The organism is Roseobacter sp. (assembly GCF_045106495.1).
Taxonomy (GTDB): Bacteria; Pseudomonadota; Alphaproteobacteria; order Rhodobacterales; family Rhodobacteraceae; genus Roseobacter.
In genome coordinates this window covers 1-56,093 of record NZ_JBGCEQ010000002.1, presented here as the reverse complement: position 1 = coordinate 56,093, position 56,093 = coordinate 1, and the positions used below count along the sequence as shown (strand labels likewise).

Sequence of the window (56,093 nt, the reverse complement as noted above, 5' to 3'; positions counted from 1 at the left end):
TGAGATCATCAAGGTCATTCAGGAAACCTCCATGGGTGCAAGAGTTGTAAAGGCATTCGCACTGGAAAACATCATGGCCTCCCGCATGGAAGCTGCCGTCAGGAAGGTCGAAAAGCGTCAAAACAAGATGATCCGTCTGCAGACCGCAACGGCGCCGCTGATGGATACCATTACCGGTCTGGCGATTGCGTCGATTGTTATTCTGAGCTCTGCCAATCTTTTTGGCCAGTCGGCGGGCTCCCCTGGCCAATTGATGTCTTTCGTGACTGCCTTCCTGATGGCTTACGAGCCGGCCAAGCGGTTGTCGCGCATGCGTGTCACGCTGGAGGCCGGGATGATGGGTGTGAAAATGATGTATCAGTTGATTGATCAGCCCCAAACCATGATGGAGTCTGATCATGCGCGAGATTTGTCGGAGGGAGACGGACCCACCAGCCTGAAATTTGAAAATATCAGTTTTAGTTATGTCGAAGATACAAATGTCATAGATGATCTGACAATTGATTTCCCAGCAGGCAAAACGACGGCACTGGTTGGCCCTTCGGGTGGCGGTAAATCTACAATATTGAATTTGATCCTGCGTTTGTACGACCCGACCGAGGGTCGGATCACAATCGATGGATGCGATTTGCGTGATGCTACGTTTGCATCACTGCGGCAAAAAATCGGATATGTCGGGCAGGATACTTTCCTGTTCTCCAATAACGTGTTGGAAAACCTGCGTATTGCGCGACCTGATGCCAGTGAAGAAGAAGTCTATGAGGCCGCACGCATATCTCATGCGGATGAATTTATCAGGAAACTACCCAAAGGGTATAAAACGCAAATTGGCGAAAACGGTGCTTTTCTGTCGGGCGGTCAGCGTCAACGGCTGGCTATTGCGCGCGCTGTGTTGCGTCGAGCGCCAGTTCTCTTGCTTGATGAGGCCACCAGCGCGTTGGACAGCCATTCCGAGACCCTCGTAAAGGACGCCATCGAGAAAATCACCAAGGGCGTGACGACCATCGTCGTGGCGCACCGTCTGTCCACTATCCTCACGGCCGATCAGATTTGTTACATGGAAAACGGTCGTTTGGTCGAAGCGGGTTCCCTGACCGAATTGTTGGAGAAGAACGGCAGCTTTGGAGCGCTCTATCGTCAACAGTTCGATGTGACCCCATAAAATTCGCTCTTGGTGATGTAACTCTCAGTGAACTCCAAGCAACTGCAACCACTTTGGCTTTGTCCTTGAACTTGCAGCCGCCGAGCAACTCGCCTTTGAGGGTTCTGTTGCATTAAGTAAGCGGCGGTGTGAGGTTTAGGGCATGTGATTAGCAGGAGTAAGCTATGGCACGTCGAGATCAATTCAAGTTGGTATTGTCCATAAGAGTCTGCGAATGGCGCTTCATTCTGCTGCCAGCAATAACGTGACAACTCCGCGACGGAACCTGGTTCTATGGAATCAAAACAGATGGCAACCAAGTTGCCAATGCCGGAATGTACGAGACCATCAATAGTACGATGATGTTGGTGGCCAGAAAGGGAAGTATCGCCCAGACCACCGGCGTCAGCGGCAGCCGAGCAATATTGGCGCACACAAACAGACAGACGCCCACGGGTGGCGTCGTTAACCCGATCATCAGGTTCAGCACCGCGAAGGTCGCAAAATGCAAAGGTTCGATATCGACCGCGACAGCAAGGGCAAGAAGGGGGACGAAAAGGATGATCAGGGCCGCGATGGTTTCCATGAACATGCCTACGAATAAAAGTAGAATATTGATAATCAAGATCACTAGAAACTTGTTGTCGGTGAACGATAGCACAGCGGTAGCGATTGCCTGGGGAATACGCTCGGATACCAAAATCCAACCAAAGACATTGGCAAATCCAACCAAGACCAGAATTGCCGCTGAGGACACAGCGCTTTCGATCAGGATTTTGGGGACCTTTGCAAGCTTTAGATCACCGTAGACAAACGCACCGACGATCAACGCGTAGAGGCTTGCGATGACGGCGGTTTCCGTTGGCGTGGCCAGCCCGCTTAGCAAACCGTAGATGATAAGCCCCGTCATCGCCAGAGCCCAGAATGCCGAGAGGAAGGATCGGGCCAATTCAGAGAAACCCCGCCATTCTTGACGAGGAAAATCTCGTCTAACGGAAAGGATGTAGCAAGTGACCATCATCGCCAACCCCATCAGAATGCCGGGTATGGCTCCCGCAAGGAACATTTTCCCAACGGAAATGCCCGACAACGCGCCAACGATGATCATGGGTACACTCGGGGGGATAATGGGGCCAACGGTCGAAGATGCAGCGGTAACAGCAGCAGCAAATTCAGGTGGATATCCGGCCTTTTTCATACCCGGGATCATTACGCCGCCAATCGAGGCGGCATCCGCCACAGCTGTTCCAGTAATGCCCCCAAACAACATAGAGGCCGAGATGTTGGTCAGGCCAAGCCCTCCGCGTATCCAGCCTACCAAGGCATTTGCAAACCGAATAATTCGCCCCGTAATGCCACCGCTGTTCATGAGATTGCCGGCAAGGATAAAGCCCGGAATGCTCAGCAGTACAAAGACGTCCATGCCCGCGTACATCTTTTGGGGCATCACGACAATGGGGATGCCTGCGATCAACAGATAAGCCACGGACGCTACCCCGAGGGTGATTGCGACCGGCAACCCAATGATCAAGCCAGTCAGGAAAACGGCTATGAGTACAGCAACATCCACTAACTGTCATCTCCTGGTCTGGTGGGCATGCCAGAGTCAGCGACCCACAGCATGGACACCACGCGAAGAACGGCAAAAACAAACAATACGATGATCAACAGAAGTACACTGAAGTGAACGAAATCCATGCGCAGCCCCATTGCCGGGGAAGTTTGACGCACGCCAATCGCAGTGTATTTCCAGGCGGGTCCGATCAGGATAAGGCATAGAAGAGCGGTGATGCTTGCTGACAAAAGCCGCAGGCGACGGGGCCATTCTCCGGGAAGAGACTCGCACACAACATCTACGTTCACCAAATCACCGCTGACCAAAGACAAGCCGACGCCAAAGGCGGCGACATATAGCAAAGCGTAGCGAGTCAATTCTTCGGTCCAAACGAAGGACATGCCAATTGTGCGGCCCAGCACCTGATAGAGAACGGCGCAGATCAGCACGCAAAACGCAATGCCGACACCTGCACGGCAAACTTTCTCGGCGATGGATTGAATGCTTTGGATCGACATAGGAAATCCTAGTGGCAAGCCAAATGCGGGGCCAACAGTAAAGGAGCCCCGCATTTAGGTTTTGAGCCAGTTTAGTTGGCGAATAAGCCCTCGACGATGGGTTTAATCTCATCGTTGACATTGGCCAGCACCGCGTCTTTGGCCATGGCGGCATATGCAGCGCCATCAACTTCAACAAAGGTCATGCCTTTGCCTTCAAGATAGGCGCGGTCGGCTTCAATCGAGGCCTCAAACAGACCACGCTCGTAAGCTTGGGCCAGAGCAGCCGCTTGCATGACAGCAGCTTGATCTTCGGTCGACAGATTCTGCCAAGTCGATTCTGCGATTGTCAGGTAAATCCACGAGCGTACGTGCTCGGTCATGTTTACGTGGCTTTGCACTTCGTTGAAGTTCGCGGAACGGATCAGTGCCAGCGGGTTTTCCTGGCTGTCGATTGTGCCGTTTTGCAGCGAAGTGAACACCTCGGAAAACGCCATCGGGCCAGGATTGGCGCCAAGCGATTTCCACACATCCACGAACAGTGGCACGTTGGGCACTCGCATTTTTAAACCGTTCAGGTCGTCAGGCGAGGGGATAGCACGGTTCGATGTAAGGTTGCGCGGGCCTCGGGCGAAATGTGCGATTGGGCGAATCTGTGCTTTTTCAACGATCTGTGCCTTGATCTGTTCGCCAGTTTCACCTGCAGCAACTTCGTCCATATGCTCGATGGATTTATAAGCATAAGGCACAGCAAGAAGCGCGGCCATTGGAGCCCAGTTTTGCAAGCTTTCGCCCGTGATTGTCATATCCACGGTGCCAAGTTGCATGCCGTTGATCAAATCAACTTCTTTGCCCAGCGACTCATTCGGAAAAACCTCAACAGCGATGCGACCGTCTGTCAGGCGTGATAGTTCTTCGCCAAACTTGACAGAGGCTTTGTGCCACGGGTTTGATTCATTGGCCAAATGGCCCAGCTTGAGCGTCATGTCTTGTGCGATGGCCGCCCCGCCGATAAATTGAGCGGCAATCCCGGCCGCAAGAAGCTTTGCAAGGGATCTAGTGATTTTCATGATGTTCCTCCATTTCATGTAGTCATTTGAGCGTCTCTTCAGACACCGGTTCAAAAAACTCAGGGTTTGCGGCCTGAATTTCAGGGAAATCCTTCAGAATCTCGTTGAGATGCTTACGGATAGACGTTTCCGATCGATCGACATTGCCGGATTCAATTCCGTCAACGATGTCTATGTGTTGTTCAACCAAAGTGATCTTTGGAAACTGGCTGAGGCTGAGAAACCGAACACGGTCCATCTGCGATTTTAGCCCTTCCACAAAATGCCAAGCATTGGCTTTGTCTGCGGATTCAGCCAAAGTGCGGTGAAAGCGTTCGTCCAATTGAATAAAGAGGTCCGGGTTGCCGCCTGTGGCGCTTTTCTGGGCCTCGATTTGCCTGCGAAGCTCTTTCACCACCATTGGGTCCGAAGCTTCGGCCAAGAGCTTGACCACATCAGCCTCGATCGCCTCGCGCACAAAACGGGCATCAAACACGGCCACGGGATCAATCTTTCTAACCACGGTACTTCGCTTGGGCCGGATTGAAATCAGCCCTTCTTCAGACAGTTTGATAAAGGCTTCGCGGACGGGCTGACGGCTGATCGCATAGAATTTGGCGATTTCAGGTTCGGAAATTTTACTGCCTGAAATCAGATCGTTGCGCACGATCCGTTCACGCAGAATCCGGTGGAGCTGTGGCCCAATCGGCGCGTCGTGATCCAGGTCCCAGTTAGAATCCAGCAATTTCTACCCCCCCGGCCTCGTTATGCGCCCATCTTCCATACAAGTCAATCATCTTGTATGGAAGATTTAAGCATGCCATTACAGTGGTGTGCCAATTAAATGAATGCGGCAGTGAAGGAGAGCAGAATGAGACAGACTTGGCGTTGGTTTGGACCGAAAGATCAGGTCTCTGTAAGAGACATGCGGCAAGCCGGTGTCGAAAGTGTCGTTTCGGCATTGCATCACGTGCCGACCGGTGAGGTCTGGAGCCCGGCAGAGATCGCCCAAAGACAGGCAGATATTGCATTCCACGCTGATGGCACCGCGTCAGGGCTGAAGTGGGAGGTTGTAGAAAGCCTGCCCGTGTCGGAAGACATAAAGAAACAACAAGGTGACTGGCGGACCCATATTGCAAACTATAAACAGAGCCTTCGCGACTTGGCTGCTGCTGGTATCAATGTAGTTTGCTATAATTTCATGCCGGTGCTGGACTGGACCCGCACTGATATTGCATATCGCCTGCCAAATGGCGCGACCTGTATGCGCTTTGATCTGGAAGATTTCGTCGCCTTTGATGTGCATATTTTGAAACGCGCGGGCGCATCTGAAGATTACCCCGATCCGCTGTTGCAAATCGCACGGCAACGATATGCCGCGATGGATGACAGCGCTCAGGACCGCATCGCACGCAATGTTGTTTTCGGTTTACCGGGGGCTGCAGAAACCTTCTCGCTTGATGACGTGCGCCAGCATTTGGCAGAATATGCGTCTCTGTCGGAAGACGGTTTGCGGGCCAATCTGATAGCCTTTCTTGAACAGGTAGCCCCTTTGGCACAAGAGCTTGGGATAAGGCTATGTTGTCATCCTGACGACCCGCCGTTTCCATTGCTTGGCCTGCCGCGCATCATGTCCACCGAAGCGCAGTACCGTAGCGTTCTGGATGCTGTCGATCTTCCAGCAAATGGTATCACTCTTTGTTCGGGCTCACTTGGCGCGCGGCCGGATAATGATTTACCCGGCATGATGGCGCGGATGGGTGAGCATGTGCATTTTCTCCATCTGCGCAATGTGACCCGCGAAAGCAGCAACGTGCGCGGATCGTTTTATGAGGCTGAGCACCTTCAAGGAGATACCGACATGGTTGCCTTGGTGCAGGCCGTCTTGAATGAAGAAGCTCGGCGGCGCGAGGCCGGGCGGGTTGACCCTAACATCCCATTTCGTCCCGATCATGGGCAAGAAATTCTCGACGATCTTGATCGCGAGGCGCAACCGGGCTATCCGGCCATTGGTCGTTTGAAGGGGCTTGCCGAGTTGCGTGGGGTTATCGCTGCGCTGACCTTTGCGAACGATGGCACGTCATCAGCCAGGGCCGACTAACAGCTCTGGTTTAGCTCTCAAAAATCTGCGTTTCCACTGCTTTGTCGAAAGGATCACCCGCTCGATCCAGACCTTCAAATCATGCACATCAGCCGCTTCAACTCTGGCCGGGGTTGAGGTCGCGTATATGATCCACAAAGATCAGTTTGGACAGATCGGGCAATCTGGCTTCGAGACGTTCGTGCAAATCGCAGGCTGAGTCCATCGCAAACAAGGGTGTAACTCGTCCATCTGCAGAGTTTGCGACACAACCGATGTAGTTGCATAGTTGGATCTGAGGCGACCAATTTCGAGCCCTTCTCGGTCAAAAGCCAAGCAGCGCCTCACCGTGACAAGAACGTAGCGACTTTATCCGACAAATCGTCGGGCAACTGCGCTTCGCTGTCCAGCGTAATAACGTCGCCAAAACCCAACGGTCCTGCCCGCCCGGCCAGGTCGAACACTTCGTCAGCATAGGAAATTGGCAAGTGGCCCGCGTGGCGTTCCGCCGACCGCGCACGATACCGTCTAGCCGCTGTTTCAGGCGTTACAGAGATCCAGATTTCGACTACATGGTTGATCTGCGCACGGGCCAGATGTCCTTCAAGCACGTCGCGTGGCTGAAATCCGTGCCATGCATCAATGACCGGCAGAACCGCCTTGGGGAAATGCGCCACCGTATTAAAAATCGCGTGGTAGCTGGCGCGTCCGAGCATCCGGTTATAGTCGCGGTCACCAGTGCCGATTTCGGCGAACAACGCTTCTTTCACAGTGTCGAGCGCCAGCGGGATCGGCAGAAATCCCTTTTTTTGCAACATCGGAACCAGTGCTGACGATACAGTGGATTTGCCACTCGCCGGAACGCCATTGATCAACAAAGCTTGTCTCAAGAGTCGTTGTCCAAAAACAGCGCTGCTAGTCCCGCACCTACCACGCCAGCCTTATCGCCGAGGCGCGCGGCCTTGATGGGCCTGTCGAACCAGTCCACAACGTCTGGTTTTCGCGCAAGGGCTTGTGCCATATCGGCTCCCAATCCACCGCCCAGAATGATAAAAGCCGGGTCGACCACAGCCACGAGCGATTGCAGCGCGCGTTGCATTGGCGTGGCCCAATCGGTGACAATCTGAGCGGCCACCTCATCGCCTCCGGCAGCAATTGCAAGGATATCGGATGCCGAGGTTCCCTTGGAAATCCCCGCTTGGGCAATCAAGGAGCCAAGTGCGGGTCCGGCACAAAACGTTTCGACACAGCCACGTTGACCGCAATTGCACGAAGGCCCGTTCTGCGCGACGATGATGTGACCAAACTGGCCCGCAAAATCGCTGCCATAAAACGGTCTGCCATCGCGCAGCAGCGCGCCACCGATGCCAGTTCCGATGGTGATCATCGCGACAAGCTCCGAGGTGTTCTGCGCTTCGGCAATCAGGGCCATGGTCGCATCGTTTTCGATACGACAAGGAAGCTCTGTCGCTTCCATCACAAGATGCGACAGATCAAGCCCTCCAATGTCCAGATACCCGGCTGAATGGACTGCGCCATTTGTGCCTGACACACGCCCTGGAATTCCTATTCCTACGGCACGACTGGTGTCGTCGCGTACAGTCGAAACCAACCGAAGCACCTGTCTCAAAAAGCTGTCGCGATCGCGCGAGACGGCTTCGGTCACCCGCCCCTGTATCCGGCCATGAACATCGACGCGCGCGGCACGGATACGCGTGCCCCCGACATCCAACCCGACAGACGTGTCAATGCTGTTCAGCATATCCATCCAATATCGCCTGTATTTCGTGAAGCCGCACGCTTGCCACGTTTTCCAACCGATCTTTTGAAACCGCGCGATCCATCGAAATACAATCTTTCCACAAAGAGCGACCAGCGATCACACCAGATGCACCATTGTCCATCGCGGTTTTCACCTGACCGACAAATGTAATGTGGTCCACTCCAGCGGACAGCACGGCCCATGGTACGCCATCACACAGCTCTGAAACTTTGGCGCAGGCGTCGGGGGTGCCCGGATATGGCAGTTTTAGGACTTTGGAGCCGAGCTCGAGAGCCATACGCGCGCAGCCAATAATTAGATCAGGGAACGCAGCCTTATAGTCGGCGTCGGTTTCGCCATCGACTTGATACGTCAATATCTCTACCACGAGGAACACGTCTTCGACTGCGAAATCCGCCACGCAATCGCGAATGATCTGCACGTTGTGGTTATTGGCGTCTGGTAAATCTGGACGCAGATAGACCATCAACTTGGCTCCAGTGCCGCCAAGTTCACGGACCCGGCGGGCCGTGATTCCAGGCGTCATGATCGATTTTCGGTAGCCGTTGACATCGGTGTCCCATCCGGAATCATCTAGCCCGATCAACAAGCCAGTGTCGCGCGATAGAATCCCCTCGTCGATAACGCCCGGGACAGCGCAAGTGGCGTCGAGAAGTACGCAGGTCGCTTTGTTGGCGAGGTAGGAGGTGATGTCGTATTTCGTCTTGCCAAGAACATCTACCCCAATGGCTTTTTGCCCTTCTGGCGTGTCGGATAGCACCTTTCGCATGCCTCCGCGCTGGTCACAGGCCACGACCATCATGAAGCCGTTATCACCGCAAATCTGCTGATACCCGCGGCGTTCCGCAGTCGTCATCCTGAATGTCATTGTCCATGTCCTTGTTTTGCGTGGCCAGTCAGGAGGTCAACCGGATTGGTCCAGTACAAGAATTATAGCCGCCAAACCTGGGACACAACAATTAATTCCTGAAATTTATTTCTCAGTTTGCGTTGTGGATTAAGCTACGTCCAGCTTTTTGCGCACAAGTTTGGCCGTGCGGGTGTCCGTAACAAGTGCGTTGATCATGCCAGATCGCGCGGCTCCGATGATTGCATCGACCTTGTCGCCACCGACGCAAACACCGATGGCCAATGGAACTTGCGAAAGTTGCGTTCGGCTCATACCCATTTGAGCCTCTTGACCCGGCCAGTCGATCGGCGCACCAAATTTGTCGAAATACTGCCGAACCACGTCGCCTTTTATCCGGGCCTTCTGATCAGCGTTAAACCCAAGTGCATGTTCGGCCGAGGTGTCTGGAAAATTGCCTACGCCCGTGACTGTAATGTCCACACGATCCCAAAGCTCGGAGACAGCGGCGATCTCCGGCGTGCGGATCAGTTGCGCGTAAAGTTCCGGACTTGGGCGCGCCGGTGCATACAGCAGATGCGCTGTACCGCCCATCTGCTCAGCGATAGTACGTGCAAATTCATTGATCTGAAAATGCGCCTGCGATTGGTTCATTCCACCTGTGGCCGGGACGACCCGCGCGTTTGGTAAGGCAGGCAAGCCATGGGTTACGATACCTTGAACCGCACGTCCCCAACCGATCGCTACAACAGGGTCTTCCGGCAGTTCAGCTTCTGCAATGAGAAAGCCGACCGCGACGGCCAATGCTGGTTGATGTGCCGCGTCAACCGCTCGTACCTGTTTCAGGCCGAGCCCCTGCGCCAGTCTGGCGTCATCCCCCGTGATGTCATCCAACGGGGGCACTTCAAACCGAACGAAACCTCCGTCTCGCGCACGCGTCAAAAGACGTGAAACGCTGGCAGTCGAAATTTCCATCCGCCGCGCCACTTCGATTTGCGAAAGCCCGTCGATGTAATACAATTTTGCCGCTGTATGGATCAGCATCCGGCTCATCAATCCCGCCGACTTTGAAGAATCTGCCATTTGCAATCCTGAAATAAATTTCTGGCATTTAATTCTTGCCTAAACAGGATCAATTGCGCAATCATTAATCTGCAGACCGTGTCTGTGCGTGTCACCCACGAACAGCGCGGGTAAGGCGCTTCGAACGGCGCCAGGGAGGGCCCGTTTAAAATTCTAGGGAGGAGAAAGAATGTTCAATATCTTCAAATCAACTGTCGTTGGTGCTGCACTTGGACTGGCTGGCTTTGTTGGGACAGCGCATGCCGATGCTCATGGCGACATCAGTATTACTCTGGTGCCGGGCCTCACAACTGATGCTTTCTACATCACGATGAATCGTGGCGCTCAGGCTGCCGCGAAAGCGTTGGGGATCACCGTTGAATTCCAAGGTGCCGAAGAATTCGACCCGGTTCTACAAACTCCCGTTTTGGATGCTGTTATTGCGCGCGGACCCGATGCCATTCTGATAGCACCTACCGACACCACTCAGATGATCGAGCCCCTCCGCCGCGCCCATGAACAAGGCATCACCGTCCTGACCGTTGATACCTTCATTGACGACGGCAACTACCAGACAGGCTCTGGTGACGGCGATTTTCCAATGTCTTACATCGCATCTGACAATTTAGGCGGTGGCCGCATGGCAGCTCGCTTCATGGCTGAAGCCATTGGTGGCGAAGGTCAGGTCTATGTGTCTAACGTGCGTCCGGGCATTTCAACCACAGACCAGCGAGAAGAGGGCTTCAAGTCTGAAATGGCTGAAAGCTATCCGAACGTCGTAGTACTCGACACACAATATAACGAAAACGACGCCTCACTCGCAGCCTCGCAATTCAGCGCTGTTCTGGCCCGCAATCCTGACATTAAGGGCGTGTTTGGCGCCAACCTCTTCTCCGCTCTGGGCGCAGGTAATGGCGTGGAAGGCGCAGGAAAGGCTGAAGACGTGACCGTCATCGCATTCGACGCGCCGCAAAGTATTGTCGACAACATCTCATCGGGTCTCGTGGATGCCGCGATTGCTCAGCACCCGGCCGAAATCGGCTACTTCGGCGTTATGGCAGCCTATGCGGTGCTGACAGGTGAATCGGTGCCGACGTCCATTGGTACGGGTTTCACCGTTATCACCAAGGACAATGTCAGTGATGAAAACATCGCCAAGTTCATCTATTCCGAGTGAGCTAGAACGTTGGCAAATCAAATGACTGGGGCCTCATTTTTGAGGTCCCTTTTTAACGCTTGGTCCTGGCTGTTTCTGGTTTTGATCCTTGGCTTTTTTGAAATCTATGCCCGGATGGAAACTGGCAACACCTTCATCTTCCGTATCTATAACCTCCAGGCCATCGCAATCGCAGCCTCGCAAATTCTACTTCTTGCGTTGGGGTTGACGCTGGTGATTGTGGCCGGACATATCGACCTGTCCATTGGCTTTACAACCGGGTTATCCGCCGTCGTAATGGCGTTGATCATCCGCGCACTTGGGCCTGACGCGGGTTGGTTCGCGGTCATTGTCGCAATGCTGATCGGAGTGGCAGCAGCCGTGATCGTGGGACTGATCAACGGCTGGCTGGTGGCGCATCTCGATGTTCCCAGTTTTATCGGCACGCTTGGCACCTACGGGGTCGCGCGCGGTGCAGCACTGATCGTTGCAGGAGGCGCAACCGTATCCATCCGTAGTGACGAGGCGCGCTTCATAGGCAACGGTGACGTTCTGGGCTTTCCCATTCCTGTTGTGACGGCCATCGTGCTCGCAGTTCTTTTCCACTATCTGCTAACCCATACGAAGTTCGGCGTTCACACATATGCACTTGGGGCAAACCGCGCCTCGGTTGAACGCGCAGGTGTTGACGTCAAGAAACTGTTGATTGTGCTCTTCGTCATATCAGCCGTTTCTGCTGGCATTGGCGGTCTGATCTACACCGGTCGCTTTTCGGCAGGTGCCGCGAACGCAGGTGAACCGATCCTGCTCTATGCAGTCGCGGCAGTCTTTATCGGCGGCGCTTCCCTGACAGGTGGTCAGGGCACTGTAATAGGCACGGTCATCGGCGCCATCATCATAGCCGTGATCCAGTTCGGTCTCGTGTTTTCCGGTCTGCCACCCTACTGGCAATTCGTCGCGGTCGGTCTCGTGATCATCGTTGCGGTTCTGGTCGATCAATCCAAGAGCAAACTGACCGGAGGGCGAACATGAGCGCGCTCCTCGAGGTCAAGGGTTTGAAAAAGCGATTTGCTGGGAACGAAGCCGTAAGCGACGTCAATTTCGTGGTAAACGCCGGAGAGTGCGTCGTTTTGGCGGGAGACAACGGCGCGGGAAAGTCCACGGTTATCAAAATGATCTCAGGCGTTTATACTCCAACTGAGGGTGAGGTATATTTCGATGGTGAACTCCTGACCGGTAATACCCCGGAAGGCGTGCGCAACGCAGGAATCGAGACAATCTATCAGGACCTCTCGTTGGCGGACAATCTCGATCCGGGTCTAAACCTGTATTTGGGACGCGAAAAGATGAAGCGTGTTTTTGGCGTGCCCTTCCTAGATCGGGCCGCCATGCGTAAAGATGCTGCCGACGTCATGCGAAGCCTCGGGATCGAGGTGCCTGATCCTTCGGCACCGGTACGCGATCTATCAGGCGGCCAGCGGCAGGCAATCGCCATCGCGCGAGCAATTCACTGGCAAGCAAAGCTGGTGATCATGGACGAACCGACCGCGGCACTCGGCGTACCTGAACAACGCGAGGTTATGGCTCTGATCCATCGCCTCAAGGAAAAGAATGTTGGGGTAATCCTCATATCGCACAACCTGCCGGACATTTTTGCCGCTGCGGACCGGATCATCGTTTTGGCACGCGGCGTCGTCGGCGGAGAACGCAAACCCTCTGATACGAACGACGAGGAAATCGTGCGTCTGATGATGGGGGCCACCAGCGACTATGACGCCTGACCCGCGCGCACTCTGATAGTGGCTCGAGCACGTGATTTTTTCAGTTCCTGCGGTCGTTTTCGCTCTATGAGGGCCATTGCAAGTGGCGCGGCGTAGGTTAGCGCGATTGACTGAGCTCAAAATCGCCTGAGATGAAAGACAAAGACATAGTTCGCCTGTACATCAGCAATCGCGACCTAGAAACCAGACTGAAAAAAACCGTTTCAGCTAGGCGGGGCGATATTCATCAGCACAAAGCCTTGACCAAGGCGCTCCAATCCTGCGACGGCAGGCTACATTGCCGCCATTCGCAATAATTGTCCAAGTGGCAACTTCGGGTGCTTATTCCGAAAAATTGGTTTTCCATCGGGAGTTCGGAGACTCGGCATTGTGTTAGTCAAACCTTACTCCTCAATCATTCCCAGAACCGATGTGTCCCGCCGCTTCAAAATATCGCACGATGCAGCGTTGTATGTGCTGCTCGATTAGGGCTTTCGGGCAAGTCGGGATTTCACCGAACTGCAGCCCTAAAAAAGCCTGAGACGTCAGTGTTTCTGGGGCGGGACTGGCAGTCAAAAACGCAATCAGGGCGTCCAACGCGCTAGACACCCTCGGGTCGGCCCAATAGTAACGAATGCGGTCGCTGTAGCTGTAGACTTTTTGGATTTTCAGCTCTGCTTCTGTGCCGCCGTAGTACTCCCGCCAATAACCAGGATTGGCGTCCATGCGGTCCCTAAGAACTGCGCGGATGTCCAGAGCTGGATCAATTCCCAGCTGCGCGGCGATCGACGCAAGAGCCCAGACAGCTTCGCGAAACCTGAAAGTCAATTCCGGGCCGACCTTTAGAAAAAAGAAGTGGTTTGCGACCAAATCTGACAGCGCGTCGTTCGCCTGATAGTCGGTCGAGTGGGCCTCATAGATCAGCCCCTCTTCGTCCAGAATTACCGCGCTCAGAGGGGCCGCCTTTTCAGGCAAGAACGGATAGATCGAGGTGTGGCCGAAATCCATGCCGGGCTGGGTGACAACCGAGACGATGCGTCGCCAAGCGGCCTCAAGACCGCGTGCTGCCCAAGCCTCGCGATGGGTTTGGATTGTGTCTTGAAACCGGGCCACGGAGGTGACGTCTAAAGAATCGGGCTCTTCCGTTTCACCACCTGGGATCGGAACCTCGGTGCCTATGATATAGAATAGTTTTTCGGGGTCTGGCGCATGGGTTTCGGCCACGGTGCAAAGATCGGCTGCACGCTCGGCGATCTTCGCAAAGCTGGGGTTCGGTTCGTCGCCACAGGCCATGCTGGCATCTAGATGGATCTTCGTGAATCCAGCCTCAACATAAAGCCGGACCAATTCACGCGCCTTGTCCATTGCCTGATCGATGGGCTCGGATTTCCAGGGGTTCGGACCTAGATGATCGCCGCCGAGGATCAACTGATCCATAGGGACACCCGCGTCGCCCGCCATTCCAGTAAGCCAAGACATGAAGTCTTTGGGCGTCATACCGGTGTAACCACCTTCCTGGTTGACTTGATTGCAAGTGGCCTCGATTACAGTGGGGTGGCCGGTTTCGGCGGCATAAGCCAACACGGCGCGCAGGACATGTTCGTTGGCCGTGCAGAAACAAGGCATGCCGATGGGTTTGCCTGCGCGGTTGCTGGCAATCAGGTCTTGAACAAGGCTCATGCCATCTGTTTCTTCGGCGTCGCGGTGCAAAGGAAATCGGCGATCTCGGAAGGGCTGGAATTGCCTTCCATCGGTCCGCGTCGCGTTACAGCGATTGCACCTGCCGCGTTGGCCCGTTGTCCAGCCTCGAACAGGGACGCGCCCTGTGCGAGCAACGAAATGAACGTTCCGCCGAAGCAGTCTCCCGCACCCGTCGGGTCGATTTCCTCAACTGGATGCCCATCGAAATCGTGGCGCTCACCGCGGCCGACTATTGTCGCCCCTCTTGCGCCGCGCTTGATGGCAATCACCTCGGCACGGGACTTCAGAAGGAGATCAATGGCGGCCTCTTCGCCGAGATCCGGGAAAAGGAAGTCCAAGTCGCTGGTGCTGGGGAGCAAGCAATGGCTGAGCTCTATCGTTTCCAGCATAGCCGTTCTCGCCTCGTCGTCTCGCATCAGTTCGGGGCGTGCGTTCGGATCACAGGTGATCCATCCGCCAGCCTCGCAGACCTTCCGAACAGTCGGCATGATCTTGGCACGCATCGAGGGCGCTCCGAGCGATGACGCGGACACATGAAGCATGGTTTTGGCTGGATCCAGAAGTGCGGGTGACACGTCGAACGCATCGGCTGCGGTGCCCTGCAGATGGAAAACAAAATCGCGATCCCCGTTGTCGTAGTAAGAGACAAAGGCGACGCCTGTGCTGTGCGACGCCGAGACATGCACGCCCTTGGTGCCCACCCCGTCCTGTTCAAGACGGGCCAAAACGCTGCGGCCAAACCCATCGGCACCGACACCGCCGATCATCTGCGTGCGCGCACCCAGCCTTGCGGCCTGATCCAGAAAGATTGCGGGGGCACCGCTTGGATAGGGTCCGGAATAGTCCGAGATCTTTTGTAATGCGCAATTTCGGCTGTGCGACACGAATTCCACGAGGATTTCACCGATGGTCGCAATGGTTTGGATATCAGACATTTTCTTCTCCCGTCCCACGGAAAATCTAGGCAAGTGTTTGACATGTGTCAAAGATTGGGAAGGTTTTTTACCGCCTGAACAGATATGCGGACGATGGGCGCAAGATGAGGTAAAGCCATGGCAAGAGTAAAGCCGAAAAGACAACAGTCCACTCTTTGAACGTTTACAGCGGCCAAGATGCGTCTTGCGACCAGGCACTTCTAGATTACGTCATGCAACGGATCTGGCAAAGTTGGCGAAATGTTACCAGCGAGTTTCTCGAAACTTCAGGCTGATGCTGATCTGCGCCCAGATCAGCATGCCGTGAAGCCGCCATCAATCGGCAGTGTGACACCCGTGATCATTGATGCTCCATCGCTCAGGAGGAAAGCGATAGGTGCCGCTATTTCATCCTCAGTCGCCCAACGGCCTAAGGGCATTTGAGAAAGGAATGTGTCACCAATCTCAGGGCGCCCCCAGTAGAAGGCCGACATCTCTGTCATAACAACGGTTGGATTAACGCTGTTGACCCGTATCTGATATTGCCCCAACTCCATGGCAGAAACTCGGGTAATATTATCGAGTGCGGCCTTTGAAGAGCCATATGAAATATGCCCCTTCAAAGCGACAAGAGACGCCTGAGACGAGACATTCACAATTGCGCCCCCCTTTTTCAATCGGATCATAGATTGAGAGGCATACTTCGTGACCAACAAGGCCCCGCGCGCGTTGATCGAAATAACCTTGTCAAATACATCGATATCGGTGTCCATCGGGGAAGCGATTTCCCCTCCAAATCCCCCGCAGTTGACCACGCCCCACAGCTCGAGATCATGTAAGGCGTTTCGAATGCTGTCCTCCGACTCCAGATCGAACGGGCGAGTCTTACAGCCTGTCTCAGTGGCCAATTTCGCCAAAACCGATGTGTCCCGCCCACTTGCGATCACATCCGCCCCGGCGTTGCAAAGCAGACGCACGGTTGCGGCTCCAATGCCACCGCTTGCGCCTGTTACTAGGATTGGGCCTTTATCGAATCCAGACATGTCAGAGGTCCTTTTATAACTTCGCAGAGAACGTTTTAGCGTCGAACTCCATCTAGCGCGTTCAGTTGCCCTTATGGCATTGCAGTTGAGCGAAGCCTAGTGGCGGTTGGGACTGATGCTGTAACTGTCCTCCTTTGTGGATCATTGCAGACCACCTTGGCGCATTGATGCCTTCGGGAAGCGGTTACAGGGTTTTGTCGCAAATTTTGATAGATTGCGGGTTCATGCATTGCGCTGCACACAGTTACCCAGCGAGCGCCGCGAATTGCTGGAATGCCGATTGGCCCGTCGCCTCGAATTGTCGCTTGCGGATCATGTGCGCGACTTCGATGCCTTCCAAAGTTGCAGAAGCTGAATTGAAGGATTTGAAACCCTTCATTTGTCACGTAAGTTTTTTGATGAACCGGTGGTCCTGTTCTATGATGTTGTTCAAATGCTTGACTTGGAAGATTTCGATCAACCAGAACCAACCGTTCAAAATCAGCTCGCAATTGATATTCCGCAGTCCGGCCAGATTTGCCCCGCTTTTGTCGATTACCGCCCTATCGGGGAAGCAGTTGTTCCCGATTGCGCGGCTAAAGAATGCGGTTGCCGCCGCCTCATCCCGGCGTTCTGACAACATGAAATCAAGAGTTTTCCCGAATTTGTCGAAGGCTTGATAGCAGTAGGTCCACCTGCCTTTCACTTTGATGAAAGTCTCGTCCATGCGCCAAGATACAGCAGTCTTCCACTTTGGTTTGTGGGCTTCCATGGCAATCAAAGGGGAGAACTTTATCACCCAACGGTTCAGCGTTGCATGGTCAATTTCGACCCCACGTTCCGCCATAATCTCCTCCAGATCACGATACGAAACAGCATACCGTGCATAGAAAAACACAGCGTACAGTATCACGGATCTGGGTTAATGACTGCCTTTGAAATCAATCGTCACGTTCTTACACCCACCCTCGAATTCAAAAGACGGCCGCTACCACAGGCTACCAAGCAAGCCCATATTCTAAAAGTTTGCGACAGAACCCGATGGAGATGCCCAATGCCCCGATCATCATGGCGGACCCGACAAACAGAGAAAAGAACATGCGCGACCTACTCAGCCGGTTGCGTGCGCGGCGCCGCCCAATCGATCACAAGCCGTGTAGCGAACATGCCAGCAATCAACGCCGCGACAAAGAGGATCACGCGGCTGTCCAACGTGCCCAAAGCTGGCAGTGCGCCGCCAGGGCAAAACCCTGCAATCCCCCAGCCAACGCCAAAAATGCCGGCACCTGTCAAAAGCTTCGCATCAAGCTTCCTATTTTGTGGAATGTCGAATGTCGGCTCAAACACTGGCGTCGGCCTTTGCAGCACCAGCCGATAGCCGATGAACGTCACAATGACGGCACCACCCATCACAAAGGCAAGACTTGGGTCCCAACTACCCGCAACATCGAAAAAGTTGATGACTTTTGCCGGATTTGCCATGCCGGACATCGCAATACCGGTACCGAAAATTGCGCCCGTGAGGAAGGTCAAAAGCGTTCGCATGGCTTATCCTCCCAGGAGGTGACGGATCACATAGACGGTCAGCCCAGTGGTCAGCATGAAAGTGGCCGTCGCCGCAAAAGAGCGGGGCGATAGACGTGCCATCCCGCAAACACCGTGGCCAGAGGTGCAGCCACTGCCCAGGGTGACACCGATACCGACGAGAACGCCGCCAAAGATCAGCAGCAGAGTCGCGGACGGAACTGCAATTTCCGGCAATCTGCCCGTCAGCGCGAAGTATATCCAAGGCCCCGTAACCATGCCCAAGAGCATCGCTGCGCGCCATGTCCAGTCATACCTGCTTGCGGGCCACATAGCGCCCGCCAGAATGCCGGTTGCCCCCATGATGCGCCCACGCAAAAGCATCAGGCAGACAGCGGCAAGACCGATCAGCGCGCCCCCCGCGAGAGAGGCCAGTGGTGTAAAGGTTGTTTCCATGGCTCAAAGCTTGCAGGTTGAGATGCCGACCAGACGGTACAGCGGGCAGAACCGGACCAGCGCAGTCAGAATAAGGATCAGTGCAACAGCCATACTGCCATAGGCTAGCGCAGCGTTGGACCAAATGGCAGGGATGTTCAGCAGGGGTAGGATGATCAATGCAATGCCCAGAATAGCTCTGAGCAGGCGATCGGGGCTTCCGAGATTGGCAATCATGTCTTTATCCTTTCTGAGGTTACTGTTGTCTTATTGATCCGAAATGGTGCGCCCGTCTGTGACTTTGTCACCAGAAGCCATGTCTCTCAGGGTGCGGCTGCCAAACGTCCAATGGCCGCAGGATCGCGCAGTTCGATAACGCCGCGACTTAGGGTCACTCATCCACGCCGCTCAAATTCCATCAATTGCCGCGAGACGACTTCCCGCGCTGTGCCCAGTTCCACCGCCATTTGCTGGTGTGTCAGATGCAACGTCTTTTGCGCATCCTGAAGGTCGAACAGCTTTTGTGCCACGCGGATGTCCATGCGTTTGAAGGCAATTTCTTCGATCACCATGAAAAGGTCGGTGATCCTTTTTGAATACGACTCGAAAACGAAAGCGCGAAACTCCTTCGAAACCGCCATCAATTCATCAAATGTGTCGCGCGGGATCAGGATCGTTTCGACATCCGTTTCCGCGACACCTTCGGCAGAATAGTCTTCAAACGCGAGGAGGCATGCCGTGGTGAGCACGCAGCCTTCTCCGGCATGCACACGGTAAAGCACGATCTCGCGACCCGCTTCGGAAAGTTGCTGTACCCGCACCGTACCTGACACCAGAAGCAACAGGTTTTCCGCCGGTTTGCCAGGCCCAAAAATCACTGTACCCTTCTTCAAAACCGCCGTAACAGCCTGAGTGTCGAGCAGGTCTGAAACCGCCGGCGAAAGGTTCGCAAGACCGGGAAATTTGAACCGCCATGTAAGATCTTTGAGCATGTCTTCGTCCTTGTCGCGGTTTTTGTAACTCCCGGATCTCAGGCGGCGATTGATCTTTGTCAAATGGGCGACGTCACTTTGGATGCAGACATTGGCTAACCGAACAAGGGAGACATCCCCATGGCCAAGGCTACGCCAGAAATTTGCATCGCTTTCTACTCACGGTCGGGCCACTCAAAGCGGTTGGCAACCAAATTGGCCGAGGAATTGCATGCCGATGAGGTTGAGATAACAGCACCGAAGTATAGCGGTCGTTTCTTGGGATACATGCGCGCGGGTTTTGACAGTGTCCGTCAAAAGGGTGCACTGGCATCTCAGGCTTTTGACACTTTGAAAAAGTATCGCCATCTGATCCTCGTTGGCCCGGTTTGGACCTCCTATCCTGCCGTGCCGTTGCGCGCCTTGATGCGGCAGGGTGACGCCCTGCCGCAGGCTGTTTCCCTTTTCCTCACATCAGGCGCGCATTCGCCACCATTGAAAGCCTTTGCTGCTGGCGCGGCCGACCTTGGCCGTCCTCTTATTGCAACAGGTGTCTTGCCCAACTCTGCCGAAGACACCGCGCAAGAGGATCGCACAATCGCGCAGTTTCTGCTCGAGTTGAAAGAGCAGGACGCATTAATCTCCCGGAATTGAGATCAATCAATTGCTGCTTTGCGACCCCCTTTATTGTGGTCTCTACAGGAGAAAAACGTGGCCGACGTCATTTTCAGAACCCAAGGCATCACTAAAGTATACGATTCTGGCGAGGTCAAAGTCTTCGCTTTGGCAGGGGTTGATCTGGAACTTTACGAGGATGAGTTGACCGTATTGCTGGGCCCATCCGGCAGCGGCAAATCGACGTTTTTGAACATCCTCGGTGGGTTGGATCACGCAACCGAGGGACGTGTATGGTTTGAAGACACCGAGCTGACCGATCTGCCTGACCGGGGGCTGACGAAGTACCGCCGGGATCATGTGGGCTTTGTTTTTCAGTTCTACAATCTGGTCCCCAGCCTGACCGCACGCGAAAACGTGCAATTGGTCACAGATGTTGCTCCCGATCCGATGCCCGCCGAAGGGGCGCTTGAACTGGTTGGGCTTGGCAAAAGGATGGATCACTTCCCGTCCGAGATGTCAGGCGGTGAACAGCAGCGTGTCGCCATCGCGAAACACCCGCAGATTTTGCTCTGCGATGAACCAACTGGTGCGCTCGACAGCACCACGGGCGTACAGGTTCTTGACGTACTACGCGACAATGACGAACGTTTCGGCTCGACAACGGTAGTCATCACCCACAACGCCGAAATTCAGCGCATGGCGCATCGGGTGATCTTTTTCCAGGACAGCAAGATCAGTGAAGTGCGTACCAACGAAAAGCGCTTTGCCCCGTCCGAGATTTTTTGGTGAGCGGGATGCAGGCGATAGACCGCAAACTGCTGCGCGATTTCAAGCGACTTTGGATACAGGCTGTCGCCATCACGCTGGTTCTGGCCTGCGGTTTGGCGATCCTGCTGACGTCGGTGGGCATGCAAAACGCGCTGTCAGAGACGCGTGCGGCATACTATGAACGCAACCGTTTTGCCGATGTCTTTGCGGTCACGAAACACACTCCCCGCTCTTTGCTCCCAGAGATCGCACAGATCGACGGGGTTCTAAGCGTTGAGGCGCGTATTTCCGGTGAAGCGATCCTTGGTATCCCCGATCGCATGCGCACAGCCGTCGGGCATATCCTGTCCTATCCTGAAACCAACGATCCAGTGTTAAATGTTCCATTGCTCGTCTCGGGTCGCTTCCCCGATCCTCTCAGCACCAACCAGGTTGTGGTGAACGCGCCCTTCGCAAAGGCCAATGAATTTTCCGAAGGTGACAGCTTCAGCGCCAATCTGCGCGGTTCGAAACGCGAATTGACCATCGTTGGCACTGTGCGGTCGCACGAATTCATCTACACCATCCGCCCCGGTGCCATGATGCCTGACAATGCGGCCTTCGGGATCATCTGGATGCCCGAACGTGCCGCCGCTGCCGCCTACGACATAACAGGGGCTTGCAACAATATATCGCTGTCTCTCGCGGCAGGCGTTCAGACCGCCCCGGTCGTCGATGCACTTGATACTCTGCTGGAACCATTTGGCGAGTTGGGGGCCTATGACCGCACGACGCATCAGTCAGACGCCTTTCTGGACGCTGAGATCAATCAGCTCAAAGGCATGACCACGATTCTGCCGCCGATCTTCTTTGGTATATCCGCGTTTCTGGTCAGCATGGTCATGGGCCGGGTCATCGCGCTGGAACGCAGCGAGATTGGTCTACTCAAGGCCATCGGGTACTCCAAAACCGAGATTTGTTTGCACTATCTGACGCTCTCCGGGCTGATCGCTGTCGTGGGAGTTGGCGTCGGCTGGATGGCCAGCACCTCGCTTGCGCGCGACACGGCGGCGCAATACGCAGAGTTCTTCAACTTTCCATTCGTGATCTTTCGGGTGTCCTATTGGGTCTATGCGGCAGCGGGTCTCGCCGGGCTGTTGACCACCAGCCTTGGGGCCACACAAGCCGCCTTGAAGGCCGCCAAGCTGGCACCGGCGATTGCAATGCAGCTCCCTGCCCCGCCTCGGTTCAAGCGGTCATTCATAGATGAGGCAATGGCGCGGATGCGGCTGGCGCAGTCTACCGTCATGACCCTGCGCTCGTTGCTGCGTTTGCCTCTGCGCAGCTTTCTGACGTCTCTTGGCCTCGCCTTTGCCGTGGCATCGGTGATCGCGGCAACCTTTATCAATGACGCACTGGATGAGATTGTCGATCTCGCATTCCACCAGACCAACCGGCAGGACGCTTTGCTGTTTTTTGCAACAGACGTGGCCGAAGACGCGCGCCATCTACCCGGCGTGCTGCAAGCCGAAAGCCAGCAGTTTCACACGGCCATCCTTCGCCACGGTCATCTAAGCAAGCGCGCAGCGGTTGAGTCCCGCCGCCCCGGCAATGACCTGAGCGGGGTTCTGGATTCCGAGGGCCACTTCCTGAATGTCTCCCCCGGTGGGCTTGCGCTGTCCGAACGACTGGCCGGACATCTTGAGGTGCAGGCGGGCGACGGCGGCTCGATGGGCTTGATCTGGTTGCCGTCATGAAAACAAGGGAGTGACCCAATGTTCTATTCCGCCCGCATTTTGGTTCTGATCGGTTTGGGGGTCACCCTTGTGGCCGGGTTGTCTTACGTCAGTTTTCGCGAGGATCCTGTACCGGTCGATCTTGCTACCGTCACCCGTGGCCCACTTGAAGTGACGATAAACGCGGACTGTCAAAGTCAGGTACGGGATCTCTTTGAAGTCGCCTCACCAATTTCGGGCACGGCTCTGCGTTCGCCTGTATCTGAGGGCGATGTGGTGCGCGCGGGCGAAACAGTTGTTGCCATCGTGCAACCGGCTTCATCCGGCTTGCTGGACGCATTGGCGCAGCTTCAGGGTGAAACTGACTTACAAGAGACAATGGCCACTAAACTCGTGGCCGAGACCGATCTGAAACAAGCTGAGGAAATGGCCCATTTTGCCCAGTCGCAATTTGATCGAACGCAGGCTCTGGTCACCCGCGGTGTCGCCTCGATCACACGGTTGGAAGACGACACACAGCGTCTTGCTTTCGCGAATGCGACGATCGAGGCCGCTCGGGCACGCATTGAAGTGGCAGACGGGGCCATCGAACGCGCCCGCGAGACACTGCTACAGGCCGAAAACGCGGATGTATCAGCGAATGGGTGCTGCGTTGAGGTCAGGGCCCCCAGTGATGGTGTTGTGTTGTCGGTTGCAGCGGTCAGCAAACGGCCAGTGACCATCGGCACCCCGTTGGTCAGCACCGGTGATCCCAATGAACTTGAACTGGTAACCGATATTCTATCAAACGACGCGGTGCGGCTCAGCCTCGGCGCGTTGGCCTATTTTGAATGTTGGGGCGGTACGGAGGTTCTTGAGGCCATGTTGGACAGGATTGACCCCAAGGCCCGCACCAAGATCTCAGCACTGGGGATCGAAGAACAGCGGGTCGATGCGTATTTCGATCTGACAACGCCCGCTGACAAACCGCCCAATCTGGGCGACGGATTTTCTGTCTTTCTGCGGATTGTCGAATGGCGCACCGATGATGCCCTTCAGATCCCGCTTAGCATTGCATTCCGGTCTGACGATGGCCGGGCGGTCTTTGTGGCCATCGACGGGTTGGCCGAGAGGCGTGCTGTGACACTGGGGCGACGCAATGACCGAATGGTCGAGCTGCTGAGCGGTCTGGAATTCGAAGAGCGGGTTGTGACGCATCCAAGCGACGATATCGCCACTGGCGTTTCCTTGGTGGAAAGGGATGCATTATGAGTATGAAACGTAAATCTTCGCGCGGCCTTGATGCCCAATGGCACGCAGCTTTGGGACAGGTGACCGGCGGTCTTTCCCCGGCGGCCCTTGCGACGGCCTATCTTGACTGGTGGCTGCACATGATTGGATCGCCGGAAAAACAGGCGGAGCTGATACGGCTTTCTTTGAAGCTGTCAGAACAGGAGGATCAGAAAGATCCTCGGTTTGCAGATCCAGCTTGGCAGAAATACCCATACAATTTCCTGTCGCAGAGCTTTCTAGCCGCAGAAAATTGGTGGAACGCCGCGACGACAGATGTGCACGGCGTTGATCCGAAACATGCCAAGATCGTCAATTTCGCAACACGTCAGTGGCTTGATATGTTTTCACCCGCAAACTTTGCGGCAACCAATCCGCTGGTCCAAAAACGAACGCAAGAAGAAGGGGGCCAGAACCTGTGGCGGGGTTCGCGATACTGGATGGAAGATTTCAATCGTCTGCTCGCCAAAGCACCGCGCACGTCAGGCAAGTATGTGGTTGGCAACGATCTGGCTGCGACACCAGGCGATGTCGTGATGCGGAATGATTTGGTGGAGGTGATCCGATACCGACCGACGACCGCGAAGGTGCATCCCGAGCCCATCCTGATCGTACCTGCGTGGATCATGAAGTTCTATATTCTAGACCTGACAGCGCAGCACTCTATGGTTGCCTACCTGCGGGATCAGGGGTTTGAGGTTTTCATTCTGTCTTGGAAAAATCCGGATGAAGCTGACGCCGATCTGTCGATGCAGGACTATATTGACCAAGGTGTCCGGGCCGCAATCTGTCAGGTGAAAAAAATGGGCCACCCCCGGTTGCACACGGCGGGATATTGTCTGGGCGGCACTCTTTTATCAATAGTAGCTGCTGCGATGGCACGCGATGGGGATGACAGCCTTGCCAGCATCAGTCTGTTGGCCGCTCAAGTGGATTTTTCCGAACCGGGTGAGTTGGGGCTATTCATCAACGAAAGTCAGGTTGCATTTCTTGAAGATATCATGGCGACACACGGCTATCTCAAGGCCGATCAGATGGCCGGTGCGTTTCAATTGCTACGTTCGAATGATCTGATCTGGAGCCGCGTAATCCGCCATTATCTTTTGGGCGAACGGACCCCGGATAATCCGCTGATGGCGTGGAATGCGGATGCGACACGCATGCCTGCGCGTATGCACACTGAATACCTGCGCCAGTTGTTTTTGAAGAACGATCTGGCAAAGGGGCGGTTCGGGGTCGATGGCAAGGCCGTGGCGTTGAGCGACATCAGAGCTGACATTTATTGTGTTGCAACTGAGACAGATCATGTGTCGCCGTGGAAATCAGTGTACCGGCTGGCCCTGTTGACCGATACAGACGTCACTTTTGTCCTGACCAATGGCGGCCACAACGGCGGAATTCTGTCTGAGCCGGAACACAAAGGGCGACACTTCCGGTCCGCGCACAAGAACGAAGGCGATGCGCACATGACCGCACCCAAATGGTTTGACGCGCATGCTGCCCAGGATGGCTCATGGTGGCCACATTGGGCCACTTGGTTAAAAGATCATAGCAATCCCCAAACGAAAACCGCGACCCCCAAAAAATCTTTGGGAGCCGCGCCCGGCAGCTACGTTTTTGGGTAAATTTGGGTCTCAGTTCTCTTTTACTGCAAAAGCCTTGGTACTCATCTCAACCAGTTTGCCGGTTTCGGCCTGATACTGGTCCATCGCCTTTTGAATGAATTGCACTTGGATGTGCTGCAGGTCGGCGACATTCTTGCAATGCAGGATTTCGTGCTGCGTTTTCACGTCCTCTTTGATCCGTTCAGCAACAAAATGGGCGACTTCTGCACTCATATCACTGACAGCTTCAATCCAGGCTGTTCCCATGCCCATCATACTGCCGAGTCCGGCCTCCTGAAGCTGGGTAATCGCACTCAACGGTGCCTCGCTTGTCGGTGCTTTTTCTTCTCGTGGTGATTTGTTTGCCATCGTCAGTCCTCCGGTGAGTGTTCAGATGGTGTGATCTTACTACACGCATGCCGCCACCTTTTGACATGGCTCAATCAGCCTCCCCTTTACTGCGGATACTTCCATCAAATCAGACGCAAAGGATGCATGATGGGTGATGAGGGTCTTCAAACCGGTCTGACGGAGGTCGAGGTGCGCGCCGCCCGCCAGATACACGGCTGGAACGAGCTACCCACTGTGAAGCAAACCAGCCCCTTGCGCGTGCTGCTCCGGCAATTCTCCAGTTTTCTGGTGCTGATCCTGATCGTCGCTGCCGCTGTCGCCCTTGCACTGGGAGAACGGGTGGACGCGTTGACCATCGGGTTGGTGGTCATCTTGAATGCAGGCCTTGGGTTCGTGCAGGAATGGAAAGCTGAAACCGCGCTCAACGCGTTGCGCGACATGCTCTCCCCCCAAGCGATGGTCCTGCGCGATGGTCGAGAGCGGGTCATCGCGGCCAGAGACATCGTGCCTGGTGACATTCTGATTCTCACACCGGGGACCAAGATAGCGGCGGATGCCAAACTGCTCCGCGCAGCAGATTTTTCGGTCGATGAAAGTGTCTTGACCGGCGAGTCTGTTCCAGTGGCGAAGGGGGATGCTGACGAAAGCAACGCCGTATTTGCAGGAACCTCAGTCACTGCTGGCCGGGCCGAAGCGCAAGCCACGGCAACTGGTGGCGCAACCGAGTTCGGTAAGATCGCGCATCTCACAGGGTCCGTTGGGACAAAAACGACCAACCTCCAAGTTAAGCTGGGGCATCTGGCCCGCCAGCTCGGCATCGCCGCTCTTTTGGTTGCTGCCGGGGTTTCGGGCCTTGGTATTTGGTTAGGGCGCGACCTGACTGAGATGGTGATGACGGGCCTGTCCTTGTCTGTCGCGATGGTCCCTGAAGGCTTGCCCGCTGTTGTGACTATCACCTTGGCACTAGGCGCGACCGCAATGGTACGCCAGAACGCATTGGCGCGGCGGTTGCAGGCCGTTGAAACGCTCGGTGCCGCGTCGGTGATCTGCACTGACAAAACCGGCACGCTGACCGAGAACAAGATGACCGCAACACAAATCTGGACTTTAGACCGCGACTACAATGTGACCGGTACCGGCTACGACCCGGTCGGCCATATCGAGTGGAATGGCGCACGTATTCGTGCAGCGGATGACTCGGTGCTCGGCGCACTCCTGAAAACCGGGCTCTATTGCAGCCATGCGCATCTGAACTGCGAAGGCGACGATTGGCAGATGGTTGGCGCGCCGACCGAAGGGGCGCTGGTCACGCTGGGCTACAAAGGGTGGTGCGACCTGCCCCACGAACGCAACCTACTGGCAGAACTACCTTTCAGCAGTGCACGCAAGCGGATGTCAGTGTTGTACCAGTCAGGTACCCGCGTTGAGGTATTGACCAAAGGCGCACCGGAACGTGTGCTTGAGGTCTGTACCCATGTGATGACGCAATCAGGTGCAAGTCCCCTTACCGAGGAGGACCGCACAAGCATTGAGCAAGCCTATTCACAAATGGCGGAAAAGGGCCTGCGCGTCATGGGCTTTGCGCAACGTAGCGCGCCCGATCACCAGATCGTCGAAGATGGCATGATGTTTCTTGGCCTCGTTGGTTTGATTGATCCCCCGCGCGAAGAGGTCCGCGGTGCTATCGCAATGGCCAAGTCGGCGGGTATTCGCGTGGTGATGATCACTGGCGACAGCCCCATTACAGCCAAGGCCATTGCAGGGCAGCTTTCCCTTGACATCAAGAAACATCTGACAGGCGACGCGCTGGATGAACTTGACGACAATCGATTAAGCGATGTCTTACGCGGTGATGTCCTTTTTGCGCGTACTAGGCCGGAACAGAAAATGCGCATTGTCTCTGCCCTGCAAGCGCAGGGACAGATCGTCGCGATGACTGGCGATGGGGTGAATGACGCGCCTGCCCTGAAACAGGCCGACATTGGCGTGTCCATGGGGATCAGGGGAACCGATGTGGCGCGCGATGCGTCGGATCTGGTTCTGCTGGACGACAACTTTGCCACGATTGTCCGCGCAATTGGCGAGGGGCGAAGACAATTTGCAAACGTCCAAAAATTTGTGCGCTACTTGCTGTCTTCGAATGCAGGAGAGGTGATTGCGCTTGTCATCAACATCGCCATCGGCGGGCCACTGGTTTTCCTCGCGACACAGATTTTGTGGATGAACCTTGTGACGGATGGGGTCACCGCAGTCGCGCTGGGGCTGGAGAAGTCAGAACCCGATCAGATGCAGCAACGCCCCCGCCAAAAGAATACACCCATTCTGGGTGCTCGCGGGATCGTGACTATCGTTCTGCTGGGCACGTACACCGGGCTGTCGAGCCTTTGGATCTTTTTCCACCTGATGGATTTGGGTGTGGACCTCGCGCGCACCACGGCCTTCACAGCTATGATCGTCTTTGAGAAGGTCAGCGTCTTTGCCTTCCGCTCATTGCACCTGACCACCTCGCGGATCGGGTGGTTCAGCAATCCATTTCTGCTTGCAGCGCTTGCAATCACGCTAGGTGCGCAGGTCCTCGCCGTCTATTGGCCACCATTGCAGGTACTGCTGCATACTGTCCCGATAGGGGTTGATGAATGGGTGTTGATCGGTGCCTTCGCGCTGCCGATTATTTTTGTGCCGGAGATGCTCAAAGCAATCAGGCCGGTGGTGTTACCGTGCAAAGTAGTAGGCCGCGAGGCTGCCTAGGAAGGTTATCAACACCAGAATGGAGTCCAACCCAAGGTCCCGAAACCGGGGTTTGCGGCGCACGATCAATCCCGTGAGATAGATGGCCGTGACCAGCAACCCGAAGCCAAGGGCCAGACTGACAGTGCGCGAGGTATCTTGCAGGATTGGCCCCGCGCGAAACAGGACGTCTGCCGGGAAGACCAGCACAAGCATGATCAAATTACTGCCAAAGATGTTCGAGATCGCCATGGTGTAGGCCCCGATCCGCACAGCGGCGATGCTTGTGGTCAGTTCAGGTAGGGAAGTCGCGGCAGCCAGCAGCGTCACGCCAATGAACCCGGAGCCAAGCCCCGATTGATCGGCAATCCGTTCCGCAAAAATCACCAGCAGCAGCCCAAAGAGCAGAATGGCAAGACAGGCCGCAACTGCCTGCCAGATCAGGGCAGCGTTTCCGGCCTTGCCCAGACCCGTAGGCGCAGGAAAGGCCAGCGGATCGGGATCGGGCAGGTCAACGGGCACCCAATCGCTGCTGTCATCATACCGCCTGAGCAACCAAATCGCGCCGCCGTAGATCACCGCGATGACGACACTGCCCAAACCAACGCCAGCGACCACGAACGTCTCACCCAGACTGGTGATGATCAGCGCCACGGAAAGCAAAAGAACCAGCAACGTGGCTTCAAGCGCGTGGTTGGCTTTACGCGGGTAATTGGTAATCGGCCCCCTCGCCCAGAAATCGGACATCGCGAGGATCGCGGTTTGCAGCGCGATGCCGCCAAACAGATTGTTCAACACCAGATCCCCCGCTTGCTGTACGGCGGCGGTGAGCGTGGTTGCAACCTCGGGTAAGGACGTTGCCAGGGAGAGCAGCAGCAATCCGACCAGCGATTTGGCAAGCTTGAACCGATCCGCCAATGCATCAGCTAGATACGCCAGCCGCGCACCCGCAATCCAGACGCAAGTCGCGCAGGTGGCGAAGACCAGCAGACTTTGAACGAGCGTTGTTGCGGGAATAAGCATTTCTTACGGTTAGAAAGGTTTCGCCCGATACACTTGATCTTGCTCAATTGCGCCGCGCAATGGCTCCCCTATTCTGCGAGAATGATCAAAGAACACGGACACAGCCCACAAGAAATCACTGATCGTCTTTCTCAAGGCAAGAAATACAGCCCACTGAAGGACATGATTTATGGCGGTATCGACGGCGCTGTGACCACCTTTGCCATTGTCGCAGGGGTCGAGGGCGCAGGGCTGTCACACAGCATTATTGTGGCCCTGGGGCTGGCCAATATTCTGGCCGACGGGTTTTCCATGGCGGCGAGCAATTATTCCGGGACCAAGGCCGAACTTGATGACCGCAAGCGCATCGCCCAGATCGAGGAAGCCCACATAGCGCACCACCCCGAAGGCGAGCGGGAAGAGCTACGCCAAATCCTTGCGTTGCGCGGACTTTCTGGCACCGTTTTAGACCAAGCAACGAATGCCATTGCGCAGAGCAAGGAGAAATGGATTGGTATGATGCTGACCGATGAATATGGCCTGGCGCGAGATGATCCTCATCCCACGCGCGCGGCATTGGCGACATTTATAGCCTTCTTAATGGCAGGTGCAGTGCCGCTGATCCCATTCGTCTTTGGCCTGCCGAATCCCTTTACCTTGTCGGTCTATGCAACGCTCTTGACGTTCTTTCTGATTGGAGCAGGCAAGAGCAGGTGGTCGTTATCTCCGTGGTGGCGCTCGGGCATAGAAACTCTGGTCATCGGCGGGATGGCAGCGCTTCTTGCATATGGCGTAGGGGGATTGTTCCACCCCGGATGATTGTTTTTGAGCGATGTCAATCTTATGCAACTGCGCCTCGATAGGATCACCGCAAGGATGGACCCCATTATGTTCACAAACGCTGTAAAACTATTATCGGTCAACAAGTTCGACATCAAAGTCGATCCCAGTTGGCTCATCATAGCAGCCCTCGTTACCTGGAGCTTATCACAACAGTTCTTCCCGGACGCTCTGCCCGGACAGTCCCCGCAGAGCTATTTGGCGATGGCAATCATTGCCATGCTGGGGCTTTTTGCATCCTTATTGCTCCATGAATTAGCGCATTCGGTCGTTGCCCGCCATCTGGGCGTGCCGATCAAGTCCATCACCCTGTTTCTGTTTGGCGGTGTGGCTGAGCTTGAAGCCGAACCAAAATCCGGACTGACCGAGTTTTGGATCGCCATCGCAGGTCCGTTGATGTCGCTGACGCTGGCGCTTGGGTTTTGGAGCCTGTCAGGTGCGGCCACCCTGACGGGCTTGGCACCTGCTGTTACTTCTGTTCTGTCCTATCTGGCGTTGATCAATCTGGTGCTGGCGCTGTTCAATATGGTCCCCGCCTTCCCGCTCGATGGCGGTCGTGTGTTGCGCGCCTACCTGTGGCACCGGTCTGGCGATGTGCTGGCGGCGACACGCACCGCAGCACGGTCAGGCACATTCTTTGCTTACTTCCTGATGGCGCTTGGGGTGACAGCCTTGTTTCAAGGTGCGATTGTTGCGGGCCTCTGGCAGATCATGATCGGTGGCTTTGTCCTGATGGCGGCGCGTGCCGCTTACACAAACCAACTCACAAAATCCGTATTCGATGGGCACAAGGTGGCTGGGCTGATGACACGTGACCCGATCACCGCACAGCCAGAGATGACCTTGGCCGCTTTCGTCAACCAGATCATGCTAAAGCGCAATGTCACCTTTGTTCCGGTGACAGAAGGTTCGGTGCTTCTAGGCCATATCGACCGCACTGTTCTCTCCGGTATTGACCGCGAGAATTGGGCGAGCACTCAGGTCGGTGACGTATTTGTTGGCCTGCACGACGCTGTCATGGTCGCTCCTGACACCCTTCTGCCAGCTCTCATGGAGAGGATTAGGAAAACCGGACAGCGCAAGTTCATGGTTGTCTCGGGCCATCAACTGCAAGGGGTGATTACCTTGTCTGACCTTGCCGCTTACCTGAATCAAAGTGTGCAATCGCCGGCCAAATAGAAAGACCGGCTCGAACTGAACTCGGGCCGGCTGAAACTGTCGTTGAGGAGAGGATTCGTTAGTCCGTGAAATAGCTTAGATCATACGATGGACAGGCACGCGCATTTTGCCAGATGATTGATGCGTTGCGTGGTGCTGCCAAGGACCAGACTGGACAAACCACTCAATCCACGACGCCCGGTAATGATCAGGTCCGCATCAATCTCATCGGCATGCTGCAAGATCTCAGTGGCGGCATCACCATGTGGCATATGCGTCTTGATATCCTTAAAGAACATATCGGCCGCGATGATCAGGGCTTCATCGAGCACATGCTGTCCAGCCTTTTCGATTTCATCAAAACTGGGTTTGGTAATCGCTGCGTGATAGCCGGACATCGCACCAACAACGAATGCCGCTGTTTCGGCATGTGGCACATGAACCAGTGTCACGGTACCGCCATAGTGCTTTCCAAGATCGAACGCGGTCCGCGCGCCTTTCTTGGCTTTGTCCGAGCCATCAAGGCCAACTATGATTTGTCTAAACATACATTCTTCCTTTTCCATTGACCCACACTCTGGGTCTACACAGCGATCAGTTCGCCAAGATGGGTTTCAATGTCACCGATTGATTGGGCTGACAGATCTTTGGGGATCTCGCCGATCAGAACGGCCGACAGTGGCCCTTTAAGATGTGCCCGCAGCAATCCCATCATGTGTGGACCTGCGATGAGTACGAACCGATCAAACCTCTTGCGGCGGCAAGCCTCTGACAGCCCGTCAATAACTTCTTTTGCAAAACGATTTTCGGCCATTTCCTTTGGTGATTTCTGCGCCACGGCTGAAACACCTGGCCCACCTATACTGTGGCCAACTCCGGCTTTGTCGCGCGGCATTGGTATCTCCGGCGCGTGCCTACTTTGGTCACCCACAGCCGTCAAACCGTTGCCCGGTCCCATATGCGCGTAGACGTTTGCGACACGCGCATTCGCCAGAACAACCCACGTCACGATTGGTTTCATTGAGGCCTCCTTGCACCTGATGTCCTCAGATGTGCCAGACCAGAACGAGGGGCGGTTGATGCACATCAATTCCGCCTTGCGCGCAAGGCGCAGCATTTGGCAGAGTCGGGCAAAGAGGAAACCTGCCATGGTCAATACAGCAACAGACAGCGCCATTTTGCACGCCATCATGGAAGCGGCCGTAGATGCCATGGTCGTATCGGACCAAACAGGAAAAATACTCCGCGCGAATGCTGCCGCTGCGCGCATGTTCCAGTTTGATGTAGATGAGATGCTGGGCCAAAGCGTCAACATGCTGATGCCCGAGGCTTTAGCCGTGCTGCACGACGGATTCATGGCACATCACATCAAAACCGGCGAAAAGCGGATCATCGATATTGGCCGCGATGTCGAGGGACAGCGCAAGGATGGGACTGTCTTTCCGCTGCATCTGTCCGTTGGGCATAGTGAGGTCGAGGGAAGGCGCATCTTTATTGGTATCCTGCATGACCTCACCAACCGCAAGGCGACAGAAGAAGCATTGGCGCGCTCGCAGCGGCTGGATGCCATTGGAAAAATGACAGGCGGCATCGCGCATGACTTCAACAACCTGCTGACCGTGATCGTCGGCAATCTTGAACTGCTGGAGATGCGTGGTGCTGACGACCGCCAAATGCCGCTGATCAAAGACGCGCTTGAATCCGCTGAAATGGGCGCAGACCTGACGACACGGCTGATGGTGTTTGCGCGGCGCAGCAACCTTAAACCTGTGAGATCAGACTTGCGGGAGGTCTGTGCGAATACACTGTCGCTGCTCAAACGCACGATTGGCGCAACCTACCGTATCAAAACCGACTTTGCCGCTGAACTTGATCCGGTCATGATAGACCCGGTTCAACTGCAATCCGCCTTGATGAACCTAGCGCTGAACGCACGTGACGCGATGGGCACGGGTGGCGAACTGCTGGTCTCTATCGCCAATGTGACGATTGACGACAACTATATGGCACAGGAAACAGATATCGAGCCGGGCGACTATGTGCGGTTGTCTGTCGGCGACGATGGCGCAGGCATGAGCCTTGAGGCGCAGCGTCGAGCGTTTGAGCCGTTCTTTACCACCAAAGCCGAGAGCGGCGGCACCGGGCTAGGGTTGGCGATGGTTTACGGTTTCGTGCGGCAGTCCGGCGGCCACGTCACGCTCTACAGCGAGTTGGGTCTGGGTACGAGTTTCGGTCTCTATTTTCCGGCAGTGGGGCATGTAACCGAGGCGGACGGCGTGCTCCCGACAGGCGTGAAACGACAAGAACCACCACGCGGCAAAGGCGAGACAATCCTCATTGTCGAGGACAACGAAAAGGTGCGAAAACTGTCGATCGAACGCATTCGCGATCTCGGCTTTGCAACACTGCACGCCGAGAGTGGTGACCGGGCTTATGAGATGCTCAAAGACGGCGCAGAGGTTGATCTGGTTTTTTCAGATTTGGTGATGCCGGGCACGTTGAACGGGTATGAACTGGCGGCGAAAATCACGGCTGAGTTTCCAGCGCTCAAAGTCTTGCTAACCTCAGGCTATGCGAGTGATGTGATTACCGGTGAGATGGCGCATGACGTTCATTTTGACATCCTGCACAAGCCCTACCGTCAATCGGAACTGGCGCAGCGGCTTCAGGCGCTCTTGGCCGATACTGCTGACGGCTGAATGAGCTTAACGTCACTCGCAAAGGTATAGCCGATTCCCCGCACCGTCTTGATGAGTTTGGGGCTTGAGGGATCGCGCTCGATCTTCTTGCGAAGGCGGGCGACTTGATTGTCGATGGTGCGGTCCAGCGGGCTCCATTCGACGCCTCCAGTTAGATCCATCAGCTGATCGCGTGACAGAACCCGCTTGGGACTGTTCAAAAACACGCTCAGTAGCTTAAAATCACCGCTGGTCAGATCGCAAGGCATGTTCTCCCGGTCGATAAGCTCAAGACGATCGGGAAATGCTGTCATACCGTCAAAACTGAAATGCACGCTGCCTTCAGCCACATTGGCCTCAGCAGTTGGCGCAGGCACACCAGACCTACGCAATACACTTCGGATACGCGCAACAACCTCACGCACATGGAATGGTTTGGTGATGTAGTCATCCGCCCCGACCTCAAGCCCAACGACACGGTCAATCACATCGTCTTTGCCCGTCACCATGATGATCGGCACTTGCGAAACGGTTCGGATCTGGCGGGCGATATCTATGCCATTGTCTGCACCCAGGTGCAGATCCAGTGTGACAAGTCTCGGCGGTGTATCCGCAATCACCTGCATCACCTGAGCGGCTGTTTCCGCCTCAACCACGCGAGCGCCTTCATCCTCCAGCACATTGCGCAAAAGGCTCCTGATCTTCTGATCGTCCTCAACAACAAGGATCGTCTGATCTTTCATCGGAATCTCACATGGTTGGCTGATGACTTGTACGAGTTGTTCAAACGGGAGTCACACCCAAGACCCCGCCTGTTACAAAACGATACAAAAATCAGCATCTGCACAATAATTCAAATTACACATGCAGATCAAGGTGACCTCAACTTAACGCGGAGGTCTGCCCAAATGTATGTCACGATTCCCAACGAATGCGCCATTGAAACTTCCACCGCACTTCTTGCCAGCGCGACACCTAAAACCGCGGAAGCGCGCCTGAAACCCGGCGCATACTTGTACTTTGAGGGTGATGAGGTCGAATGGCTTTATCAGGTCACAAGCGGCGTATTGCGACTGACCCGGCTTCTGGCGGATGGCCGCCGACAAGTCATTGCATTCGGCTATCCCGGCGACATCGTCGGCTTTCCAGCCAATGATCTGCACCACACTGATTGCGAGGCGTTGACAGACGTACGCTTGCAGCCCTTCCGCCGGTCCCATCTGGAAAACGGCGATGGCGATCCTGAACTGCACTGCGCCCTGCTACAGGCCGCATTGCGTGAAATCAGCGGGATGCAGGATCATTTCATGATGCTCGGGCGCAAGTCAGCGACGGAGAAGCTCGCCTCGTTCCTTTGTGTGCTCTCTGACCGTGTTGGCGAAGAACTGGGTGCCTACCGCCAAATCACCCTCCCCATGAGCCGCTCGGACATCGCCGACTTTCTGGGTCTCACCACAGAAACCGTCAGCCGCACATTCACGCAATTACGCAAGAGCGGGATCATCGCGATCGACAATATCCATACGATCATTGTTCAACGCCCGACCGCATTGCTAAGTCTTGCTGAAGGGGGCAACGATTGATTTGATTGGCTCTCCCCAAACGTAAAGCGAAAGCCACGCATAACCTACGTGGCTTTCAGCGTTTCAAGGGGCGGGCCACAAATCGCGCAAGTCTTGCGGCAGGTTGGCACGGACGTCTTCAACTTCGCCCCGGCTGATCCTCGCGTTGAGCAGATCAAACACGCATTTGATATCATCCTGGCCACGATACTCTGCCGTGTCACCCATCTGATGCCTTAAGTAAGCGATGAAATCCCCCCCGTGCCTTTCTTTGATCGGGGTGTCTTTGGGCACCCAGCCCTCAAAGAAGAACCCCCGGATCATCACCGGCAGTTGCGCCGACAGCTGCGCCACCTCATCAACCAGAAGGTGATCGCGGATACGGTGCAAGATCACGCGCATGAGCCGGAGGGCGGAACGCTTCGATGACCAGTCCAGCCGTCCTGCCAACTCGTTAATCCATTCATGCGTCAGATGGACACTCTGGTCGATGACTTCCAATCCTTGTGCGGTCATGGCGTTTCTCCTGTTGTTAGATCAGTCTTCGATTGGTTTCATGTCGACATCGAGAACCACGTCGGGGGTTCCAATGAGTGACTGGAAAAGGGCCCGGGTCATCGCCCCAATACCAAACAGCACCAGCGTGTAGTTCGCGACCCAGCCAACAAATGGAATGAAGTTCAACAGGGCGATAAAGGTGATCGCGCCGGCAAGGATTGCGAGCCGCGCGAGATTACTTGGATCATCCGCACCGCCCAGTCCCGTCCAAAGACGCATCGCGACACTGTAGGCGCCCAAGGCATATCCAAGAACCCAGGCCACCACGATGGCAAGAATTGCGATGGGGACGAAGGGCAAACCAATGATGGTGAGCGCCGTTACCAATACTAGGCCAAAGAGCATCGACAGGCCAATCACGCCCAGCATGAAAGTCTGACCTGGAGTCGCAGCGATGCTACGGCGCATGCGGGCCAGCCGCTTGGGCATGAACCCCAGCATCAGCGCGCCCAGAGCAAGGAAGAACAGCAACGACACGATGAACCCGAACATCATTGAAGCGAAAGTTGGCAGCGCAGGCATTTCCTTGGTGACGTCCTGCCATTCCTCAAAGATCTGTCCGCCCGAAACCTTTTCGAATGTCACCCGGTCTTCGGATGCCACGCGCACCGGCACCTTGATCTTTTCGTTGGTGCTGTAGGTCAGCGTGCCGGAAACCACCGCTTCTGGACCGAAAGAAAGCGTCTGCGACACGACACGCACATCCCCTGTGATCGGCGCATTCAGTATAACGTCGCGGCCAATGACCGACAAAGCACCGGCGACAGATCCTTCGACGGAGACAGAATTACCCATCAGTCGCGCATTGCCAGCAGTTTTTGCAGTGCTTGCGGTGCGAGCAGAAAAGGCCATGACTGACAGGTCCTCGGCGATAGTGCCCCGGATCACAACGGTCGCACCCATTGCGTAAAGATCTTCGGCTACATTTACGTCAACAGACACGTCGAACCCGGAAACATGCATATCGCCCAATGCAGCACCCTTCACGCGCGCGGACCGTGCAGCAACAAAGGTATCCCCTTTGGTATCAATCGACTGGCTGATCAGCCCACCCCCAAAGAACGTGTCATCACCATTCCGCGTCGAAACTTGGTCAGCAAAAGCTGCGTGTGACAAAATCGCGAACGCAATCGCGTTGAATATCTTGGAAAACACAGACATCATTGGCCCCTTGTTTGAGAACTTTGTTTCCCTGATGACCTACGCCAAGCCCTGATGAATCGATTGATCGGGATCAATTGCTGCTTGCTGCATCCTGATATTCAGCCTGGGACACACTCGGTGTCGGCTGCATTGAAAGGAGACCAAAGATGTCACGTCAAACGCTTCCCCAAACTAACCGATCCGTCGGAGAACCTGCGCTTTTCCCGTCGCTTCAAAAGGAAATGAACCGTCTGTTTGATCAGTTCAAATCCAACTTTCCGATGCTGGATGATGAAGACCAATCCTTCTTTGCCGGCCCGACCTTCCCCGCCATCGACGTGGTTGAAACTGACGACTCAATCGACGTCAGCGCAGAAGTACCCGGCGTCAAAGAAGATGATCTGGATGTCACCGTTTCGGGCGAGGTGTTGGTTCTGAAAGGCGAGAAAAGCGCGGATCACGAGGAAAAAGAAGACGGTTATCATCGGATTGAGCGCCGATATGGCAGCTTCCGCCGTCAGATCCCTCTCGGCTTTGCACCTGACGATGGTGCGGTGAAAGCGGATTTTGCTGATGGTGTCCTCAAACTCGGCATCGCCAAACCCTCAGCAGCCAAGGCCGCAGTTCAAAAAATCAAAATCAAAAAAGCCTGACAGATGTCGGGGTGCTGCGATGCGCCCCGGCGCAGACCACGTTCAAAGGAATAGACTAATGGCCCCAAAGACCATTCTGGTATGCCTCACCACTCCCGATCATGCGGATACACTTCTCAAAGTAGCGGTGCCCCTGGCACGCAAGCACGATGCGCATTTGATTGGGTTGCACACCGTTGAAGCGCTTATCGTCTATCCCGGCATCGCAATGCATATCCCGGACACAGCCTTTGCATCCTTCAATGAGAGCCAGAAGGAAGAAGCCGAAGCGATCAAAGCTGTGTTTGAAAAGCATACTGGTCCCGAAGACTTCGTGAGCGAATTCCGTCTGGTCCGGGCTGAGGCACAATCGGCCAGCGAACGCATGATCGAAAGCGCGCGGGCGGCCGATCTGGTGATCATGGCGCATGAGGATAAGAACAGCGACCGCTACGATCAACGCCATGCCCAGACCCAGGTGATCCGCGAAAGCGGGCGGCCTGTGATTGTGGTGCCGCTGGAATACGACGGACCTGAAATCGGTGCCAACATCCTGCTGGGGTGGAGCGATACGCGTGAAGCAGCGCGCGCGGCGCATGACATGCTGGGCCTTGCAGATGAGGGTGCCACGCTGACAGTTCTGCGTGTTGGCAAGGCCCCTCAGGACGCGTTCAAAGACTCTGACGCTATTGATATGGCGGAAATGTACGCGCGCCACGGCCTGAAGCCAACGTTGGAACACCGTGATCCAATGGGCGACAGCATCGCAGATGTATTGCAGAACGTCGCTTTTGAAAAAGGCGCGGACCTGATCGTCACCGGTGCCTTTGGACATTCGCGCGCCTATGACTTTGTGCTGGGGGCCACGACCTATGCCTTATTGCAGGGCCAGAAACTGCCAGTCCTGTTCAGTAAGTAGCAGCGGGAACCGAAATGTCGGACCTAATCGGCAGATGGTCCGACGCCCACCCGTGCAAGCGGGCTTTGATCAACGCCCGCGTGGCGCAACGTGAAACCATGTGAGAGAGCAAAACGATCAATTGCTGCGATCGGGCGCCGCGCGTGAGACGACCTTCCGGGGCTATGCGTCGCAAACCGGGCCTCTAAATACTCATACCCAGGCAAGTCCTGTCGGTTGACGCCCAAAACACTAAGGCCTTTGCGCGCCAAAATGGCGTTGCCATGCCAACCAATTTTCACGGCGTTGGAGGAAAACACTGATCAGTTCAAAGTCCGTCTCAGCTTCGATCATCTTGCGCGGCAAAGCTGAGGGGCGTGGTCCCAGCCGTTTGTCAGCCCCTTGCAGCACAACGATATCTGCATTCAAACCATTGATGACCTGCAACGTGCGTTCTGGCCGCCGTTTCTGGTCAAGACCCCGGGACTTACGCATGTTACAACTTACAATGCGTATCTGAGTTTCCTGCATACAAAGCATATATGATCAGCCACGCTCGATTTTTACACTAACCAAAAGTTCATCTGTGAAACTGATCCGAGACACCAGTGCGATAATGTTGATCATATGGACGATGCTCCTGAGCACGGCTGTGATCTCACTTGGCCTTTCGCGCTGGTCACTGGCCTTTGTCAGCTTCGCAACGCTTGCCTTGTCTCTGTTGCCGCCCCTGCTTGCCGCGCGCTGGTCTCTACGATTGCCGTTGCCATTCCTGCTGTTCACGACACTGTTTTTCTTTGCGTCCATCTTTCTAGGAGAAGCATTTGATTTTTACGAACGCTTGTGGTGGTGGGACATCGCTCTGCATGGGCTTTCGGCAGTGGGTTTTGGCCTGACAGGGTTTCTATTCGTCTTCATGCTGTTCGAAGGCGACCGCTTTGCGGCACCGCCCTCGGCCATTGCATTCATCAGTTTTTGTGTCGCCATGACCGTCGGCGCCATCTGGGAGGTTTTCGAGTTTGCGATGGACCTCTCATTCGGGCTCAATATGCAGAAATCTGGCCTGGACGACACGATGGGCGATCTGATCGTTGACGCGTTGGGCGGGCTGATCGCCAGCATAACCGGATACTTTTACCTGCGCCGCAATTCGGCAGGGCTGCTGGGACGCGGGCTGGGTCAGTTCATCGAAATGAACCAACGCCTTTACCGGAAATACAAACAACGCGTAAAGAAATAGCACAAGTCTTGCTGCCGGATTGAGCAATTTCAATTGGGCCCACCAAGTTTGCTCCATGACCGTGGCAACCGCATCCATCAAGGATGGCATTTCTGATGGTCATGCCGCCACACTACGGCTCCGATCCGAAACCAGACAAAGCAAGCCGCTTTCCAAGCGCTTAGACAATCCTCTTTGGCCTTGTCATCGCAATGGCCGCGCTGACGTGGATCATCCCCGCGGGTCAATATGAACGCGCACCGAATGCGGCGCTGGCCAAAGACGTACCCGTCCCCGGTTCCTACGCCCCGGTTGAGGCCACACCGCAAGGGTTTTTGACGTACTGCTGGCCCCCATCGCGGGGTTCTACGACCCCTCATCTTGCGCAGCGAACGCCATCGACGTCTCACTGTTCGTCTTGATCGTCGGTGGCTTCCTCGGCGTTGTTACCGCAACGGGTGCGATCAACACTGTTGTGGCACAGGCTATGCGCAAACTGGAAGGCCGTGAGAAATGGATGATCCCGATCACGATGGCGCTGTTTGCCGCAGAGGGTACAACATACGGCATGGCCGAAGAAACACTGGCGTTTTATGTTCTGCTGATCCCGATCATGATCGCAGCGGGCTATGACGCGCTGACAGGGGTTGCAATCATCATGCTGGGCGCAGGCGTCGGCGTGATCGGTTCAACTATCAATCCGTTCTCGGCTGCCATTGCGTCAAACACGGCGGGCATCGCTTTTACCGAAGGCATGGTGTTGCGCTTTATGATCCTTGGGCTGTCGTGGCTCGCGACAGTCGCTTTTCTGATGCGCTACGTTGAGCGAGTGCGGGTTGATCCTTCGCGCTCCCTTGTGGCGCATATGAAAGACAAGAACGAAGCGCACTTCCTGCAAAAGCACGCGCCCGTTGAAGGTAAAAAACTGACGGGAATACAAAGCGTGATCCTGATCCTCTTTGCGACAACCTTTGTCGTGATGGTTTGGGGCGTCTTCTCCCAAGGCTGGTGGATGGCAGAAGTATCCGCTTTGTTCCTCGCTACGGCCATCCTGATTGGGACATTAGGGTGGCTGGGCGAAAAGGCGTTCACCAATTCTTTTGTCGAAGGTGCGCGATCTATTGGGTGTGGCGCTGGTCATCGGGCTGGCACACGGCATCGTGATCATTAAGGATCAGGGGCAAATCACCGATACCTTTCTGCATACGTTCAAAGGCTGGATCACCGGCATGTCCGAGGTTGCGTTTATCAACGCGCTCTTTGGCATTGAGGCACTGATGAACTTCCTTGTCCCCTCCACCTCCGGCCTTGCAGTCTTATCGATGCCAATCATGGCGCCGTTGTCGGACTTCGCCGGTGCAAGCCGCGATCTGGCCGTGACCGCGTTTCAAACCGCCAACGGGATCACCAATCTGGTGGCACCCACCTACGCCGTCGTTGTCGGTGGTCTTGCCATCGGGCGCGTGCCCTACAACATCTGGCTCAGGTTCGTCTGGCCCTGTTGGTGGTGCTGTCGCTGATCTCTATGGCGCTGTTGAGCGCGGCGGTGGTGCTATGAGCGCACCATTGGGCGTCCACTCGGAAGTCTGGAAATTGAAAAACGTGATGGTCTCGCGCCCTGGCCTCGCGCATGAACGGCTGACCCCAAGCAACTGCAACGCGCTGCTGTTTGATGATGTGTTCTGGGTGGATGAGGCGCGCAAGGATCACAGCGCATTTTGTGACAAGATGCGCGATCGCGGTGTTGAATTGCTGGAACAGCATGATCTGTTGACAGAAATCCTTGATCAGCCCGAGGCCCGGACGTGGCTTTTGGACCGTAAGATTACAGAAGACCACATTGGCGTCGGCATGATGTCGGAACTACGTGAATGGCTGAACGAACTGCCTGCTGCAGCACTCACACGATTTCTTACCGGGGCATTACGGTCAGCGATCTCCCCTTTGCCCCGCACAGCATGTTCGGTCGATTCCTTGGCCCAGACGGCTTTGTCATGCTCCCCCTGCCGAACCTCATATTCACGCGGGACACATCCTGCTGGATCTACGGGGGCGTCACATTGAACCCGATGCATTGGCCCGCGCGCCAACAGGAAAAGCTCATCGCCGCCGCCATACACCGCTTCCATCCGCACTTTGCGGGCAAAGCAAAGGTCATCTGGGGCAATCCCGATCAAGACTTTGGTCCCGCCACACTTGAGGGCGGCGATGTTATGCCTATCGGGAATGGCTGCGTGCTGGTCGGCATGGGCGAACGGACAACGCCGGAGGCCGTGGGGAGCTGGCCGTTTCGTTGTTCGAGCAAGGCGTGGCGCAGCGCGTCATCGCATGTCAGATGCCAGCATCCCGGGCCGCTATGCATCTCGATACGGTATTGACGTTCTGTGACCGCGAAATTGTCACCGGCTTCACGCAGGTGGCGGACCAGATCAGATGCTTTTCGCTCTACCCAGATGAAAGACACGCGCTCAAGGTGGTCGAAGATCCCGGTCACATCTTTGATGTCATTTAGGAAGCCCTGCACATCGACAGTCTGCATATCATCGGCTCCGGCGGCGATCATTTCGAACAAGAGCGTGAGCAGTGGGACGATGGCAATAACGTAGTCGCCTTGGAGCCGGGCGTTGTCCTCGCCTATGACCGCAACGTCCACACCAACACGCTTCTACGTAAGGCAGGCATCGAAGTGATCGCCATCCGTGGTGCCGAATTGGGCCGCGGCCGTGGCGGTGGCCCCTGCATGACCTGTCTGATTTCACGTGATCCGGTGGAGTAACGCCATGTCCTTTAACTTCAAGAACCGTTCTTTCCTGTCACTGCGCGATTTCACCCCGCAGGAGATCAAATTCCTGCTGAAGCTCGCCGCTGATCTGAAGGCCGCGAAATACACAGACAACGAACAGCCAACCCTTACAGGTCGTGAAATTGCGTTGATCTTTGAAAAGAGCTCCACTCGCACGCGTGTCGGGTTTGAGGTCGCACCCATGACCAGGGCGCGCATGCCACCTATCTGGGACCGTCGGGCAGCCACATCGGCAAGAAGGAAAGCATCAAGGACACAGCGCGTGTGCTGGGCCGGGTGTACGACGCCATTGAATACCGTGGGTTTGATCAGGACATCGTGGAAACGCTGGCCGATTGGTCCGGTGTCCCTGTCTATTATGGGCTGACGGACGCATTTCATCCCACCCAAATTCTCGCCGATGTGCTGACCATGACAGAGCATGTGGACAAACCACAGGGTCAAATCGCGTTCTGCTTTATGGGGGATGTGGGTAACAACATAGGCGACAGTCTGCTGATCGGGGCAGCCAGGCTGGGCATGGATGTGCGACTGTGTGGGCCAAAGTCGCTTTGGCCGCAAAAAGCCATCGTGAACGGAGCCTTGGGTGAGGCCAAGCAAACCGGTGCGCGGTTCCTTTTGACCGAAAATGTACAACAAGGGGTGAGCGAAAGCGACTTTATCTACACCGACGTCTGGGTCTCGTTGGGAGAGCCCGAGGATGTTTGGGCCGAGCGGATCAAGCTGTTGATGCCCTATCAGGTGAACGCCGATGTTATGGCGATAACCGGCAATCCGCACACCAAATTCATGCATTGTCTGCCCGCGTTTAACAACACCGAAACTGAAGTGGGTCAGCACATCCGCGATACCTTTGGTCTAGACGCCATGGAGGTGGCTGAAGAGGTATTCGAAAGCCCCGCTTCTATCGTTTTGATCAGGCCGAAAACCGCATGCACACCATCAAGGCCGTTCTGGTCGCAACTCTGGGTTCCTGAATGAGAATTGTTGTTGCTTTGGGCGGGAACGCGCTTTCAAAACGCGGTGAAACGCTGACCGACGTGGCGGGTGTGTTCACGGATTGGGGCGGACCAGATGAAGCGATGTTGCATGCCACCACACCGCTGGAATTGGGCTCCATGTCCTTTCCAGCAGGATCCATGGGCCCCAAGGTCGATGCCGCCTGCGACTTTGCGCGCGCGACCGGGGGCTTTGCCGCCATCGGGCGGTTGGAGGATTGCATGGCGCTGGTTCAGGGCACCAAAGGCACCCGGATCAGTGTAGAGACTTAAAGTGCCTCATATTGCGCCAACCGTCGCAATACGGCATCACGTTCATCGAGAAGATCCAAGACCAAAGCGACACCTGCTGTGTTCACGCCCAGGTCCCGGTTAAGTCGCCGCGCTTTTTTCGCGCGCCGGATGCTGGTGCCCACAAAGCGCCAGTTGCTGCTGGTGCCGCCAATGGGATCGAGCACACCGTGTTCAACCAACTCAATGACCCAGGCTTCATCCGCATGGCAAAACCGACAAAGATCTTCGAGCGTGAGCATATCGACAACTTCACTGCGAAGGGTTGTCTTTTTCATGATCTAACCTCCTAGATTGGCGCGCGGATCAAAGGGCATCTCCTGTGCCATCTTCTCAAAAAACGCGCGGGCCTCGGCTGTGTCAGCCTTTGGATTGACGATTTTCAACGTTGCGTAAATGTCGCCACTGGGATGCCCTGGTAACCCCTTGCCCTTGAGCCGCAGCTTCTGACCAGCACGCGCATTCTTGTGGATACGCAGCTCAACTTTGCCCTCAGGCGTGGGCATCGTCACATGCCCACCAAGGGCCGCTTCCCATGGTGCGATTGGCAGATCAAGGTAAAGGTCCTTGCCATCAGGGCGATAGATGGGATGCGGGGCGAAGGACACTTCAAGAAAAAGATCGCCGGCAGCGCCCGAGCCGGGTGCGCCCTGGCCTGCAAGCCGGATGTGCTGGCCCTCGGTCACACCACTGGGCACGTTCACCGCTATCGAACGTTCCTCTAGCGTCATATTGCCATCGGGTCCTAGGACCGGCGATCTGAGGCTCAGGGTGCGTTTGGCACCCTTGAAGGCTTCCTCTACTGTGATTTCGATCCGGCCATGGCTGTCGGCACCAAATCCGGCACCCCTACCACCCGTCGGGCCAGCGCCACGTCGAAAGAGCGTCTCAAAGAAGTCGCTGAACGCCTCACCCTGCTGCGGACCGCCTTGGGAAAATGAGAAACCACCGTCCCAATCTGGGGGCGGCTGATAAGGCCCCTGGCTGCGTGGCGGCTCTTGACCCAACTGATCATAGGCGGCCCGGCGCTCAGGGTCTTTCAGCACCTCATAGGCCTCATTCACGTCCTTGAACTTTGCCTCGGCTTCGGCACTTGAATTGATGTCCGGATGATACTTGCGCGCCGCCTTGCGGAAAGCCTTCTTGACTTCGTCAGCACCCGAATCCCGCGCGACGCCCAACACCTTGTAGTAATCCTTGAATTCCATTTGATTGCCGTTCGCATGCTTTCATCTGACAGCATCTTGCCATCCATAAGGCCTCACTGATTTGATCTTTGTCAGTCGGACGAACCGACGATGTGACAACTTGCTCGCAACTGATCCGGCCAATCGGCTGGAGACTTTATGAGAGGAAGACTGCAATGCACCGCCGCACGATACTTTTTGTCCTGAACTCAGATACACCAGACGCGCAGATTACGCAGGCCGCTGAAGGCGCAGCGCAGGGCTCCACGCACCTCATTTGCCTTTTGCTAGGGCAGGCCCCTGCGTTGCCAATGTATGCCTACGGCGTGCCACCCTATGGCGGAATGAACATCCCCGACAACTGGAGTGAAACGGTCGAGGTGGCCCAGCAAGAATACAAGGAACGCGTTGACGCGATTGAGGCTTTGCTCGCGAAGTGTGGTGCTTCTGGCGACGTTCACCCTGCGCTCTGTGCGACTCAGGATATCAAACACCACGTTTCCCGGCTTGCCCGCGTGAGTGACGAAGCATTTTTTGCACCCAATCTGCACGACACACCTGATGTCCAGCGCGAGGCCGCTTCGGGAGTTTTGTTCCACTCCCCCATCGGTTTGCGCCTGAATGGGTCGGTTGAGCAGAACGCAGGCCGTGTGTTTGTGGCTTGGAACAGCAGCGAAGCAGCGTCGGCAGCCATACATGCAGCACTGCCGTACCTGAAAGAGGCAAGCGAAGTCGTTATTGCCTGCTTTGATCCGGTTATGACAGCGTCGGGGGATGGTCAGGACCCCGGCGTAGACGTGGCCAAATGGCTCAGCCATCATGGGTGCAACGTCACAGTGTCTCAATTTCCCAGCGGTGGCCGCGAAGTTGGTCAAGCTATTCAGGATCGCGCCACAGAGTTCGGAGCCGATCTGGTGGTCATGGGCGCATATGGCCATGCGCGGATGATCCAGACGGTTCTGGGGGGCACCACCCGGACCATGATGGAACAGAATGACCTGCCACTGCTGTTGGCGCACTAGGGAACGGCAATGGCCTGCAACAACAAAGCCGAGTTGATCACCTTAACGGAAAGGGAATACGCCAAACTCCAAAAGCTGTTGGCGCCGCTGGATCAAGCTGCGGCATCTTTGGGCGAGGACGGTGTGTCGATCAAAGATGTGATCGGCCATCGCGCCCATTGGATTGATCTGTTTCTGGGGTGGTACAAGAACGGCAAGGCGGGGAAAGAGGTGTTCTTTCCGGCCGAAGGCTACAAGTGGAATGACCTGAAACGCTACAACGCCGATCTGCGAATGAAGCAGTCGGATCTTAGTTGGGCAGCGGTTAACGCGTTGCTGCAAAGCCGCCATGACAAGCTTGTTCAGTTTTTGTCTGAACACTCGGACGCAGATCTATTTGGTGACCCGATGCAGGGAGCCAACAACAATTGGACGCCCGGCAGATGGGCCGAAGCGGCAGGGGCCAGCCACTACCGTTCAGCTGCAAAGTTCATCCGCAAGGTCCTGCGCAGCCAAGGCTCAGGCTTCTTCAACTTGGCATGTAACGGCACCAAACGCTGCAACCGGCTCTGTTGCGTTTAGCCGTTGGTGGCCTGGTATTGTGTGTAATTGATTTGCAGGATTCCGCCGTGTCCCGTCGAGATCCGTTCAAGCAGCACCGATTTCCTAAAGATGTGATCTTGTTGGCCGTACGCTGGTACTGCAGATATCCGCTTTCGTATCGAGATGTGCGTGATCTTCTAGCGGAGCGAGCCATCTCGGTTGATGCGGCCACTATCTATCGATGGGTTCAGAAGTTTGGCCCAGAAATTCGGAAACGGGCTTGTGGCCAGCAACGCTCCTGGCGCGAGCTCCAATGGCATGTCCTCTCTCGGGCATTGCTGTGCAATACCCTGTCGAGCAAGGGATGAAACCTACGTCCGAGAAAACGGACGCTGGGGCTACCTTTGGCGTGCTGTCGATCAAAGCGGGTAACCTATCGATTTCCGGCTCATGGCACGGCGAAACGCCAATGCGGCAAGGGTATTTATGCGTCAAGCAAGCGACACAGTTGGGTGCTATCAGCCGATGACGATTGTTAGCGACAAAGGCCACAGCTATGCCACGCTGATCGAGGCAGCAGTATAATTTAGCGACCCACTCGGATCTGTTGCGAACTTTATACCTTAATGCAACAGAGCCCTTGCGACGATCACGCGTTAAAAATTGCTCGACAGCTATGTTCATTCGACCGCAGGCGGTTGATTTACGTCAATACCTACAGGTTTCATATCGGACACAGTTACAGCAACACTACTGTGGGAGCTAAAGATGCTAACCATTACAAAACCATCAGCAAATCGTCTGGATCTTGAATTGTCCGGAACGCTTAATGCAGATCAGATGCGCAGGGCGCTGGATAGCCTGATTGAGCAGTCGCAAGACATCACGCAAGGCAAAATGCTTTACAAAGTTCTGAATTTCGACATGCCAACAATGGGCGCGCTGGCGGTCGAGTTTCAGCATTTACCGAAACTGATGAGCTTGGTCGGCAAATTTGACAAATGCGCGGTGCTGTCTGATGCGGCGTGGATCCGCACGGCTGCGGAAATCGAAGGCGCCGTCATCCCGTCACTGGACATTAAAGGCTTTCCGGCCGCTTCTGCCAAAGCGGCAGAGGCGTGGCTCGAAGACGCTGCAGCAGATGACGTCGATGATGCAGAGAATGACAACTTTCCGGTCTGAAAAGGAACCGGTCGCACGGCAGGGATTTAGCAACTGTGTGCATCATTGAATGCTGAGGCCGTGGGCTGCGCAGGACGCAAAATCCTGGCAAGTAAAATGCACCAGCAAACCCAAACGGTCCAAAAAATCATGCCACACCGCGCGCAGCTTCGGGGTGTTCGGCGATGAAACCGCGCAACACGGCAAACAATTCATGTGCATGTTGCGCGTTTCCACTATGCAAAGCCACGCGAATATCATCGCAAATTATGCCGTTTACCCTTTGCGGGCCATGATGCGCGTGCATCAGGTATTCGCCCATCAGGGCCGCATCATACGCCGTGATATTTTCGTGTTCTGCCAATGCGTCGATTTCATCGTGGGACAATGCCGACATGTCTTCCAAATCTTCCAGAGAGATCATCTGCCCGTTCCTCCTGCTTGAAAACTCGTCACCAAAGTATCAATCGGCGCTTGTGGTCGATTGATCGATATCAAGCAGGCGCGCAAACCGACGTGGCATCATGCCTGCATTCCTGATTCCGACTGAGGAGACACAAATGCGCTTTGTAACATTGCCCGGTATGGTTTGCGCGCTCGCGTTTGGGACACTGGCCGCCTGCACTGAACCAACCGGCCCTGCGCAAACTATGCCAACAACAGCTGACGGCGCTGTGTTTTTTGCGGAAAATTGTGCGTCATGTCATGGCGCAGACGGCAGTGGAGGAAACGCCAAAGGTCTGGCAAATACTCCGCCTGATCTGACCATGTTGAGCGATAGAAACGGAGGTACTTTCCCTGCTGCTCGCGCGCTGAGTTATATCTACGGGGATCTTCAAACAAGTCATCTTGCCCGTGTTATGCCGGAGTTTGGGGCGGAAATGACTGAAGACCTTGTGCCGGTTGAAATAGACGGTGTGTTGACACCAACGCCCAGAGAACTCGCCGGATTGCTCGCTTTTCTTGAGAATATCCAGAGATGATCTTCGTGTTCAAAATACACCATAATCTAGCTCAGGGTAGTTCATGGCGCATGCTGCTCGACGCCACGACAACAAAACCTTCTTTGAACAGCCTTCGGCACAGACAATCCTTTCACCGCAAGGCAGGGGCGCTGCGTTTTAGCGCGCAAAAGTTTTATCAAACAACGGGCGACCCCTTATGAAAAACCGAAAACGCACAATCATCATCGTGGCCGTGGTCTTGCTTGCCGGTGTCGTCGGTTACCTGACGTCATTTGACACACAGGACGCTTTGCCGCCTGGATTTGTTCAGGGGAACGGCCGGATTGAAGCAGAGCAGGTTGAAATCGCGCCAACACTTGCGGGGCGCGTAGAAAAGGTCATGGCAAGCGAAGGTAGTCTGATCGCAACGGGCGATACCCTCGTGAAGATGGACACAGATGAGCTGTCTGCCGCGCTTGACCGGGCCAAGGCCGAGGTTGCGCTGGCCCGTCAGATCAAGTCAGAAGCCGAAGCAGTCGTCATCCAGCGTCACAGTGAACTGCGTCGTGCCGCCCATGAGCTTGAACGCGCCACAGCATTGTTGACGGGCGAGAACATCTCAGAGTCCGTATTTGAGCAACGCGAGACCGCATTTCAGGTCGCTGAAGCAGTGCTTGGGGCGGCCAAAGCACGTGTTGCCACCGCCGACAGCCAGATCGCCGCAGCCCAGGCGGAAGAACGCAGGATAGTGGCACAGATTGACGACAGTACGCTCATCGCACCGATGGCGGGGCGCGTGCTTTACCGGCTTGCGGAACCGGGCGAAGTCGTGCCCGCCGGGGGGGCGATCCTTACGCTGCTGAGCCTTCAGAACGTCTATATGGAGGTGTTTCTGCCCGCGGGCGAAGCCGGTCTGCTGCCCATCGGAGCCGAAGCGCGCATCGTCCTTGATGCACTGCCGGACTATGCGATCCCGGCGATTGTTTCGTTTGTCTCGCCAGAAGCACAGTTCACACCCAAGCAGGTCGAGACACTTAACGAACGCGAACAACTCGTCTTCCGCGTGCGTGTGCGCATCCCCGGTGATCTGATCGAAGAAAGGATTGAGCATGTGAAAACTGGCCTGCGCGGGGTCGCGGTGATCCGCCTCAGTCCGGACATGACTTGGCCCGCCGCGCTTGAAAGACGCATCCCGCCCGAGCTGTTCGAATGACGGCGGAGGTCAGCACCACAGGCATTCATGTGGGCGGCGTTACCCACCGGTACCGCAAGCATACAGCGTTGGACGGGGTGTCTTTGGAATTACCCGCCGGGTGCCTCATCGGGCTGATCGGACCGGATGGTGTCGGCAAATCGACGCTGCTGGGCTTGATCACAGGTGCGAAAAAGTTGCAATCGGGACGCATCGATGTGCTTGGCGGCCCAATCGATGACACCGCACACCGGCGGTGCGTGTGCCCCGCGATTGCCTTCATGCCCCAAGGGCTGGGCCGGAATCTCTATGCAGAACTGTCGGTGCGCGAAAATCTTGAATTCTTCTCGCGCCTTTTTGGGCAAGGGCCGCACGAACGTGACATCCGGATCGACGCGCTTTTGTCGGCCACGGGGCTCGCGCCTTTTGCCGACCGGCTGATGGGTAAACTCTCCGGCGGCATGAAACAAAAGCTGGGGCTGTGTTGTGCGTTGATCCATGACCCGAAACTGCTGGTGCTGGACGAGCCGACAACTGGTGTTGACCCGCTTTCGCGCCGTCAATTCTGGGCGCTGATCGATGCGATCCGCCAACAGACGCCCGACCTTTCTGTACTTGTCTCAACCGCCTACATGGAAGAAGCGCAAAGCTTTGACTGGATCGTTGCGATGGATGCGGGGACTGTGCTTTTCCAAGGGTCACCTGCCGAGCTGAAGGGCAAAAACACTGATCTTGAGACCGCGTATCGCAATCTACAGACGCGGGATGATCGGCAAATCACCTCGGTGGAAGTGTCCAGGCACGCAGTCAAATTGGACCCTGTGATCACTGCCCGGGGGCTGACGCGGCGCTTTGGTGACTTCACCGCAGTGGACAGCGTCGATTTCTCGATCAACCGAGGCGAGATCTTTGGCTTTCTGGGGTCAAACGGCTGTGGCAAATCGACCACAATGAAAATGATGACCGGGTTGTTGCCCGTCAGTGCGGGCGAGGCCTTACTCTTTGGCAGACCGGTTGATGCGCGCAACCTCGAGACCCGGCGCGATATTGGGTATATGAGTCAGGCGTTTTCGCTATACGGCGAACTGACGGTGCGGCAGAACCTCAGGCTACATGCGCGCATATTCGATATTGAGGACCAACAAGACCGGATCGATGCGCTCACAGACCGTTTCGATCTGACCGCACATGCGGACACGCTGGCCGCGACGCTGCCGCTGGGCATCAAACAGCGCTTGTCCCTAGCTGTTGCTGTGATCCATCGTCCCCGCGTGCTCATCTTGGATGAACCCACGTCCGGGGTGGATCCGGCTGCGCGCGATGTGTTCTGGTCTTTGCTAATCGAGCTTTCACGCGATGAAGGCGTGACGATCTTCGTCTCCACACACTTCATGGCAGAGGCAGAACGATGCGACCGGGTGTCTTTCATGCATGCGGGCCGCGTGCTGGCCGAAGGGACGCCCGGCGCATTGATGGAGACCCACCGGGCGGAAAACCTAGAGGACGCTTTCATCGCTGTGTTGGAAGCGGCTGAGCGCCCACCCGAGGTCGTGGCACCCGATATCACGGTAGACGCGACAGATCCGCAATACGGGCGCAGCCTGGGCCGTGCCCTTGCCTATGCCCGCCGTGAGGCGGTTGAGGTCTTGCGCGACCGGGTGCGCCTCGCCTTTGCCTTTCTAGGATCCGCCATCCTGATGCTGGTTTTCTGTTATGGCATTACCCTGGACATCAACGAGCTCGACTACGCCGTGCTTGATCTGTCACAAAGCCCCGAAAGCCGGGCCTATATCGCCGAGATTGATGGATCGCGTTACTTCAGCCCGACGCCACCGCTCGCCACGGCTGCCGAAGGACGTCAGCGGTTGACCTCGGGCGATGTCTCGCTGGTCGTGGAGCTACCGCCGGACTTCGGGCGCAAACTGCGCGCCGGAGAAGCCACCGAGGTCCTCGCCACCGTGGATGGTGCGATCCCCTTCAAGGGCGAGACAGTCGAAGGATATGTCGCCGGGCTGCACCAGAGCTTTATGCAAACGCAGGCGCGAGAAAACGGTGCCAGCCAGTTTGAAATCGCCCGCATCGAGCCACGGTTCCGGTACAATCAGAGCTTCGAGAGCATCGCTGCGATGGCGCCGGCGATGCCCGCGATTCTGCTGATCATGTTGCCGGCCGTTCTAACGGCTGTGAGTATCGCGCGGGAACGTGAACTGGGGTCGGTCACGAATTTCTACGTCACACCAACAACACGACTTGAGTTCCTGATGGGCAAGCAAATGCCCTATATCGTCATTGGTTATGCCAACTTTCTGTTGCTGGCCGGAATGACGGTGTTTCTCTTTGGTGTCCCGCTCAAGGGCAACCCGTTGCCATTGGCCATTGGCGGGTTTCTCTATATCTGGGCCACCACGTCCTATGGCCTGCTGATTGCGACCATGACGTCAAGTCAGGTGGCCGCAACCTTTGCTACGGCCATCGCCTCTGTTGTGCCAACGATCCAGTTTTCCGGCTTGCTGCAACCTGTGTCCACGCTTGAGGGCGGTGCGCAGATGATCGGCTCGCTTTGGCCATCGTCCTATTTCCTGCACCTCAGCGTCGGTTCTTTCACCAAAGGGCTGAGTTGGGACGCCCTCGCGCCTGACATCGTCGCACTGGCCTGCTTTGGGCCCGCGTTCACCGCACTTGCGGGCTTGTCGCTTCGCGCGCAGGAGAAATAGATGAAACGGCTCCACTGCATTTTCTGGCTTGGGCTGAAAGAGATGATGAGCCTGCGCCGCGACTGGGTAATGATGGCGCTGCTGGTCTGGTCCTTCACTCTGGCCCCTGTGATGGAGGCAACCGGCGTTGCAACATCCGTGAACAACGCGTCCATTGCCTTTGCCGATGAGGACAACTCGCCGCTGTCGCGCGCCCTTGCGGCGGCCTTCTTTCCGCCAGAGTTTCAGCCCGTTGTCCAAATCGCGCCGGGGTCCGGGGCGGACCGGATGGATGCGGGTGACTTTCTTTTCATTATAGCCGTACCGCCGGGATTTGAAAAAGACATCCGCGCCGGTCGTGCGCCCGAAATCCAGGTATTGATCGATGCGACCGCGATGGAACAGGCCGGGATCGGTGCAAATTACATCACCAATATTCTGGGCTCCGAGATCCGTCGCTTTGCTATCGGTGCGGACCTCTTCGACCCGCCACTGGTCGATATCATCCTGCGGAGCGCCTTCAATCCGAACCGCGACACCGTGCGTTTCGCCGGGATCGTGGCCCTGATCGGCCAGATCATGTGGCTAACCACCATCCTGACCGGTGCAGCCATGATCCGGGAGCGCGAGCACGGCACAATCGAACACCTGCTCGCCATGCCGCTTGCGCCTTTTGACATTGCCATGGCCAAGATCTGGGCGAATGCTGCGGTTGTCCTTGTGGCGTCCGGGCTGTCACTGGTGTTTGTCATGCAGGGCACGCTTGGGATCAGCATTGCCGGGTCTAAAATGCTCTTTCTCGTCGCCACCGGGCTTTTCCTTTTTACGGCCACGGCCTTGGGTGTATTTCTCGCGACCATCGCTCGGTCTATGGCGCAGTTTGCGCTTCTGGTGATGCTGACAATTCTGCCAATGCTGATGCTGTCAGGGGGCGAAACACCGGTCGAGAGCCAACCTGCGTGGCTGCAAGCCGGAACACTGTTCCTGCCCTCCCGCCACTATATGTCGGCCAGCCAGGCCATTGCCTTCAAAGGTGCGGGGATCGATACGGTCTGGTTGGAGTTCATGTGGATGGCGCTGCTTGGCACCGTGCTGCTGACCATCAGCCTCTTGCTTTTCCGACAATCAGTGGCGCAGGACGGCTAGACACTGCTCAATGGATTTATATGGCGACGCACCTTTGTACACCTGCCTCTCACCGGGTCTTTCGCTCTGGCTCTAGGTTTTGGCTGCAAATAAACAGTCTGTGTCGAAAGAGTTCGACCTAGACACGGTGGATTTCTCGAGATGGTGACGGCCCTCCCGAACGCGCTGCCTGATCCCTCAGGCCTTATGCAAAAACGGCTCCATATCCAGTCGATAGTCCTCACCCATACGGAACAGGGTGTCGTTGGGCACCTCATACCAGTCCTCGCCATGGGTGATCAGTTCAGAGGCAATTTCAATCGCCGGACAGGCGCGCCGCGGGTCATCATGGACATGGGGCCGCCCGCAAATTGGGCACTCAAATATATGATCTCGTGGCAAATGGAAAAGGGATCGGTTCAGACGCGACCCCACCATGTTATCCCCGTCTGTCAGAATGACATTCAGGCCGACACGGGCCTACCTCTACGCACCATCGGACAACCTGAGTCAGGCCCGCGCGCACCGCCGCCATCAAACCCCGTTCAGGGTGGCGCAGGTGCAGGCTCAACGAATAGCGGAAAACATGTTCGCTGTCTGTCGTCCCGCTAATGTCGGACCGGTGAACCTGTTCCATGTGCTCACGCAGATGGGGCCTGATCTGATCGAAATTGGGGATCGTGCCGCCTTGGTGAAATGTTCACCATGAAAAGCGGCCCAGACCTGTTTTTCCACAAGCAGCAACCCATCGGCATAGTCCGCCACGCCCCAGCCATGACCATGCGCATGCAAGTCACCTATGCTCTGCGCTTTGACCATGCTGCATTCTATCTTTGTCGGTTCGTTCGCTTTCATGGCATATAGGCGACACATCGGCGGGCTCCGTTTCTGATGGGCAGATATTTACAGGCCAACACCGTGCGGACTGATTTTCGTCAACTCAACGGCGTGCAAAATGATATGGTTCTGGCATGTCTGGACCGCCTCCAAAAACACCTGAGCGCCTTTCGAAGGTTGCGGCCAAGTTGTTGCGGCACGAACCTGCTTTTCTGACATCGCGAGATTCCGCGTGCCATGTGGCGCAAGGCATTGGCGCTGGACCCACGTTGCTCACTGGTGACCAGGCAGAGATCAGCCTGATGGCCACCGCGCCACAGACGCATCTTGATTACCACATTGCGCTGATCGCGCGGCCCCGCGACCATGTTGTCATTCGGTCCCGGGACCGGGCGTTCAAAGACTGCCTGAATACTTATTTGGGGGAGCACGATGTCACGTTTCGTCAGGTCGCCGCATCCGGTATCACCCCTGTTGCGATACACCTCAGAACATTTGAAATATGGCGCAGAAAACTGGCAGCTCTTGCGGCGCAGAACGGCGGGCTCATGGTCAAAGCCTTCCTAACAACCGGACATATCTGGCATCTCGCGCGGATCGCCGGCGAAGTTTCTGGGCGCGTGATACATGTGTGCGGGCCCTCACCGCGTGTTGCCAAGCGCGCGAATGACAAACTGCGGTTCGCCAACTTGTTCACACAGTCATCGGCCAGGGTGCCACACCACCCACCCTCGCCGCATACGGCCCTGCGGCGGCGGCGCTTGTCAGGCATATCAACAAAAGCGCGGATCAGGCTCTTGTCAAAGGGCCCGATAGCGCGGGATCGGCGGACAACCTACGGCTTGCGGGTTCCAGCCTGCACGATCAGTCACTGTCTCAGATCAGGCACATGCTGGTGCAACGCCTGCACGCCACCGGTTGCCATGACATCTATCCGGCGGTAGTGTCGCAAACTTTTGTAAGATGGTTGCGTTTTGTAGCGGTTCGGTTCAGTTGATGCGCTTGCCAAAACCGATATCAGGATTGAGACGTTGATCAGTTTCAAAGGCGCGCATTATCCGAAGTCAGTGATCCTTTAC

Annotated in this window: 56 protein-coding genes and 5 pseudogenes (1 of these 61 running past the window's edge); 32 read left to right on the top strand and 29 right to left on the bottom strand. The window is 55.8% G+C overall.

Annotation, left to right across the window (positions count from 1 at the left end; all coding sequences use genetic code 11):
- Positions 1–1,162: the 3' portion of an ABC transporter ATP-binding protein gene (locus AB8B75_RS00940; protein WP_405359116.1), read on the top strand. Its footprint begins 572 nt before the window's first position; the window shows 1,162 of its 1,734 coding nt (coding positions 573–1,734); the start codon falls outside the window, past its left edge; its stop codon occupies positions 1,160–1,162.
- A 271-nt stretch (positions 1,163–1,433) separates the two neighbouring features.
- On the opposite strand, the gene AB8B75_RS00935 is transcribed toward AB8B75_RS00940, so the two are convergent.
- From AB8B75_RS00935 to AB8B75_RS00920, 4 genes are all read right to left on the bottom strand, one after another.
- The gene (locus AB8B75_RS00935; RefSeq protein ID WP_405359114.1) at positions 1,434–2,711 is read right to left on the bottom strand and encodes a TRAP transporter large permease; all 1,278 of its coding nucleotides are present in this window, start codon (positions 2,709–2,711) and stop codon (positions 1,434–1,436) included.
- Entirely contained in the window at positions 2,711–3,214 is a 504-nt protein-coding gene (locus AB8B75_RS00930) for a TRAP transporter small permease (protein ID WP_405359112.1), read from the bottom strand. The genes AB8B75_RS00935 and AB8B75_RS00930 overlap by 1 nt, the downstream gene beginning before the upstream one ends.
- A gap of 71 nt (positions 3,215–3,285) precedes the next feature.
- Positions 3,286–4,263, bottom strand: coding sequence for a TRAP transporter substrate-binding protein (locus tag AB8B75_RS00925; RefSeq protein WP_405359110.1), 978 nt, complete (start codon positions 4,261–4,263; stop codon positions 3,286–3,288).
- A 22-nt stretch (positions 4,264–4,285) separates the two neighbouring features.
- A complete protein-coding gene (locus tag AB8B75_RS00920) occupies positions 4,286–4,987 on the bottom strand; it encodes a GntR family transcriptional regulator (RefSeq protein WP_405359108.1) in 702 nt (233 codons plus the stop codon).
- Between the two features lie 126 nt (positions 4,988–5,113).
- Between AB8B75_RS00920 and uxuA the strand changes: the two genes are divergently transcribed.
- Positions 5,114–6,343: a mannonate dehydratase gene (gene uxuA, locus AB8B75_RS00915; protein WP_405359107.1), complete on the top strand. Its 1,230-nt coding sequence runs from the start codon at positions 5,114–5,116 to the stop codon at positions 6,341–6,343.
- 323 nt (positions 6,344–6,666) lie between these two features.
- On the opposite strand, the gene AB8B75_RS00910 is transcribed toward uxuA, so the two are convergent.
- The 4 genes from AB8B75_RS00910 to AB8B75_RS00895 form a co-directional block, all read right to left on the bottom strand.
- Positions 6,667–7,212: an AAA family ATPase gene (locus AB8B75_RS00910; protein WP_405359105.1), complete on the bottom strand. Its 546-nt coding sequence runs from the start codon at positions 7,210–7,212 to the stop codon at positions 6,667–6,669.
- Positions 7,209–8,090, bottom strand: a complete 882-nt coding sequence (locus AB8B75_RS00905) for an ROK family protein (RefSeq protein WP_405359103.1) — start codon at positions 8,088–8,090, stop codon at positions 7,209–7,211. The genes AB8B75_RS00910 and AB8B75_RS00905 overlap by 4 nt, the downstream gene beginning before the upstream one ends.
- On the bottom strand, positions 8,068–8,973 hold the full coding sequence (locus tag AB8B75_RS00900; RefSeq protein WP_405359101.1) for a tagatose-bisphosphate aldolase: 906 nt from the start codon (positions 8,971–8,973) through the stop codon (positions 8,068–8,070). The genes AB8B75_RS00905 and AB8B75_RS00900 overlap by 23 nt, the downstream gene beginning before the upstream one ends.
- 129 nt (positions 8,974–9,102) lie before the next feature.
- Positions 9,103–10,035: a sugar-binding transcriptional regulator gene (locus AB8B75_RS00895; protein WP_405359099.1), complete on the bottom strand. Its 933-nt coding sequence runs from the start codon at positions 10,033–10,035 to the stop codon at positions 9,103–9,105.
- Positions 10,036–10,204: 169 nt separating this feature from the next.
- Here AB8B75_RS00895 and AB8B75_RS00890 point away from each other — a divergent pair, with 169 nt between their 5' ends.
- From AB8B75_RS00890 to AB8B75_RS00880, 3 genes are read left to right on the top strand one after another with little or no spacing between them, the layout of a single operon-like run.
- A complete protein-coding gene (locus tag AB8B75_RS00890; RefSeq protein ID WP_405359097.1) occupies positions 10,205–11,191 on the top strand; it encodes an ABC transporter substrate-binding protein in 987 nt (328 codons plus the stop codon).
- A gap of 39 nt (positions 11,192–11,230) precedes the next feature.
- On the top strand, positions 11,231–12,202 hold the full coding sequence (locus AB8B75_RS00885) for an ABC transporter permease (RefSeq protein WP_405359095.1): 972 nt from the start codon (positions 11,231–11,233) through the stop codon (positions 12,200–12,202).
- The gene (locus tag AB8B75_RS00880) at positions 12,199–12,951 is read left to right on the top strand and encodes an ATP-binding cassette domain-containing protein (protein ID WP_405359093.1); all 753 of its coding nucleotides are present in this window, start codon (positions 12,199–12,201) and stop codon (positions 12,949–12,951) included. The genes AB8B75_RS00885 and AB8B75_RS00880 overlap by 4 nt, the downstream gene beginning before the upstream one ends.
- Before the next feature lie 390 nt (positions 12,952–13,341).
- Here the strand turns inward: AB8B75_RS00880 and AB8B75_RS00875 are convergent, their stop codons facing one another.
- The 8 genes and pseudogenes from AB8B75_RS00875 to AB8B75_RS00840 form a co-directional block, all read right to left on the bottom strand.
- Positions 13,342–14,610 (bottom strand): class II D-tagatose-bisphosphate aldolase non-catalytic subunit, encoded by a 1,269-nt coding sequence (locus AB8B75_RS00875; protein ID WP_405359091.1) that lies wholly within the window; start codon positions 14,608–14,610, stop codon positions 13,342–13,344.
- Positions 14,607–15,566, bottom strand: a complete 960-nt coding sequence (locus AB8B75_RS00870; RefSeq protein WP_405359090.1) for a sugar kinase — start codon at positions 15,564–15,566, stop codon at positions 14,607–14,609. The genes AB8B75_RS00875 and AB8B75_RS00870 overlap by 4 nt, the downstream gene beginning before the upstream one ends.
- Positions 15,567–15,859: 293 nt before the next feature.
- A complete protein-coding gene (locus AB8B75_RS00865; protein ID WP_405359088.1) occupies positions 15,860–16,588 on the bottom strand; it encodes an SDR family oxidoreductase in 729 nt (242 codons plus the stop codon).
- A gap of 244 nt (positions 16,589–16,832) precedes the next feature.
- Positions 16,833–17,480 (bottom strand): annotated as a pseudogene (locus AB8B75_RS00860) (IS6 family transposase).
- A gap of 194 nt (positions 17,481–17,674) precedes the next feature.
- Positions 17,675–18,112, bottom strand: a complete 438-nt coding sequence (locus AB8B75_RS00855; protein ID WP_405359086.1) for a DUF6691 family protein — start codon at positions 18,110–18,112, stop codon at positions 17,675–17,677.
- Positions 18,113–18,115: 3 nt separating this feature from the next.
- Positions 18,116–18,547 carry a YeeE/YedE family protein gene (locus AB8B75_RS00850; RefSeq protein ID WP_405359084.1) on the bottom strand — a complete coding sequence of 144 codons (432 nt, stop codon included), beginning with the start codon at positions 18,545–18,547 and terminating at the stop codon, positions 18,116–18,118.
- A gap of 3 nt (positions 18,548–18,550) precedes the next feature.
- Positions 18,551–18,763, bottom strand: coding sequence for a DUF2892 domain-containing protein (locus tag AB8B75_RS00845; protein WP_405359082.1), 213 nt, complete (start codon positions 18,761–18,763; stop codon positions 18,551–18,553).
- 158 nt (positions 18,764–18,921) lie between these two features.
- On the bottom strand, positions 18,922–19,518 hold the full coding sequence (locus AB8B75_RS00840; RefSeq protein WP_405359080.1) for a Crp/Fnr family transcriptional regulator: 597 nt from the start codon (positions 19,516–19,518) through the stop codon (positions 18,922–18,924).
- A gap of 120 nt (positions 19,519–19,638) precedes the next feature.
- On the opposite strand from AB8B75_RS00840, the gene AB8B75_RS00835 reads away from it, so the two are divergent.
- Genes AB8B75_RS00835 through AB8B75_RS00815 form a run of 5 tightly spaced genes read left to right on the top strand, consistent with a single transcriptional unit; the run spans position 19,639 to position 25,492 of the window.
- Positions 19,639–20,151, top strand: coding sequence for a hypothetical protein (locus AB8B75_RS00835; protein ID WP_405359078.1), 513 nt, complete (start codon positions 19,639–19,641; stop codon positions 20,149–20,151).
- 57 nt (positions 20,152–20,208) lie between these two features.
- Entirely contained in the window at positions 20,209–20,904 is a 696-nt protein-coding gene (locus AB8B75_RS00830) for an ABC transporter ATP-binding protein (RefSeq protein WP_405359076.1), read from the top strand.
- Between the two features lie 5 nt (positions 20,905–20,909).
- Positions 20,910–22,619, top strand: a complete 1,710-nt coding sequence (locus tag AB8B75_RS00825; protein ID WP_405359074.1) for an ABC transporter permease — start codon at positions 20,910–20,912, stop codon at positions 22,617–22,619.
- Positions 22,620–22,637: 18 nt separating this feature from the next.
- Entirely contained in the window at positions 22,638–23,849 is a 1,212-nt protein-coding gene (locus AB8B75_RS00820) for an efflux RND transporter periplasmic adaptor subunit (RefSeq protein WP_405359073.1), read from the top strand.
- Positions 23,846–25,492: a PHA/PHB synthase family protein gene (locus tag AB8B75_RS00815; RefSeq protein ID WP_405359072.1), complete on the top strand. Its 1,647-nt coding sequence runs from the start codon at positions 23,846–23,848 to the stop codon at positions 25,490–25,492. Before AB8B75_RS00820 ends, AB8B75_RS00815 begins: the two co-directional genes overlap by 4 nt.
- Positions 25,493–25,501: 9 nt before the next feature.
- Here the strand turns inward: AB8B75_RS00815 and AB8B75_RS00810 are convergent, their stop codons facing one another.
- Positions 25,502–25,840 carry a phasin family protein gene (locus tag AB8B75_RS00810; protein WP_405359070.1) on the bottom strand — a complete coding sequence of 113 codons (339 nt, stop codon included), beginning with the start codon at positions 25,838–25,840 and terminating at the stop codon, positions 25,502–25,504.
- A 129-nt stretch (positions 25,841–25,969) separates the two neighbouring features.
- Here AB8B75_RS00810 and AB8B75_RS00805 point away from each other — a divergent pair, with 129 nt between their 5' ends.
- Positions 25,970–28,570 (top strand): cation-translocating P-type ATPase, encoded by a 2,601-nt coding sequence (locus AB8B75_RS00805; protein WP_405359068.1) that lies wholly within the window; start codon positions 25,970–25,972, stop codon positions 28,568–28,570.
- Here AB8B75_RS00805 and AB8B75_RS00800 read toward each other — a convergent pair.
- Positions 28,535–29,572, bottom strand: a complete 1,038-nt coding sequence (locus tag AB8B75_RS00800; protein WP_405359066.1) for a sodium:calcium antiporter — start codon at positions 29,570–29,572, stop codon at positions 28,535–28,537. The two genes, AB8B75_RS00805 and AB8B75_RS00800, sit on opposite strands and share 36 nt — an antisense overlap.
- 81 nt (positions 29,573–29,653) lie before the next feature.
- Here AB8B75_RS00800 and AB8B75_RS00795 point away from each other — a divergent pair, with 81 nt between their 5' ends.
- Positions 29,654–30,370 (top strand): VIT1/CCC1 transporter family protein, encoded by a 717-nt coding sequence (locus AB8B75_RS00795; protein ID WP_405359065.1) that lies wholly within the window; start codon positions 29,654–29,656, stop codon positions 30,368–30,370.
- Between the two features lie 69 nt (positions 30,371–30,439).
- Entirely contained in the window at positions 30,440–31,570 is a 1,131-nt protein-coding gene (locus tag AB8B75_RS00790) for a site-2 protease family protein (RefSeq protein WP_405359063.1), read from the top strand.
- Positions 31,571–31,650: 80 nt separating this feature from the next.
- On the opposite strand, the gene AB8B75_RS00785 is transcribed toward AB8B75_RS00790, so the two are convergent.
- The gene (locus AB8B75_RS00785) at positions 31,651–32,097 is read right to left on the bottom strand and encodes a universal stress protein (protein WP_405359061.1); all 447 of its coding nucleotides are present in this window, start codon (positions 32,095–32,097) and stop codon (positions 31,651–31,653) included.
- 35 nt (positions 32,098–32,132) lie between these two features.
- The gene (locus tag AB8B75_RS00780) at positions 32,133–32,726 is read right to left on the bottom strand and encodes a host attachment protein (RefSeq protein WP_405359059.1); all 594 of its coding nucleotides are present in this window, start codon (positions 32,724–32,726) and stop codon (positions 32,133–32,135) included.
- Here AB8B75_RS00780 and AB8B75_RS00775 point away from each other — a divergent pair.
- A complete protein-coding gene (locus AB8B75_RS00775) occupies positions 32,698–34,248 on the top strand; it encodes a PAS domain S-box protein (RefSeq protein ID WP_405359058.1) in 1,551 nt (516 codons plus the stop codon). The genes AB8B75_RS00780 and AB8B75_RS00775 overlap by 29 nt on opposite strands.
- Here AB8B75_RS00775 and AB8B75_RS00770 read toward each other — a convergent pair.
- Complete coding sequence (locus AB8B75_RS00770; RefSeq protein ID WP_405359056.1) at positions 34,215–34,970, bottom strand: response regulator; 756 nt, start codon at positions 34,968–34,970, stop codon at positions 34,215–34,217. The two genes, AB8B75_RS00775 and AB8B75_RS00770, sit on opposite strands and share 34 nt — an antisense overlap.
- A gap of 165 nt (positions 34,971–35,135) precedes the next feature.
- On the opposite strand from AB8B75_RS00770, the gene AB8B75_RS00765 reads away from it, so the two are divergent.
- Entirely contained in the window at positions 35,136–35,810 is a 675-nt protein-coding gene (locus AB8B75_RS00765) for a helix-turn-helix domain-containing protein (protein ID WP_405359054.1), read from the top strand.
- A gap of 63 nt (positions 35,811–35,873) precedes the next feature.
- On the opposite strand, the gene AB8B75_RS00760 is transcribed toward AB8B75_RS00765, so the two are convergent.
- Both AB8B75_RS00760 and AB8B75_RS00755 read right to left on the bottom strand, forming a co-directional pair.
- Positions 35,874–36,305, bottom strand: a complete 432-nt coding sequence (locus AB8B75_RS00760; RefSeq protein ID WP_405359052.1) for a DUF2267 domain-containing protein — start codon at positions 36,303–36,305, stop codon at positions 35,874–35,876.
- Positions 36,306–36,326: 21 nt separating this feature from the next.
- Complete coding sequence (locus tag AB8B75_RS00755; RefSeq protein WP_405359051.1) at positions 36,327–37,508, bottom strand: hypothetical protein; 1,182 nt, start codon at positions 37,506–37,508, stop codon at positions 36,327–36,329.
- Positions 37,509–37,657: 149 nt separating this feature from the next.
- On the opposite strand from AB8B75_RS00755, the gene AB8B75_RS00750 reads away from it, so the two are divergent.
- Together AB8B75_RS00750 and AB8B75_RS00745 are read left to right on the top strand one after the other, a co-directional pair.
- Entirely contained in the window at positions 37,658–38,143 is a 486-nt protein-coding gene (locus tag AB8B75_RS00750) for an Hsp20/alpha crystallin family protein (RefSeq protein ID WP_405359050.1), read from the top strand.
- Between the two features lie 58 nt (positions 38,144–38,201).
- On the top strand, positions 38,202–39,041 hold the full coding sequence (locus AB8B75_RS00745) for a universal stress protein (protein WP_405359049.1): 840 nt from the start codon (positions 38,202–38,204) through the stop codon (positions 39,039–39,041).
- Positions 39,042–39,272: 231 nt separating this feature from the next.
- Here AB8B75_RS00745 and AB8B75_RS00740 read toward each other — a convergent pair whose 3' ends face one another.
- Positions 39,273–39,515 carry a hypothetical protein gene (locus tag AB8B75_RS00740; protein WP_405359048.1) on the bottom strand — a complete coding sequence of 81 codons (243 nt, stop codon included), beginning with the start codon at positions 39,513–39,515 and terminating at the stop codon, positions 39,273–39,275.
- Between the two features lie 91 nt (positions 39,516–39,606).
- On the opposite strand from AB8B75_RS00740, the gene AB8B75_RS00735 reads away from it, so the two are divergent.
- The 6 genes and pseudogenes from AB8B75_RS00735 (at position 39,607) to AB8B75_RS00710 (ending at position 44,313) form a co-directional block, all read left to right on the top strand.
- Positions 39,607–40,260, top strand: a complete 654-nt coding sequence (locus AB8B75_RS00735; protein WP_405359047.1) for a hypothetical protein — start codon at positions 39,607–39,609, stop codon at positions 40,258–40,260.
- Positions 40,261–40,657: 397 nt separating this feature from the next.
- Positions 40,658–41,759: pseudogene (locus AB8B75_RS00730) on the top strand (YfcC family protein).
- Positions 41,760–41,793: 34 nt separating this feature from the next.
- A complete protein-coding gene (locus AB8B75_RS00725; RefSeq protein ID WP_405359045.1) occupies positions 41,794–42,303 on the top strand; it encodes an arginine deiminase family protein in 510 nt (169 codons plus the stop codon).
- Positions 42,198–43,015, top strand: a pseudogene (locus AB8B75_RS00720) (arginine deiminase family protein). Before AB8B75_RS00725 ends, AB8B75_RS00720 begins: the two are co-directional and overlap by 106 nt.
- A 4-nt stretch (positions 43,016–43,019) precedes the next feature.
- Positions 43,020–44,019 (top strand): annotated as a pseudogene (gene argF / locus AB8B75_RS00715) (ornithine carbamoyltransferase).
- The gene (locus AB8B75_RS00710; protein ID WP_405359044.1) at positions 44,020–44,313 is read left to right on the top strand and encodes a hypothetical protein; all 294 of its coding nucleotides are present in this window, start codon (positions 44,020–44,022) and stop codon (positions 44,311–44,313) included. It begins immediately after the preceding pseudogene.
- On the opposite strand, the gene AB8B75_RS00705 is transcribed toward AB8B75_RS00710, so the two are convergent.
- Both AB8B75_RS00705 and AB8B75_RS00700 read right to left on the bottom strand, forming a co-directional pair.
- Positions 44,310–44,609: a chaperone modulator CbpM gene (locus AB8B75_RS00705; protein ID WP_405359042.1), complete on the bottom strand. Its 300-nt coding sequence runs from the start codon at positions 44,607–44,609 to the stop codon at positions 44,310–44,312. The genes AB8B75_RS00710 and AB8B75_RS00705 overlap by 4 nt on opposite strands.
- 3 nt (positions 44,610–44,612) lie before the next feature.
- Positions 44,613–45,539, bottom strand: coding sequence for a DnaJ C-terminal domain-containing protein (locus tag AB8B75_RS00700; RefSeq protein ID WP_405359041.1), 927 nt, complete (start codon positions 45,537–45,539; stop codon positions 44,613–44,615).
- 155 nt (positions 45,540–45,694) lie between these two features.
- On the opposite strand from AB8B75_RS00700, the gene AB8B75_RS00695 reads away from it, so the two are divergent.
- The 4 genes and pseudogenes from AB8B75_RS00695 (at position 45,695) to AB8B75_RS00680 (ending at position 48,244) form a co-directional block, all read left to right on the top strand.
- Positions 45,695–46,540, top strand: coding sequence for a universal stress protein (locus tag AB8B75_RS00695; RefSeq protein ID WP_405359040.1), 846 nt, complete (start codon positions 45,695–45,697; stop codon positions 46,538–46,540).
- Between the two features lie 9 nt (positions 46,541–46,549).
- Complete coding sequence (locus tag AB8B75_RS00690; RefSeq protein ID WP_405359039.1) at positions 46,550–47,101, top strand: ClbS/DfsB family four-helix bundle protein; 552 nt, start codon at positions 46,550–46,552, stop codon at positions 47,099–47,101.
- A gap of 183 nt (positions 47,102–47,284) precedes the next feature.
- Positions 47,285–47,647, top strand: a pseudogene (locus tag AB8B75_RS00685) (DDE-type integrase/transposase/recombinase).
- Positions 47,648–47,830: 183 nt separating this feature from the next.
- Positions 47,831–48,244: an STAS/SEC14 domain-containing protein gene (locus AB8B75_RS00680; RefSeq protein WP_405359038.1), complete on the top strand. Its 414-nt coding sequence runs from the start codon at positions 47,831–47,833 to the stop codon at positions 48,242–48,244.
- Positions 48,245–48,371: 127 nt separating this feature from the next.
- Here AB8B75_RS00680 and AB8B75_RS00675 read toward each other — a convergent pair whose 3' ends face one another.
- Positions 48,372–48,647, bottom strand: a complete 276-nt coding sequence (locus AB8B75_RS00675) for a hypothetical protein (protein WP_405359037.1) — start codon at positions 48,645–48,647, stop codon at positions 48,372–48,374.
- Between the two features lie 136 nt (positions 48,648–48,783).
- Here AB8B75_RS00675 and AB8B75_RS00670 point away from each other — a divergent pair, with 136 nt between their 5' ends.
- The 4 genes from AB8B75_RS00670 (at position 48,784) to AB8B75_RS00655 (ending at position 54,198) form a co-directional block, all read left to right on the top strand.
- A complete protein-coding gene (locus AB8B75_RS00670) occupies positions 48,784–49,206 on the top strand; it encodes a c-type cytochrome (protein ID WP_405359036.1) in 423 nt (140 codons plus the stop codon).
- A 178-nt stretch (positions 49,207–49,384) separates the two neighbouring features.
- The gene (locus AB8B75_RS00665) at positions 49,385–50,380 is read left to right on the top strand and encodes an HlyD family secretion protein (protein WP_405359034.1); all 996 of its coding nucleotides are present in this window, start codon (positions 49,385–49,387) and stop codon (positions 50,378–50,380) included.
- Positions 50,377–53,073: a ribosome-associated ATPase/putative transporter RbbA gene (rbbA, locus tag AB8B75_RS00660; RefSeq protein WP_405359032.1), complete on the top strand. Its 2,697-nt coding sequence runs from the start codon at positions 50,377–50,379 to the stop codon at positions 53,071–53,073. Before AB8B75_RS00665 ends, rbbA begins: the two co-directional genes overlap by 4 nt.
- Entirely contained in the window at positions 53,074–54,198 is a 1,125-nt protein-coding gene (locus tag AB8B75_RS00655; protein WP_405359031.1) for an ABC transporter permease, read from the top strand.
- A gap of 177 nt (positions 54,199–54,375) precedes the next feature.
- Here the strand turns inward: AB8B75_RS00655 and AB8B75_RS00650 are convergent, their stop codons facing one another.
- The gene (locus AB8B75_RS00650) at positions 54,376–54,615 is read right to left on the bottom strand and encodes a hypothetical protein (RefSeq protein WP_405359030.1); all 240 of its coding nucleotides are present in this window, start codon (positions 54,613–54,615) and stop codon (positions 54,376–54,378) included.
- A gap of 129 nt (positions 54,616–54,744) precedes the next feature.
- On the bottom strand, positions 54,745–54,996 hold the full coding sequence (locus AB8B75_RS00645; protein ID WP_405359029.1) for a hypothetical protein: 252 nt from the start codon (positions 54,994–54,996) through the stop codon (positions 54,745–54,747).
- Between the two features lie 152 nt (positions 54,997–55,148).
- Here AB8B75_RS00645 and AB8B75_RS00640 point away from each other — a divergent pair, with 152 nt between their 5' ends.
- Complete coding sequence (locus tag AB8B75_RS00640) at positions 55,149–55,958, top strand: hypothetical protein (protein ID WP_405359027.1); 810 nt, start codon at positions 55,149–55,151, stop codon at positions 55,956–55,958.
- The last annotated feature ends 135 nt before the right edge of the window (positions 55,959–56,093 follow it).

Excerpts from the sequence above, each read along its gene's own strand:
- AB8B75_RS00680 (WP_405359038.1), top strand. The coding sequence starts at position 47,831 with ATGCTAACCATTACAAAACCATCAGCAAATCGTCTGGATCTTGAATTG.
- AB8B75_RS00705 (WP_405359042.1), bottom strand. The coding sequence starts at position 44,609 with ATGAAAAAGACAACCCTTCGCAGTGAAGTTGTCGATATGCTCACGCTC.
- AB8B75_RS00930 (WP_405359112.1), bottom strand. The coding sequence starts at position 3,214 with ATGTCGATCCAAAGCATTCAATCCATCGCCGAGAAAGTTTGCCGTGCA.
- AB8B75_RS00870 (WP_405359090.1), bottom strand. The coding sequence starts at position 15,566 with ATGTCTGATATCCAAACCATTGCGACCATCGGTGAAATCCTCGTGGAA.
- AB8B75_RS00900 (WP_405359101.1), bottom strand. The coding sequence starts at position 8,973 with ATGACATTCAGGATGACGACTGCGGAACGCCGCGGGTATCAGCAGATT.
- AB8B75_RS00695 (WP_405359040.1), top strand. The coding sequence starts at position 45,695 with ATGCACCGCCGCACGATACTTTTTGTCCTGAACTCAGATACACCAGAC.
- AB8B75_RS00710 (WP_405359044.1), top strand. The coding sequence starts at position 44,020 with ATGAGAATTGTTGTTGCTTTGGGCGGGAACGCGCTTTCAAAACGCGGT.
- AB8B75_RS00855 (WP_405359086.1), bottom strand. The coding sequence starts at position 18,112 with ATGCGAACGCTTTTGACCTTCCTCACGGGCGCAATTTTCGGTACCGGT.
- AB8B75_RS00780 (WP_405359059.1), bottom strand. The coding sequence starts at position 32,726 with ATGGCGCTGTCTGTTGCTGTATTGACCATGGCAGGTTTCCTCTTTGCC.
- AB8B75_RS00795 (WP_405359065.1), top strand. The coding sequence starts at position 29,654 with ATGATCAAAGAACACGGACACAGCCCACAAGAAATCACTGATCGTCTT.
- AB8B75_RS00790 (WP_405359063.1), top strand. The coding sequence starts at position 30,440 with ATGTTCACAAACGCTGTAAAACTATTATCGGTCAACAAGTTCGACATC.
- AB8B75_RS00880 (WP_405359093.1), top strand. The coding sequence starts at position 12,199 with ATGAGCGCGCTCCTCGAGGTCAAGGGTTTGAAAAAGCGATTTGCTGGG.
- AB8B75_RS00650 (WP_405359030.1), bottom strand. The coding sequence starts at position 54,615 with ATGGTGGGGTCGCGTCTGAACCGATCCCTTTTCCATTTGCCACGAGAT.
- AB8B75_RS00700 (WP_405359041.1), bottom strand. The coding sequence starts at position 45,539 with ATGGAATTCAAGGATTACTACAAGGTGTTGGGCGTCGCGCGGGATTCG.
- AB8B75_RS00740 (WP_405359048.1), bottom strand. The coding sequence starts at position 39,515 with ATGCGTAAGTCCCGGGGTCTTGACCAGAAACGGCGGCCAGAACGCACG.
- AB8B75_RS00890 (WP_405359097.1), top strand. The coding sequence starts at position 10,205 with ATGTTCAATATCTTCAAATCAACTGTCGTTGGTGCTGCACTTGGACTG.
- AB8B75_RS00765 (WP_405359054.1), top strand. The coding sequence starts at position 35,136 with ATGTATGTCACGATTCCCAACGAATGCGCCATTGAAACTTCCACCGCA.
- AB8B75_RS00825 (WP_405359074.1), top strand. The coding sequence starts at position 20,910 with ATGCAGGCGATAGACCGCAAACTGCTGCGCGATTTCAAGCGACTTTGG.
- AB8B75_RS00840 (WP_405359080.1), bottom strand. The coding sequence starts at position 19,518 with ATGCTCAAAGATCTTACATGGCGGTTCAAATTTCCCGGTCTTGCGAAC.
- AB8B75_RS00665 (WP_405359034.1), top strand. The coding sequence starts at position 49,385 with ATGAAAAACCGAAAACGCACAATCATCATCGTGGCCGTGGTCTTGCTT.
- AB8B75_RS00690 (WP_405359039.1), top strand. The coding sequence starts at position 46,550 with ATGGCCTGCAACAACAAAGCCGAGTTGATCACCTTAACGGAAAGGGAA.
- AB8B75_RS00815 (WP_405359072.1), top strand. The coding sequence starts at position 23,846 with ATGAGTATGAAACGTAAATCTTCGCGCGGCCTTGATGCCCAATGGCAC.
- AB8B75_RS00750 (WP_405359050.1), top strand. The coding sequence starts at position 37,658 with ATGTCACGTCAAACGCTTCCCCAAACTAACCGATCCGTCGGAGAACCT.
- AB8B75_RS00775 (WP_405359058.1), top strand. The coding sequence starts at position 32,698 with ATGGTCAATACAGCAACAGACAGCGCCATTTTGCACGCCATCATGGAA.
- AB8B75_RS00820 (WP_405359073.1), top strand. The coding sequence starts at position 22,638 with ATGTTCTATTCCGCCCGCATTTTGGTTCTGATCGGTTTGGGGGTCACC.
- AB8B75_RS00655 (WP_405359031.1), top strand. The coding sequence starts at position 53,074 with ATGAAACGGCTCCACTGCATTTTCTGGCTTGGGCTGAAAGAGATGATG.
- AB8B75_RS00905 (WP_405359103.1), bottom strand. The coding sequence starts at position 8,090 with ATGGATATGCTGAACAGCATTGACACGTCTGTCGGGTTGGATGTCGGG.
- AB8B75_RS00810 (WP_405359070.1), bottom strand. The coding sequence starts at position 25,840 with ATGGCAAACAAATCACCACGAGAAGAAAAAGCACCGACAAGCGAGGCA.
- AB8B75_RS00645 (WP_405359029.1), bottom strand. The coding sequence starts at position 54,996 with ATGGTCAAAGCGCAGAGCATAGGTGACTTGCATGCGCATGGTCATGGC.
- AB8B75_RS00770 (WP_405359056.1), bottom strand. The coding sequence starts at position 34,970 with ATGAAAGATCAGACGATCCTTGTTGTTGAGGACGATCAGAAGATCAGG.
- AB8B75_RS00640 (WP_405359027.1), top strand. The coding sequence starts at position 55,149 with ATGTCTGGACCGCCTCCAAAAACACCTGAGCGCCTTTCGAAGGTTGCG.
- AB8B75_RS00925 (WP_405359110.1), bottom strand. The coding sequence starts at position 4,263 with ATGAAAATCACTAGATCCCTTGCAAAGCTTCTTGCGGCCGGGATTGCC.
- rbbA (WP_405359032.1), top strand. The coding sequence starts at position 50,377 with ATGACGGCGGAGGTCAGCACCACAGGCATTCATGTGGGCGGCGTTACC.
- uxuA (WP_405359107.1), top strand. The coding sequence starts at position 5,114 with ATGAGACAGACTTGGCGTTGGTTTGGACCGAAAGATCAGGTCTCTGTA.
- AB8B75_RS00850 (WP_405359084.1), bottom strand. The coding sequence starts at position 18,547 with ATGGAAACAACCTTTACACCACTGGCCTCTCTCGCGGGGGGCGCGCTG.
- AB8B75_RS00675 (WP_405359037.1), bottom strand. The coding sequence starts at position 48,647 with ATGATCTCTCTGGAAGATTTGGAAGACATGTCGGCATTGTCCCACGAT.
- AB8B75_RS00755 (WP_405359051.1), bottom strand. The coding sequence starts at position 37,508 with ATGTCTGTGTTTTCCAAGATATTCAACGCGATTGCGTTCGCGATTTTG.
- AB8B75_RS00800 (WP_405359066.1), bottom strand. The coding sequence starts at position 29,572 with ATGCTTATTCCCGCAACAACGCTCGTTCAAAGTCTGCTGGTCTTCGCC.
- AB8B75_RS00785 (WP_405359061.1), bottom strand. The coding sequence starts at position 32,097 with ATGTTTAGACAAATCATAGTTGGCCTTGATGGCTCGGACAAAGCCAAG.
- AB8B75_RS00865 (WP_405359088.1), bottom strand. The coding sequence starts at position 16,588 with ATGTCTGGATTCGATAAAGGCCCAATCCTAGTAACAGGCGCAAGCGGT.
- AB8B75_RS00875 (WP_405359091.1), bottom strand. The coding sequence starts at position 14,610 with ATGAGCCTTGTTCAAGACCTGATTGCCAGCAACCGCGCAGGCAAACCC.
- AB8B75_RS00745 (WP_405359049.1), top strand. The coding sequence starts at position 38,202 with ATGGCCCCAAAGACCATTCTGGTATGCCTCACCACTCCCGATCATGCG.
- AB8B75_RS00805 (WP_405359068.1), top strand. The coding sequence starts at position 25,970 with ATGGGTGATGAGGGTCTTCAAACCGGTCTGACGGAGGTCGAGGTGCGC.
- AB8B75_RS00835 (WP_405359078.1), top strand. The coding sequence starts at position 19,639 with ATGGCCAAGGCTACGCCAGAAATTTGCATCGCTTTCTACTCACGGTCG.
- AB8B75_RS00760 (WP_405359052.1), bottom strand. The coding sequence starts at position 36,305 with ATGACCGCACAAGGATTGGAAGTCATCGACCAGAGTGTCCATCTGACG.
- AB8B75_RS00895 (WP_405359099.1), bottom strand. The coding sequence starts at position 10,035 with ATGGCAGATTCTTCAAAGTCGGCGGGATTGATGAGCCGGATGCTGATC.
- AB8B75_RS00670 (WP_405359036.1), top strand. The coding sequence starts at position 48,784 with ATGCGCTTTGTAACATTGCCCGGTATGGTTTGCGCGCTCGCGTTTGGG.
- AB8B75_RS00725 (WP_405359045.1), top strand. The coding sequence starts at position 41,794 with ATGAGCGCACCATTGGGCGTCCACTCGGAAGTCTGGAAATTGAAAAAC.
- AB8B75_RS00845 (WP_405359082.1), bottom strand. The coding sequence starts at position 18,763 with ATGATTGCCAATCTCGGAAGCCCCGATCGCCTGCTCAGAGCTATTCTG.